Consider the following 56669-nt stretch of genomic DNA (forward strand, 5'->3'; position numbering starts at 1 on the left):
GTAGGGACACGGCATCATAGATATCTCGGACAAACAGATAACGTTAATCATGCCGTGTCCCAGCTTCTGATTATGGGTAATCGACCGGAAATGATATGATAGGCGTTTTGCAGCACAAAAGAGCGACCTTGTTTGAGCAAATTATGTCATTGCTAACCAAATCGAGAGAGGTGGATTTTACCTGGAGAATGATATCATGTCCGTTGAATTGCCCATAATAAAAAAACCTCACCCCTAGGTTGCGTAGGGACACGGCATCATAGATATCTCGGACAAACAGATAACGTTAATCATGCCGTGTCCCAGCTTCTGATTATGGGTAATCGACCGGAAATGATATGATAGGCGTTTTGCAGCACAAAAGAGCGACTTTGTTTGAGCAAATCGCCTTGACAGATAATAGGAATTCGCTGCATTAAGGTTTTGGTAATTGGTAATTGGTAATTGACAGTTTACTCGTGACAATTACCCATTACCAGAATCCACTCCATCTAAAATCTAAAATCTAAACTCAATAAAGTTTGGTAACGTAACGCCACGGGGATCTTGACAGTTGTCCCCAATCGGGCTATTGTCTCTGTTTAAGGTTGCTCCAGTTCAACGACAGCAACCCTTGTCCACCCAAAATCTAGTATCGCTGCCCAATGCCGTAGCAAGCGGCAAAGGACAGCTTGACCCCCAAACTGTGACGAGCAGTGTGGAGGCTAATGGAGAATTTTAACATTTCTCTGTAGCCACCCTGCTTTGCGCTGCCTGCGGGGTGGCTAGATTTTTTGGTTTCCAATCCAAAAAATAGGAGAAAATATCATGGCAGAAGAGTTTTTGTCAGACTCTACCGGATCTGTGCGTCCAAATTCTGACGCCGGTGAACCCCAACGAGAACGCATCGAGTTTTTGATCGTTGGTACTCGCGAAGGCGTGATGGCAGAAATCCGCAAGTTTTACACAATGGGATTTGCAGAAGTCGATGAATGGAGTCCGGTGACGCCAGTACCCAATTCGGATCAGGTGATGACTATCCTAGTTCGCTACCGGAAACCAGGAACTACCGATTCATCGACTCGGAGTTCGGGACGATAAGATCGGGACTGGCGTAAAGAAACGGGCGATCGCATCCTATCCTATTACCCTCAAACTCCACTTCGCCAAAGCCAAAGTAGTAGGATTTGCGATCGCTCCACAGCCTGGAAAACTCAGCGCGATCGCATTACCTCCAATATCCCGCCACCTGGAAAGGATGGCTCTATGATATCAACACAACCGACCTACCCTGACAAAGTTTATTTTTTGAGTAAAACAACAATGTTGTTGCTTTAAGCTGGAAATTTCGTGCATTAAACAACAATGTTGTTGCTTTAAGCTCGGAAGTTCGTGAGTCAAGCAACAATGTTGTTGCTTTAAGCTCGAAACTTCGTGAGTCAAGCAATAACGTTGTTGCTTTAAGCTCGAAACTTCGTGAGTAAAACAACAACGTTGTTGCTTTAAGCTCGGAAGTTTCAGTTTCCGATGAGAACGTTTTGGTTTAAAACGAGAATTTCTGAGTCTGGGGTAACGACTGACTTGATGTTGAGAGCGAACGCAATTGGTTTAGTTACGCTAGTCTATAGTGCAATTTCTTCATCCACAAAACGATCTTCATGACCGCAGTACTAAGCAATCCCTATCTAGAAGGCAACTTTGCCCCCGTACAATCGGAAATTACCGCAGATGACCTGCAAGTAATTGGCACACTACCCGCCGAACTCAACGGTACGTTCGTGCGTAATGGTCCTAATCCCCAGTTTCCCCCCAAAGGTAGGTATCACTGGTTTGATGGAGATGGTATGTTGCACGGCGTTCAGATTGGTAACGGTAAAGCAACCTATCGCAACCGTTACATCCAAACGCCAGGATGGAAAATCGAACGCGATGCAGGTCATGCTATCTGGACGGGACTCCTAGAACCTGCACAGATGGATAATCCTTATGGTCCTTATAAAAATGTCGCCCATACAGCCTTAGTTTGGCACGATAATCGCTTGCTGGCACTTTGGGAAGGCGGCGAACCTCACAGCATCGAAGTACCCAGTTTAGAAACTGTCGGATCGTACACCTACGGAGGTAATTTAAAATCGCCCTTTACCGCCCATCCTAAAGTCGATCCAGTCACTGGGGAAATGATGTTTTTTGGCTACTCTTTACCACAGCCACCTTACCTGCAATATAGCGTTGTTTCCCCAGAAGGTAAGCTGTTGCAAACGGTGCCGATTGATTTACCAGTCGGGGTGATGATGCACGATTTTGCCATCACCGAAAACTACACGATTTTTATGGATTTACCCCTCACCTTCCGAAGGGAAAGGATGCAACGGGGCGAACCCGCTTTTATGTTTGAAAAAGATACTCCCAGTCGCTTTGGCATCCTGCCGCGTTTGGGAGATAACAGCAGCATCCGCTGGTTTGAAGCACCCGCCTGTTATGTTTTTCATACCTTAAATGCCTATGAAGATGGGGATGAAATTGTCCTGATCGCTTGTCGGATGCAAGGCACTTCCATACTAGGTGCTACCGCAGCAGTCGAAGACAGCACTAGCGATATTCCCTTATTGCATCGGTGGCGGTTCAATCTCAGAACGGGGGCAGTCGTGGAAGCATCTTTAGATGACATTCCTGGGGAATTTCCCCGCGTAAACGAGCAATATTTGGGTCGGACGACGCGATACGGCTATACAGGAAGGATGGCAAAAAGTTCGATGCCATTGTTTGATGGTTTAATTAAGTACGACTTTGTTAAAGGTAACTCCCAAACTCATGAATTTGGGCGGGGACGTTACGGGGGTGAAGCTGTATTTGCACCGCGAAAAGGAGCGACAGATGAAGATGATGGTTGGTTGATAACCTTTGTTTACGATGAGGAGAAAGAATCTTCCCAATTAGTAGTAGTTAGTGGCAAAGATATTGCTGCTGAACCCGTCGCCAGAATTAAGATGCCTCAACGAGTGCCTTACGGGTTCCACGGTACTTGGATTGATGGGGTATAGATGTAGATGTAGGGTGCGTTAGGCGCTAGCCGTAACGCACCTAGATCTAGTATCTAGGCGATCAAAGCTTTTTGCCTCAAAAATACTGATGCTAGCGATCGCACCTTCTCCTAGGGCGATCGCATGGTTCAACCCTACGTATATTCATTCAGTCTGCCAACAAATCTCAGTACATTTATGCAAATATTCCTCAAGCGATCGCAAATTTCACGCTTTAGCTGAGAGATCTCTGTTAAATTTATTCCTAATGCTAAGAAATGATCAAGTTTAAGTAAAATTTCTCATCAGATTTCAGCAATGCCTGTAGCAGCAACGTCTACACTACAGGCTATTTCTTGAGCAGTGCCACTTTCGGTAGTACGACCCTGACTGCTAGAGGCGATGACATCTTCGTCACCAAACTCAATAGCGATGGTAGCGTCGCCTGGGCGAAAAGTTGCGGCAGCAGTAATAACGACTACGGCTATAGCATCGCCACCAACAATAGCGGCAACGTCTACACTACAGGCTGTTTCAATGGCAGTGCCACTTTCGGTAGTACGACCCTGACTTCCCATGAAGGCAGCATCTTCGTCACCAAACAGGGAACGGCTACACTCCCCGTCATCATCACCCCAGGCACCAACCCCAACGAAAGTGGCCCCACCAACGGCAGCTTCACCATCAGCTTAAATAACGGAAGGGACTTGTTGTTTGGCGGGACGGACAACGATCTGCTTTTCGGCAATCAAGGTAACGATACTCTCGTCGGCGATGACGGTAAAGATACGCTACGCGGCGGTCAAAATGATGACATCGCGTTTGGGGATGCGGCGGATGATGTGCTGTATGGCGATCAGGGGAACGATAGTTTGTGCGGTGGCGATGGCAACGATACGATGTCCGGCGGTAACGGCAGCATCCCCATCGTCGATAATGGCGAACCAGATTGGCTGTGCGGCGGCAAAGCGCATGACTTGTTATTCGGCAACGAAGGGCGAGACAATCTCAACGGCGATGAAGGCGACGATACCCTATACGGCGGTAAAGATCATGACATCATTACCGGCGGTACTGGAAATGATTGGTTGTTCGGGGATCTCGGTCAAGATCAGTTGCGAGGCGGGGAAGGACGGGACTTCTTTGCTTTGGCAAGGGGTCAAGGTGCAGATGTAATTCTCGATTTTACCGATGGCAACGGTAGTGCTTTGATTGGGGTAAAAAATAGCAGCGAAATTCTGGCAGTTTTATCGGGAGTTCAGGTTAGTTTGCTGGGACAGCAGGATTTTGTTTGGTTTGTTTAAGATGGCGATCGCTGGGGTATCATATCGAATCCGGTTGTATCTGAATCATTCGTAGGGGCACGGCAACCGAAGAACTTTGCGCTGGCGACAAAGCTTACTGATGCCGTGCCCCTACGGTTTCGTTTCTCAACCTCACCTACAACTGTTATGCTAGCTGGGGGGCGATAGAAACGTAGCTGGTGTTGCATAGGGCAAGTGTAATGCGGCTGTATGTCCTAGTTTTTTATCCTCAGAAAAGTAAGGCTCCTGGATGGGTTTGCTAACGAAGTTGCGGACTTCCATGTTAAAAAAAGCGCCGTCGTGGAAAATTATATTAATGCTCTTAACTTTAACGTCGGTTCGGAGTCTTTGAATGTGAGCCGCAAATGAAGGCCATAAATCGGCGCAATCTTCAGGTAAAGGTGCGAGTCGAGAGTGAAGATTGCCACAGATGCAAACTACTTTATTATTTGGAAAAAGCTGATGCCATTGTGCGAGCAAGTTCTCAGCCATACCCAAATCGCGCTCGCTTCAATTCATCACCTCAGTCGAGCTAGATATATCAAAGCAAATTATCTGCCAGCCAGCCATAATTGCATTCTGGGCAAAGCTGAGAACTTGTTGATTGCCCCTACCATCTAAAGAGGGATGAGTAAAGAAGTCTGGGATATCGTTGGTTTCTCCAGTTGCCCAACGGTGCAGCATTTATTGTTGCGAAATGCTGATTTCAAGAACAATCGCGCGATAGTTCAACCGATAAAAATCATCCAGAAGTGATGCGATCGCCAGGGTAAATTCTTGGGTTCCATGTATGTCGCCGAAGCGCAAGATGTCGCTTTCTTCAGCTAGGGACAGGATGCTGTTGATTGTGTCTGAATTCATTTAGAAATGCTCGTGTTTATGCAGTTAAATTTAGGTGCGTTAGGTACTGGCATACAACCTCACAAGTTGGGTTTCGGACCAGGGGCCCAACCTAAAACTATAACGGCTGCGATCTACAACCTCCAAGTTATAACTTTTGCCAACAACCCCGACACAAAGGCAGATGCAGAATCCCTGGTACAAATAGGTACAATCGACATTGCAAGGAAAGATCCGCAGTGTGAAGGGAAACCGCGAGTATGGAATTTGTGTCCGATCCGCCAATCGATGTTAAAATCCGCAAAATGAAGGAGCGAGTGCGCTGGCAAGAACCGAGTTTGGTCAAACGGGGTATCGATCAAACCCGTATGGTAATACAAGATGGCGCGGCGGACGATCCAGAATTTTCCTTTTTAGTTATAGGCGATAGTGGGTCCGGCGCCCACGGGGGAGATAACCCCCAGCGACGAGTTGCCCAACTGATGTTGCAACACGGCGGGGGTTGCCGTTTTGTCCTCCACACGGGGGATGTGATTTATCTAGTGGGTTCTAGCGAGTATTACCTGCAAAATTTTATTCAGCCTTACCAGGAGTTTTTGGTCGGTGGGGAAGAACCGAAACTGATTGATAGCGATCGCATGATCTTCAAGTTACCCTTTCTCCCCGTCCCCGGCAATCACGATTATTACGATTTGCCCATCTTGTATGGTGTCCTAGCACAAGCAACTTGGCCTTTGCGCCGCCTGTTGCGCTCTACAATCGATTTGGATGTTGGTTGGCACGGTTCGTTTCAAGGCAGAGCCTATTCTAAGGCATTTCTTGATTACCTGCTGGCGTTCAATAATGAAGGGGAATTAAGCCGTCATTTAGATAGTCATTACACGGCTAGTACCGACACGGGACGCTGTCTAGTTTATCAACCCGGACGCTTTACTCGGCTACCTAACCGCTATTACACGTTTCGTTATGGCGGCATCGATTTTTTTGCCCTCGACTCGAATACGTTTAACGCACCCGCACCCCTACCCAATACTAAAGAAGGGGAACGCTACCGCCGCGAGTTAAACCAACTCAAAGATGACTTGGAACGGGAAAAATTGGAAATCCTCGAAGCATCTGCCCAGCTTAATCCCGACTCCCCCGAAGATGCCGAACAACTCGACGATTTGCGCGCGAAATTAGAGCAAATTGATGAAGTTACGATTGATATTGAGAAACAATTGGTAGCCGATGACCAAACTACCACGGATTTTGAACAATTGGAATGGTTGCGGCGAAGGCTAATCGAATCTTGGCATACAAAAGAAGTGCGCGGGCGCGTGGTTTATTTTCACCATCCCCCCTACGTAACTGAAGCAACAAAGTGGCATCAAGCACAAACCCTAGCGGTGCGTCATCGCATTCGTTGGGTGTTGGATGGAGTAGCGAAAGAGGTGGGAAATCTTGCCCAAGATCGTCCAATTGTAGATTTATTATTGAGCGGTCACGCCCACTGTTTGGAATATCTTCGCACCGGGAATACCGGATATGCCGATTCTCATTTAAACTGGATTGTTTGCGGGGGTAGCGGTCACAGTTTGCGCCGTCAGCGGACAGAAGGGCCTCAATTGATGGAAACTTTTAGAGAAGGGGAGGAACAGCGCAGTCTTAAAGTAGCGGATTCTTTACTTTTTGTCGGACGCAGCGGTCAAGGATTGCAAAAGCGACGCCCTTATTCTTGTTTGCGAATAGACATGTTTGACGGGTGTCCGCCTAAGTTTGTTGTCCGACCTTTGATTGCCGAATTATCTCAAAGAAAGTGGAGCGCTCGCCAACTCGATCCCTTTACTATTTTAAATACCTCCCCCAACCCCATCCGCTGATATCATGTCCGCTGGCGAAAGGTAGCGTTAGGTTTAGGGTGAGCAGGTGGGCAGGTGGGAGGGAAAAAAACAGCTTTTCGCACAATCGACTATATACAACCGATACCTAAGGACATGATATTATGGTGCGATTATGGTGCCGTACTCTGCGGGCTAACGCACCCTACACATACTTGCAATCTGCTCAGTAATTATTGACTGTTTCTTTTTTATTTAGCCATTAGCGATTAGCTATTAGCAGTTACACAACCGTTGCTATTGGACATGATATTATGGTGCCGTACTCTGCGCGAAGAGATCGCCCTACATATACAGGACTTAAGCACTAAGAGGCCAGAAACCGCGTGTAGGGGCAATTAGCAATTAGCAATTAGCAATTACCAATTACCAATTGACTCACTCATACGACTGCTTGAGTCGCTGCTTGAGTTAGCTCGAAGATAATGTCAAGGCGAAAGTTATCTACTAAATCGATTAAAGCTAGCTTTAAAGCTTCCTGGGATTTGGGGATTTGATCGATTAGTGCGAGAATCATTTCATCTTGACAGGTTTGGGCGGCTTCGTTGAGCTGAGCGAGCCATTCTTTTGGCATGACAGTTAAAGCTTCAGGGGTGAGTTGATCAATGCTTTCTCCCCCTGGGGAAGTTGGTTGCGCTTGCGCTTGATAAGTATATAACACCCCCAAATGAGCGGCAATTTTTTCAAACAATAGGTTTTCTTGGAACGGTTTACTAATAAAATCATCACAGCCTGCTTTTAGAATAGCTTCTCGCTGCGCCTCAAACACGCTGGCGGTTAAGGCAATAATCACAGTTTCCTTGCCGTTTGGTGCTTGCTTAATCAATTTTGTTGCCTCAAAACCATCCATCACCGGCATCCGGATATCCATCAAAATTAGATGGGGTTGCCAACTCTTCCATACGTCAACTGCTGCTTGACCGTTAACAGCTTCTGCTACTTGAAAGCCTACTGATGTCAATAATTTTATCAGCAAAAGCCGATTGGTTAAATTATCTTCTACGACCAGAATGCGATATTTTCTTTGGTTTGGTGCTAATTCAATTATCCGTCCGATTGGTTGTTCAATCTTAATGTCAGTCGATTCAGCCAGCTGCACCGGAATATCAAATTTAAAAGTAGAACCTTTACCCAGTTGACTGTCCACTGTGAGTCCTCCCCCCATCAGTTGGACGAATTTGCGACTGATGGGTAAACCTAAACCAGTGCCTTCGTTATATCTTCGATTGCTTGTGCTTTGGATAAAGGGGAGGAACAAAATTTCTATTTCTTCTGGGTGAATACCGGGGCCTGTGTCTGCTATTTCAAAGAATAATTGATAATCGGTTATGGGTAATTGTTTCTGTTGCACCAACTCGGCTTTGATTCGCAATGTCACTTTACCCGATTCGGTAAATTTAATGGCATTATCTAGCAAATTAATTAAAACTTGACGTAATTTTGCCTCGTCGGTTTGCACGTATTGAGGAAGTTCTTCGCAGCATTCAATTAGGAGTTGCAAGCCTTTGGATGAGGCGCGGATGCAGAACATTTCTTCCATACTCGCAAGCAGGCGATGCAGGTCGAAGCTGGTTTCGATGAATTTAATTTTGCCCGCTTCGATTTTGGACATATCTAAAATATCGTTGATTAATCCCAGCAAATGTTCGCCAGAATTCATAATAATATTGAGATATTCCCGGTCTTGGGTGGATAGGGAAGAATTGCGCTGCATCACTTGGGCAAAGCCTAAAATGGCATTGAGCGGCGTTCTCAATTCGTGGCTCATATTTGCCAGGAATTCGCTTTTGGCGTGATTGGCAACTTCGGCGGCTTCTTTGGCTAGTTGGAGTGCTTCTTCTACCTGTTTGCGATCGCTTATATCTATCGCCGTGCCAAATAACTTGACAACTTCTCCCTCTTCGTTTACAATACCTTCTCCCCTTGTTCCCAAGTAGCGGATTTCACCGGAGGGAAGAAAAAACCGAAAATCGATGTCGTAGGGAATGCCCGATGCGATCGCTCGTTGTACGTGCCATTCAAACATCTCTCGGTCATCGGGATAAATTTTTTCTAAAAGTTCGGCGTAAGTTGGCTCATATCCGCTGGGATCTAAACCAAAAATGCGGAAAAGTTCCTCCGACCAAGTAAACTTTTGGGTAACAAAGTTATATTCCCAATTACCCATATGGGCAATTCTTTGAGCAGCTGCCAAATTCGCTTCGGAAGTGCGGAGTTTTTCTTCGGCAATTTTGCGCTCGGTAATATCTTCAGAAATCCCCAACAAATACTGCGGTTTTCCAGTTGCGTCCCTGATTCCTATTTTTTTTGTATGCAGGATTCTGATCCCTTTATTTTTAGTTTGCAGCGGTTCTTCTGGAATATCTAAAACTTCTCCACTCGCCAACACTTCCCGGTCTTTAGCGACGAAAAAATCAGCTTCTTCGGGTGGGAAAAAATCATAATCATTTTTACCAATTAACTCTTCGCGAGAATAACCCAATAGCTCTTCACCAGCTTTGTTAAAGCTGACAAACCTCAAATGATCTGCATCTTTAACAAAAATCATGTTCGGGATATTTTCCACGATCGAGTCAACGAAAGCTCTCGCCGATTGCATCTCGGCATCAACTCGCTGGCGCTCTTCAATTTCAGCTTGCAGCCGGATATTTTGCTCGGCTAATTGTCTCGCCAAGCGACTAATTCGCAGTTGAGTTTCGACCCGCGCTATCACCTCATCAGCTTGAAACGGTTTAGTAATATAGTCTACGCCGCCAGTTGCAAAAGCTTTCACCTTATCAAAGACTTCGTGCAAAGCGCTGACAAAGATAACGGGGACATCTTTGGTTTTTGATGAAGCTTTTAGCTTGGCGCAAACTTCATAGCCATCCATTTCTGGCATCAAAATATCCAGCAAAATTAAGTCGGGTGGCGTTGATTGAGCCGACTGAATTGCTAGTTTGCCGCTGGGGGCTGGGCGCACTTTATAACCGGCAGAAGATAAAAGCTCGCTCAATAGATTCAAATTGGCGGTGACATCATCCACCACTAAAATATTGCCTTTAAATGAAGTGAGTTTATCCTGACTCATATTTGTTATGTTTCCGGGTTGATTAAAGCTAAGATCTGCTCAAACTCAAAGTTCTTAGCCAAAGCAGCTAAAGCATCGGCGAGGGATCGATCGTGCTTTTGGATGCGATCGATATAGGTCTGTATTATCTCCACATCTAGATCGATTATGGCTTGGCGAAAGTCAGCAATCAAATCGGCAGGCAACGCAGCGATCGCAGATCTACTCAAGATATCTGATGAGGTTGCAGTTGAGCCAATTGGGGCAGCAGGTTGATCGTAAAGGTATTGCACCCCGATATGTTTGTGTAGGGCATCCAAAATCTCTGTCGTTAGGAACGGTTTGCGGATAAAATCATCGCAACCCGCAGCCAGGATCGCGGCTCGCTCTTCTTCTAAGCTACTAGCAGTCAAGGCAACGATCGCCGTCTCCTGACCTTTGGCGGTGGCTTTAATTCGTTTAGTCGCCTCCATACCATCCATAATCGGCATCCGCATATCCATAAAGATTAACTGCGGCTCAAAAGCTTGCCAAATTTCCATCGCCTCAACGCCGTTGCTAGCTTGTTGCAGTTCAAAACCAAAGCGGGAAAGCATCAATAACAGCAGTTGGCGGTTATCCCGGTTATCATCCACGATCAGGATGCGATATTCTCCTTGGTTGGGTGCTAATCCGATCGCGCGGCGGATGGATGGCAAGCTTTCCATCGAGGCGGGAGCAATGGCTATTGCCTCAATCTCGAACTTAAAAATACTCCCCTTCCCCACTTGCGAGCTAACCGTCATTTCACCCCCCATCATCTCTACAAATTTGCGGCTAATTGTCAACCCCAAACCCGTCCCTTCCTGAGATTCTTTGCCTGCTTTCGTTTGTACAAACGCTTCAAATAATGTTTCTAATTCCTCTGGCGCAATCCCGCAACCAGTATCTTCAACTTCAAAGCGCAATCGGTAATTGGTAATGGGTAATTGGTAATTGGTACTGTTTTCCTTGTCTTCCCCCCTGGTAGGGGGGATTAAGGGGGATGACTCATTCGGTATTACCAACCCTACCCGCACCGATACACCGCCTGATGAGGTAAACTTAATCGCGTTAGAAAGCAGGTTAATCAAGACTTGGCGCAACTTTACCTCATCGGTGCGGATGTGTTGGGGAACGTCTAGAGTTTTATTAAACACCAACTGCAATTCTTTTTCCTGAGCCTTGAGCTGGAACATATTTTCCAAGTCTAATAACAGGCGGTGCAAGTCGAAGTTCACTTCGTTAAGCGTTGTACGTCCGGCTTCAATTTTGGCTAAATCTAACACTTGATTGATCAGAGCGAGCAAGTGTTCCCCACTGCGAGTAATGATGCCGAGGTTATCTTGGTGTTCTGGGGTGATGTTGCCATCGCAACTGATCAACTGGGCAAAACCGAGAATGGCGTTGAGCGGACTACGCAATTCGTGGCTCATATTCGCCAAAAAAGTACTTTTAGCTTCGCTTGCTGCCAAAGCCGCTTTCTCCGCTCGTTTTCGCTCCTCAATTTCCCGCTGTAATTCCAAAGTCCGCTCTTGCACCTGCTGCTGTAAAATTCGATTGTAATCTGCTAATAGTTTCTCTGCCTGTTTGCGTTCGGTGATGTCAGCAAAGGCATTGATCGAATATATAATATTTCCTTTTTCATCGAAAACTGGTGTAGATATCACCTCCAAGGGTATAATCTTTCCATCGCCATGAAACTCCATATTATCAATCCTTACAGTTTCACCCTTGAGAGCCAGCATTGCTGGCATTTGTTCGGTGGGGTATATTTGATCGGTTCCGGCAATATAGAGTTGATAAGTTAACCCTAATTCTTCCGGTGCAGCTTCAGGTCTAGCACCTTGACCGAGTATCTGCTGTCCCGTCTGATTCATGTAAGAGATTTGACCATTGGGAGAAAATACAGCTATCCCAACGGGTACAGCTTCTAAAAATTGCATCAACTTGCTCTCGCTTTGGCGCAACTGGGCATAAAGTTTAGCATTTTGAATTGAAATAGCCGCTTGGGAAGATAGCAGATTCAACACTTCTAGTCGCTGGGGCGTAAATGCCCCAGTCGTCAGATTGTTTTCTAAATAAAGAATACCCACCAACTGGCCTTGATTTAACAGCGGCGTACATAAAATAGATTTAGGTTGCTGTTTGACTATGTAGGGGTCTTCCGCAAAATCATCTATCTTCGCCGCATCATCTAAAACCAGGCTCTTTTGGGTGCGGATTACATAGTTAACTATTGCAGTAGAAAGTATCGCGTCCCCCATCGGGATCGATTGTAAAACCTGGAATTGCTCGGATTCAATCGTTCCCGATGCCTCAATCGTCCATTGTGGGTTCTCGTTCCCAGATTCTCCCCGCTGTTGCAGAATCAAATAACCTGTTTGCGCTCCCGCATTTTCCATCGCAATTTTCATCATCTTGCCTAACAAGTTCCCCAGGACAATTTCACCCGAAAGCGCTTGGGAAGCTTTGAGGACGCTGTTCAAATCTAAAGCACTCGATGCAGTCGTGCTACTGTTTGAAGTCGTTGTAGCAATCTGGGTACTGCTTAGCGACTTTTGAGCCAAAAACTGTGGATAGCGTTCCTCTAAATCTTTTACCTTACTCGTTGCTTGCCAGCGAACGTATCCATAGCGAGCTTCAGTCATATAAGTTTGGGCAATCTTCTCCATTCCCCGCGCCAAATAAAATTCTGCCGCTAACTCATAAGCTAATGCCTCTTCGTGAAGATATCCGTTTTCTTTAGCGCCTTGAATCGCGCGTTCGTAAAGTGACGCTGCTGACCAATTTTCCCCTAAAACTCTGGCCTTTTCTGCTGCTACTAAATCATATTTATGCTGAAAATTCATCGGGGCATGTTCCGCCCATTTTTTCAGTTTTTCCTGGTTAGCATCTACTTTTTGGAGCTCTTCTATTTTCTCGTTGCTTGAGGCATTGGGATAATGGGAAAGGAGAGCCAGAGAAGAGTAGAAAGGCATTTGGGTAATCGGCAACAACCCGGACAAACCAGCTTGGTATTTTTCGGCTTCAGATGCGAGCGCCACAGCTTGAGCAGCATCTTTAAAAAAATAACTGAGGATAGTTTTTAACAGATAAAAAGTATAGATCAAACTAATTGTATTATTCTCTACCATCCTGGTCAGTTTTTTTTCAGTTACACCCAGGTTGTTATCTGGTTTTTTCTTGATAAAATCACCAACAAATTCATTCCATAGCTGGTTGACATGCAGAGGCAAATCCTGTTTGAGATTTTGCATAAAGCTACAAGATTGCCTGTTTTGATTATCAACATATTCCAAAGGTTCTCCTACCAATGAAAGGTTGATGCAATAGTTAAGTGAAGCATAACAAGCAAATTCTATGTCTCCAGTTTCTAAACAGATTTGAACGGTTTCGCGCAAAGGTTCTAATGATTTTCTGGCAGCCTCTTTCCAGTGGATAATGAAAGAGTTAAATTTGTTATAAACGCGACATTTTATTTCTTTGGCATCAAATTTATCTAATATCCTTAAAGAAAGTTTGCCAAATTGATAACCCAACTCGATATCTTCGAGTACCCCACATAAAAGTAAGCCATACAAAGCATAAGCGTAAGCAGCCAGGGGCGAATTGCCATATTTGATACATAGATCGACCATTGTGAATGAAATTTGTAGCAACAGTGCTGGATTGGTAGAATAAGCAGGAGCGAATAGCATCATTAAGATCCGCATAGCTTCCTGCTTATAGGGATCGGTCATCTCTGGCAGGTTGTAGAGTTCCTCCACCGACAGGGTTTGAGGTTGCGACAAGCACAGGGACACTCCTAGAATTTCTAGCACTTCTAACCCTGTTTCTATAGCAGTTTGCAATTGGTTTTGAGCGCTATAAAACAGGATTCGCGTTCCATAAACTTTGACTTTGTCTAGTACCGTTTTTGCTTGCTTCAGCACAACATTGGATAGAGTTTCGGCTTGGTTGTAATTGGTATTTAAGTACTCGGCTTCAACGGCTTCAACATAGAGATTTAGCGTCAATTCATACTCGGTTTCCCAGCTATTTTCTGCCATTTCCCGCCCCAAATTCAAATACCTGACGGCTGAATCATAAGCGGTTGCTGCTTTGGCTTTTTTCCCCGCTATCAAGTTCAATCTGGCTATTTCATTTCGTTCCGATCGATTGGTTACAAGTTCAATGCCAAGATTGAGATGATCGACAATATTAAATATCTCTTCTGATAGCCGTTCGGTTGAGCTATTCTGCCATAGCAATCGACCGATTTGTAATTGCATTGCTTTTTTATCCGCTTCGGCAATTAAAGCATAAGCAGCTTGTTGGATTCGGTCATGCCCAAATTTGTAGCTTTGAATTAAAAGTTGATCGTCCAGTTCTGACGTCGGCAATATTACCCCTAATTGAACGGCATATAGAATAATTTTATCGATGGAGTTTAAAGATTTTTTACTAATTATTGACAGGGTATTTAAGTCAAATGTTTCTCCTATACAAGCGGCAATACGTAACAATTTTTGAGTAGAAACAGGCAGTTTTTTCAATTTGCTTATCATCAATTCCACTACATTATCCGTGAACCCCATCGCCTCAATCCGCTCTAAATCCCACTTCCATCTTTCCTGAGAAACATTTGGGTTAAAGGCCATCAGGTTTTCGGCATAAATAGCTTTTAAAAATTCATTAATAAAAAAAGGATTGCCCCCCGTTTTTCGCCAAACTAATTTGGCCAAAGGTTTAACATTTTTAACGGAACTATGCAGCGTCTCGGCAATTAGCTGGCTGACGCAATCGAGTGGTAAAGAAGCTAAGGTAATTTGATTGATAATTGCGCCTCTTTTGCGTAAATCATCAAGCGTTATCATCAAGGGATGGGTGGAGTTAACTTCGTTATCCCGATATGCCCCAATCGTAAACAAATATGGGGTCTTTGCCTCGGTCATTATTAGTTGAATTAATTTAAGCGTGGCGAGGTCTGCCCACTGTAAATCATCGAGAAAGATAACTAATGGATGTTCGGGAGCGCAAAATACCCCAATAAATTTTTGCCACACCAAATTAAAGCGATTTTGCGCTTCTGTTGGCCCCAATTCGGGTAAGGTGGGTTGTTTTCCCACAATCAATTCTACTTCGGGAATCACATCAATAATTATCTGACCATTAGCACCTAAAGCCGATAATATTTTGCCTCGCCATTGGTTTAACTGCTCTTGACTTTCGGTTAACAGTTGCCGCACCAATCCAGCAAAGGCATTAACAACAGCAGAATAGGGTATATTCCGCTTAAATTGGTCGAACTTTCCGGAAATGAAATAGCCTTTTTGTTTAGTTATAGGTTTATAAAGTTCGGCGACAAGTGCTGATTTTCCAATCCCAGAATAACCCGCTACTAGCATCATTTCGTTTCGCAAATAGGGAGGAGACGAAGTTTTTTCGACCGATTCTCCTGCGACTCTTTCAAAGGCAGCTAGTAAAGTTGCAACTTCTTTCTCCCTCCCATAAAGTTTTTGGGTAATTTGAAATTTATCTGAAATATCTTGAGAACCTATCGGGAATTCTTCAATAATACCCGTGGTTTCTAACTGTCTGAGACATTCTGCTAAATCGGCGCGGATTCCCCAAGCAGTTTGATATCGTTCCTCAGCAGTTTTCGCCATCAGTTTCATGACAATATCTGAAACTGGTTTAGGCACATCCTGCTCTTTTAAAATATGGGGAGGAACTGGCTGTTTGGCGATGTGACAATGCACCAATTCCAGCACATCTGTGGTAGTAAAAGGTAGTTTTCCTGCGAGCAGTTCGTAGAAGGTAACCCCAAGGGAGTAAAAGTCGGTGCGGTAATCTAGAAAACGGTTCATCCTTCCCGTTTGTTCCGGGGACATATAGGCTAAAGTGCCTTCTAAAACATTAGGATGAGACAAGCTGGGATTAGTGCGGGTTAATCGAGTGGCAATGCCAAAGTCGATAATTTTAACTTCCCCAGTTTTTGGGTTTAAAACTATATTACCTGGGTTAATATCTTTGTGAATAATATTAGCCGCGTGAATCAGACCCAAAATGTCGGTAATTTTGATGGCGAGCCGCAAGAATTCGGCTAAGCGCGATCCTGCCAACCCCCCTTGTTCTCCTGCCAGAAAACAAAATTCCAGCCGCTTTTCCCCCGACTCGTAGTCGGGACTAGGGGGGGGTGGTAAGGGGGGAGAGGCGATCAATTTCTGTAAAGATTCTCCGCCAAAATCTTCCAGGATAATGACTAGAGTTCTTTGGTACTCTTGTAAGTCGTAAGCCTTGATAACTCCTGGTATATTGAAGGAGCGAGTGATTTCATATTCCTGCTTGTAGCGCACCAGTTCGGCTGGGGTGGGATAGTCTTGTTTGAGAACCTTCAGAATTACAGCGGTGTTATCGGGTTTTTTTATAGCTCGATAGACATAGGAATTAGCGCTTTCGTAAATTTTGTCTCGCATGACAACGTTTGCTAAAGAAATCATAAATTTAGTTTTCGGAAGTGATTTTTAAAAAAAAGGCAGAATCGATTGGGGTTAGGCGTATTATTTATATGTAACACTTTTAGTGGAAGGCAGGTTAGCACAAGACTTACCAGGAGCGCGCCAGGAAAGAAAACCTGGAGAAGAACCCGCGAATTGAACCTATTTGAGTCAAACCTAAAATTGGCCGCAAATTTACCGTTTCGCCTGCTGCATATTTTTGGCTCTGGGAAATCGGGGCATAGGTTACTGTAAAGCCAGATTTGCCGGGTGAAGCGAGTTGTTTGGCTGAAGCATTATATTTTTCAAGTTGATTGAATGCGATCGCCCATCCGGATCCCCAGGAAATCGCAATTAAACCAACAGCCCAGCTAGGGGGCATAGGATAGCTTTCCCAGGACTGACGCGCCACGATCCTAGAAACCGGGTTTGTTGGCGTAAGTCCTGTTTCCCTTGTCTCCTCTGCCCACCTGGTCCCCTGCTTTGGCGTCGCTACGAGCTTACTTCCCGGCACTCACCTGGGCGAGTAAAGCCATCACCGCACTGCGACTGAGTTTCTCTTCACCGTGTGCCAGGGCGTCGAGGGTAGCGTAAGCCAAAGTCAGGGGAATTTTGCAAAAATCTAAAGCCGGACCGAGGGGCAAAGCTTGGGTGTAGGCGTCGGCAAGAAAGAGGTTGCGGCGGGCGTAGGCGTACATCTGGTCTTTATTCCAGCCATCGGGAAAGAAGTCTACACCCCTGGATCGATCTTCCATGTGGTTGCGTAGAATGTTAACCGCTTGCAAGCCTCTACCAAAGCCGATGGCGTGGGTGCGGTTGGTTTGCGTTCCATCGTACCAAGCCCACAAGTCAGACAATAACAATCCCACCGCACCCGCTACCCCAAACGTGTAACGATCTAGATCGGCTTCGGTGTGAATTTTCCAGTTGGTTTCAGACCAATAAGCCATCCGATCTGCCATTGCAGCGGTGGCATCCCAAATCCGAGGAGCAATGGTTGCGGGGGCAAGGACTGCCCATTCTCCTATCCTCCAAGTGACTTCCGGTAGCGGACTTGGGTGGTTCTTCAAAGCAGGGGATAAGTCTTCCAGACTGCTGCGATCGACGGCTGCTTGCAATTTCAGACTAATTGTTCGCAACAGCTTTGCTTTGACGGAGTTATCTAGCAGTGGATGATCCTCAATTTCATCAATCGCACGCATACACAGGTAAGCCGATGCTACGGCTTCTTGCAGTCCCTGGGGCAAACCACTGATGGGGATGTAAAAAGTTCGACTGGTTTGTTTGAGAATCTCCAAGGCATCTTGACGCAATTCCATTTGCTCGCTCCTCACATTCTTTATGGAGTTTAGACTAAGGCTTGTGCCACAGGCACTGCTGTTGTGCCACCTCATGATAGCGATCGCAACCATTAGACACCCCCGCTTGCGGGTGAAACCACAGGGCGACCCTGCCAAATTTTGGCTGTTGTACGCACCACCCTATCTAACCATGTCGTGTTCTTTACCATGAGTGAAACTTATCAGATTTAGAGTTGGGTGAAGTAAGATACAATACGCCACTACGTAAATTCCGCAAGGCGGTTCGCTTAAGCATCTGCTGGCACGTGACTCTTCCCTTAATACAGAGGATTGCAGCCATAAAAGGTACGGTATACCGTTCGTTTGTATAGCGGCTGCCATTTTTGCTGCGCGCTTGACAAACAAAGCGATTTCGCTTTCCCTCACTCGCTGGCAATCTGCTGTAAACCGACCTTTATAGTTGATTTGATCGGATAATAGGGGCAACGCTGACGCCCCAAAAGTCCCGGAAATTCATGGGTAGGCTGGGAAGCTTAGTGGGAATACTGAAAATATTAGATACCGCGATAGGTTACCGATGAGTACATCCTTAATCCCTGTTATCCTTGCTGGTGGTAAAGGCGAACGCTTCTGGCCTCTCAGCCGCAAGCACCGACCCAAACAGTTTTTAAGTTTAGACGGCAGTGGCAACAGTCTCTTGCAATCAACCGCCCAAAGGTTGCTAGAACTCGCTCTTGGTTGGGAAAAACTGTGGGTGGTGACGAGTGGTCAGTTAGCCGATGGCGTCGCTTCCCAACTGCCCCACCTGCCACCGGAAAACTTGTTGGTAGAACCTGAAGGGCGCGACACCGCCCCCGCAGTTGCTTGGGCGGCTTTGGAAACGCAGAAACGCTATGGAGAAGACGCCGTAGTCGGTTTTTTCCCCGCGGATCACTGGATCGCAGACCAAGAAACCTATCAAAACACCCTATTAGCCGCCGCAACACTTGCAGTTAAAGAAGATGCAATTGTTACCTTGGGAATTAAGCCGGACTACCCATCAACGGGTTATGGCTATATCGAACAAGGCGAACAAATTGGCACGTTTGGGGATTTTCCTGCTTACCGCGTCAACCGCTTTACCGAAAAGCCCGATCGTCAAACCGCAGAAGGGTTTCTGGCGACGAATCGCTTCTCCTGGAATAGCGGTATGTTTATTTTTCGCACTGGGGTAGTTTTAAAAGAACTATACGCCCACGCAGCAGAAATCATCGCTCCTTTGGCAGAATCTGGCGTCGATGCGTATCCAAAGTTACCCAAGAAAAGTATCGATTATGCCTTGATGGAAAAAACCCAACTGGCACACGTCATCCCCGCGTCGTTTGGCTGGGACGATTTAGGAGATTGGAACGCGATCGAACGCCTGCTGAAAGGGGATAAGCCAAATGTAGAATTAGCCAATCATGTAGGATTGGATACATCAGGGGCAATTCTCTACTCCAGCGATGACACTGAAGTCATCGTGACGATTGGATTGGAAGATATCGTGATTGTGCGCGATCGCAACGCCACCCTCATCGTCAAAAAAGACCGCACCCAAGAAATTAAACAGGTACTCAAACTCCTGCAAGACAATCCAAAATTCTCAGATTTGTTATGAGGTAATGGGGAATGGGTAATAGCCCATTCCCCGAGCAACACGGTAGGGAACAGCAGAAAAACTTTGATTTTGCGACAAAACTTACCTTAGCCGTGCCCCTACTCAATCTGAAATTTGCCATCTGCAATCTAAAAGAAACCGGGTTTCTCTGAAAAATCGTGGATGGGGAAATGAGAGAGCGACAAAGAAACCGGGTTTCTCTGAAAAATCGTGGAAAAGGAAATGAGAGAGCGACAAAGAAACTTTGGTGATGGCCTCGGGTGATGGCAAGGTCGTGTTTCCTCAATCTGCAATCGGCAATCTAAAATCTAAAATAGTATTAAACTCTAGGTAGATGCACTGAAACTGCTTGAGCCGCTAAAACTTAAAGGTCGCTTGTCGAGTCAGTGGATTCCCATGCAAACAAGCACCTTTGATACACAAGCCAGAACAGTGGCACTAAACGCAATTAGTGCCTATCAGCAGCACATCTCGCCCATCAAGGGCTTTTGTTGCCCCCATAGACTGTTACACGGTGACGAATCTTGCTCGGAATATGTCAAGCGCATGTTCGCAGAGCAAAATTTGTTATCGGCGGTGCAATCCTCGGTTCAACGTTTCAGAGATTGCACCGCCGCCAGCCTTACCCTAAAAGCCGCACAAACAACCGCCGGTTTCAGATGCATTATAATTCCTTGTTGTTTACCTATTTAGCTAATCGCGAATGGCTAATTGCTAATGGTCAATAATGCCCACCAATTAGCCATTAGCCATTAGCAATTAGCCATTAGCCATTAGCAATTAGCCATTAGCCATTAGCCATTAGCCATTAGCCATTAGCAATTAGCCATTAGCCATTAGCAATTAGCCATTAGCCATTAGCCATTATGTTTTTAACCCAAAGCGTTTCGCGCCAAAAAGATATTATCGAAGTTGTCTTACGCAACGGCTGGGACTACATGCGACGGCTGCTGACAGGCGCAAAAGCCGATGAACCCCAATTACCCCCGCCTGCGGTTCTACGCAAAATCTTGATCGAATTAGGCCCCGTTTATGTCAAATTGGGGCAGTTGTTGAGTACTCGCCCCGACCTTTTGCCAGGGGAATATATTGAAGAATTATCCACGCTTCAAGATGATGTGCCGCCGGTTCCCTGGTCAGAAATTGACGTAGTGATTCGGCAGCAACTCAAACAACCTTTGGAAGAAACTTTTGCCACTATTAATTTACAACCCGTTGCGGCGGGGTCGATTGCCCAAACTCATCGCGCTACATTAGCTGATGGTCGAGAAGTCGCGCTTAAAGTGCAGCGTCCAGGAATTGATGCGATTGTTGCCCGCGATATTTCTCTGATTAAAGGGGTAGCAGATTTAGTCGCGCTAACTGAGTTTGGGCAAGACTACGATATTAGGTCTTTAGCAGAAGAATTCAGCAACGCTCTAGAGGCAGAATTAGACTTTAGCAGAGAAGCTGGTTTTACTGACCAATTGCGGCGCAATTTATCCTCTAGTCGCTGGTTCGATACCTCTCAAATCGTCGTGCCAGAAATTTTTTGGGATTTGACAACGGAAAAATTACTCGTAATGGAATGGATGGATGGAGTACCGTTGTTATCAGCCCCTGTTATATACGAGGAAAATAACGGCAATGGTAAGGGTGTAATCTTAACGCCCGAAAGGCGACAGGAAATTACAACCCTATTATTCCGCGCCTTTTTTCAACAGTTATATATTGATGGTTTCTTTCACGCCGACCCCCATCCGGGCAATTTATTTTATCTCAAAGATGGTCGCGTAGCGCTGCTAGATTGCGGCATGGTCGGTCGCCTCGACCCGCGCACCCAGCGTATTTTGACCGAGATGATATTAGCAATTGTGGATTTAGATGCTCAGCGGTGCGCTCAGTTAACGTTGCAACTCGCCGAATTTACTAAGTCTACCAGCGTGTCTCAGTTAGAGAATGACTACGATCGCATGTTGAGGAAGTACTACAATATCAATCTGGCTCAATTTAATTTCAGTCAGGCATTTTACGAGGTGCTGCAAGTCGCCCGCAATAATAAAATTCGCTTACCTGGAAATTTGGGATTGTATGCCAAAACTCTGGCGAATTTAGAGGGAGTGGCGCGCTCGTTTTACCCGGAAATCAACCTTTTGGATGAAGTTAAACCGTTGATTACAGATTTGTTTCGACGGCAATTAATTGGCAACGACCCGGTGCAAGCGCTGTTGAGAACGGCGCTTGATATTAAAAGTCTTTCCTTACAATCTCCCCGCCAGATTGAATTGCTTTTAGACCGGGTTACGTCGGAAACTTTAAAGTGGAATTTAACCCTAAAAGACCTGGATCTTGTACGCCGCACCGTCGATGTTGCGGCGAATCGACTTTCTTTTAGTATCGTGGTGGGTTCGCTGATTATTGGGGCAGCAATTATCTCGACACAAACCAGTCAGCTATCTATTTTAAGCAATGCTTTATTTGGGGTCGCGAGTTTTTTAGGGTTGTGGTTAATTATTAGTATTCTGCGTTCTGGGCGTCTCAGGTCTTAACCTCAGAACCCCGGTTTTTTCAAAAAACCGGGGTTCTTACCCATTGTAAGAATAAAGCTTTTATGGTATGTTTAGCCGATTCGCTGGATAAGATTTATTAATTTTTATTAAAGAGTTTATTTCTGCACAAGAAATGCACATTTAGGATCTACCTTTAAAGATTAACCCATCTCCCGACTGAAGTTGGAGGGATGCAAGGGGGCTGTTGGCATATTAAAGTGAAAATAAATGTTTTATGTCAAAAAATAACTATTATGCTTTTCCAAGTCTCAGTTTAGCTTCTATAGAGAAAGATATATTGCCATCGCCCAATCCACCCATGCCCCCAAATGAAGTATAAGATGAAACCTTTCCACCCTGAAGACTGCTTAATTTTAATCGTTGACGATGTGAGTCAAAATCTGCAAGTGATGGGCAAGATGCTTACGCAGGCAGGGTACGAAACTACCTTTGCCACTAGCGGAGAGCAAGCTTTAGAGCGGGTTAAGACTGCCCACCCCGACCTGATTTTACTCGACTTGATGATGCCAGGGATGAACGGGCTAGCAGTTTGCAAAAAGTTAAAAACCGACCCAGATTTTTACCAGATTCCGATTATTTTTCTGACGGCAAGCAACGAAATAGACAATTTGCTGGAAGCTTTTAAAACAGGCGCGGCAGACTACATCACTAAACCGTTTCGTCCGGAAGAAGTTCTGATCAGAATTGAAACTCAACTGACTAACCAAAGGTTGAAAAAACAAATAGAAGAGCAAAATCAACAACTCCAAGCAGAAATTAAGGCGCACCGCCGCACGGAAGAAAAATTGCAAGAGGCAAAAGAAGCAGCGGAAGCAGCTAACCGCTTTAAAAGTGCATTTTTGGCTAATATGAGTCACGAATTGCGGACTCCCCTTAACGCGATTTTTGGCTTTACCCAACTGATGCAGAACGGTTCTAACCTGACATCGGAACAACAAAAAAATTTGAATATTATCCGTAGGAGTGGAGAACACTTACTCAATTTAATCAACGACATTTTAAATTTATCCAAAATTGAAGCGGGACGGATAACGGTTAACAATACTGACTTCAATTTGTCAAATATGCTGTGGGAAATAGAAGAGATGTTCCGACTCAGAGCTATTGAAAAAGGGTTGGATTTAGATTTTGTGATGTCTCCCAATCTTCCCCAGTTGATTGTGAGCGATCGCTTAAAACTCCGTCAAGTCTTAATTAACTTAATCGGCAATGCAATTAAGTTTACTAAATCGGGAAGTGTCATCCTACGAGCATCAGTAGTCAGTAGCAAAGAATCATTGACAATTGACCAAGAAGACACGGGGACGTGGAGACAAGGAGACGCGGAGAGTCTTCAAATTCAAACATCACCGCTCTCCCTTGTCACCGCGTCACCCCCTCCTCTTCAAAGCAGACAACTGACGCTTCAATTTGAAGTTTCCGATACAGGCGTGGGAATTTATCCGGAAGAAATCAATAAAATTTTCCAACCATTTGTGCAAAGCAAAGCGGGGATTGACGCTGCGGAAGGAACGGGTTTAGGATTAACAATTAGCCAGAGATACATCGAACTTTTAGGCGGCAATCTGACTGTAAATTCTCAAGTAAATGTGGGAACAACTTTTAAATTCCAAATCCCCGTCACCCCAATTGAAACCGTAAACAATGAATGTAAATTGCCGCTTAATCGCGTTATTGCCCTCGCACCCAACCAACGCCGTTACCGAATTTTAGTCGTAGACGATAAATTGAGTAACCGCGAACTATTGCTCCAAATGCTTTCCCAAGTGGGGTTTGAGGTTCGAGTCGCAGAAAATGGTCGAGAAGCGATTGAAATTTGGGAAAAATTTGAGCCGCATTTGATTTTTATGGATATGCTGATGCCGGTGATGAATGGCTACGAAACCACCAAAGAAATTAAAGCAACTTTAAAAGGTCAAGCCACAGTTATTATCGCCATAACTGCTAGTGTATTTGAGGAACAAAAACCAGATATATTGTCGGCTGGTTGCGATGATATCATCCACAAACCTTTTGTAGATTGGGTAATATTTGACAAAATAATACAATATTTAGGGGTGCGTTTTCTTTACGAACAAAGCGGAACGGATAAATCCACCGGGGGTGACTCCACTCTAAATTTATCGGCTATGCAAAACCTACCAGACTCATGGCTGACCGAGTTAGAAACATCGGCTTTAGCTTTGGACGATCAAAGGATCTATCGGGTGATTGCCCAAATTGAGAACCAAGAAACCGAGTTAGCAAAGGTGCTGATAAGTTATACAGAAAACTTTCAATATGACAAAATATTGGAAGCGATCGCTAAAATTAAACCCGTCCAAACTCAAGAATAAAAGTCATTATAGCATTTTTATTTTATAGGTGAATAAAGCTTTTAATAAACTGCCACTGCGAACCGTCTTCATTGTCCCCTTTGTGGTGCAACTAATTGGCACCGTGGGGTTGGTGGGGTATCTCGCGTTTAAAAATGGGCAACAAGACGTCAACGAACTGGCTTTAAAATTACGGCAGGAAATAAGCGATCGCATCGCTCACCAACTCGACGATTTTCTATCCATCCCTCATCAAATTAATCAAATTAATTCGAGTGCGATCGAGTTAGGACTGTTGAACACCTCTGACTTTGAAAGCACGGGGCGCTACTTTTGGAAACAAATGCAAGTGTTTGATGTCGGCTATATTTCCTTTGGCAATACGCAAGGCGAATTTATCGGAGTTGAACGCCTAGAAAATGGTAGCTTGTTAATCAATCAAGTTTCTCGATCTAAACCTGGTAAACTTTACATTTACGCCACAGATAACCAGGGAAATCGCACTAAAATTCTAGGAGTTAAAGACTGGGAACCGCGCAAAGAAGCTTGGTATACCGATGCGGTAAAGGCGGGTAAACCTATCTGGAGTCAAATTTATCAATGGCAAGATCAGCCGGATGTAATCTCTATTTCTGCTAGCTATCCCATCTATAACAAAACGAAAAAAATTAGCGGCGTTCTTAGCATTGACCATCTTCTTTCTCAGATGAGTAATTTTATTGCTCGTATAAAAGTGAGTCGATCGGGAAAGACTTTTATCTTAGAACGTAACGGCTTTCTGGTAGCCAATTCCACAGGGGAACGACCGTTTAGAGTAGTTAACGGCAAAGCAAAGAGAATCAAGGCAATCGATAGTAAAGATGCTTTAATTCGATTGACGACTCAGTATTTAACAGACCATTTTGGTAACCTGAGTAAAATTGATAGAAACCAAAAGCTGGATTTTAAAATTGATTCTGAGCGCCAATTTATCCATGTCACGCCTTGGCGAGATCGGTTAGGTTTGGATTGGCTAATTGTGGTGGTTGTTCCCGAATCAGACTTTATGGAGAAAATTAATGCTAATAATCACACCACGATTGTGCTGTGTATTGCGGCTACATTAGGGTCAATTATTATTGGCATTATTACCGCTAATTGGGTGACAAAACCGATTATACGCCTCAACAATGCAGCGAAAGAAATTGCAATCGGTCAGTGGGATAACCACGTACATATCAACCGGGCAGATGAATTAGGCGAGTTAGCCACATCCTTTAATCAGATGGCAGATCAAATCAAAGCCATATTTCAATCACTCAGGAAAAGCGAAGCAAGATTAGCCAAATTTTTCGAGAGCATTCCCGTAGGAATATCAATTCATAATGACAGCGGTCGCATCGAGGGGATAAATCGAGCCGGAATTGAAATTATTGGTCGAGACATCACTGAGATATTTGCCGAAGATATATCTTCAAACTACCAAGTTTACATTGCTGGCAACGACCAACTTTATCCCATCGAACAATTGCCAAACTTACGCGCTTTAAAAGGAGAAACTGTCTTTACAGAAGATATCGAAATTCATCGAACCGATGGCAAGATTATTCCTTTAGAAGTGCGTAGCATTCCCGTATTCGATGAATCGGGTAATGTTATTTACGCGATTACTACATTTTCTGATATCAGCGATCGCCAGCAAATCGAACAGTTACGGAAAAACTACGAACGCGAGTTAGAACGTGAGGTGAGCGAGCGCACCAAAGCACTACAAAAGAGCGAAGATAGATTTCGACGTTCCTTTGAGGATGCAGCAATTGGAGTTGCATTAGTCGCCCTCGATGGACACTGGCAAAAGGTCAATCCCTCGTTTTGCCAAATGTTGGGCTACAGCGAAGCAGAATTACTTTCTTTAAAGTTCCAGGATATCACCTATCCCGATGATTTAGAGACAGACTTGGAACACTTGCGGCAAATGCTGGCGGGGGAAATTCGCACCTACCAAAGGGAAAAGCGATATTTCCACAAACAAGGTCATGTTGTCTGGGTTTCTTTATCTGTATCCTTGGTGCGGGATGAGGAAGAAGAACCCCTATATTTTATTGCCCAAATTCAAGATATTAGCTCGCGCAAAGTTTTAGAACGAGAAATCGCGCTGAGAGAAGCGCAACTCAATGCTTTCTTTGCCGCTGCTCCTATCGGAATGCTGATCCGAGATCGGCAATTGCGGTGCGTTCAAATTAATCAAGTGATGGCAGATATTAACGGACTACCCGTCGCCGCGCATATTGGTAAAACAATGGGCGAGATTCTGCCGGATTTGGCTGCTGTAGTAGAACCAATACATCAACAGGTACTCGATACAGGCGTTGCGATTATCAACCAAGAAATGAGCGGTGAAATTCCCAGTCAACCGGGTATTTTGCGTCACTGGTTAGTGTCTTCTTTCCCGATTTTCGACCCAGACGGAAAGGCGTCTTATCTGGGAGTTGTTGTGGTGGAAATAAGCGATCGCAAGCAAATCGAAGCCAAACTGCAACAAGCCCAAAGGATTGCCCACATCGGCAGTTGGGAGTACGATGTCGCCACCGAAACAACGACTTGGAGTGAAGAACTTTATCGCATTCACGGGCTTGAACCAAGTAAAATTGCACCTCAAGCAGGTGAATTAATCAATTATATTCATCCTGAAGATCGGGAAACTTATCTCAAACTGATCGAGGAGAAAGTCATTGCCGGACAACCTTTTGAGGCAGATATACGCATTATCCGCCCAGATGGTTCAATCCGTTACGTCGAAACGAGAGGGGAACCTGTCTTCAATAACCAAGGGGAGATAGTTCGTCTGTTTGGTACTACCTTGGATATTAGCGAACGGCAAGCCGCGCTGCGCGAACGCAAACAAGCACAAATAACTCTGCAAAACCATTTAGCAGTGATCGAAGCCGCTACAGAAGGCATTGCTATTCTGAATCAAAATAGTGAATACACCTATCTCAATAAAGCCCATGCCACTATATTTGGCTACAGTGACGCTAGCGAACTAATTGGCAAAACTTGGACAGAACTCTACTATCCGGAAGAAATTAGTCGATTTGAGCGCGATGTTTTTCCCATCCTGTTGGAACAGAAGTGTTGGCAAGGAGAAGCCACTGCTAAAAAAAAGGATGGTACTACATTCGCCGAGGAAGTTTCTCTCACCTTGGTGGAAGGAGGGGGATTGATCTGTGTCTGTCGCGATATTAGCGACAAAAAACGCGCCGAAGCAGCCTTGCAACAACGTCAAAATCAACTGCAAAACCTGGCAGCAGCTACACCAGGATTGATGTTCTCGGCGGTAATGCATCCAGACAATTCTTTTGAATGTGAATATATCAATCGAGCGGTTGAGGAAATTCACGAGGTTACCGCCGAGCAAGTTCTTGAAGATGCAGCAATCCTCTTTGCTCAAATCCATCCAGACGATCGATCTGCTTATGATATTGCGCTCGCGCGCAATGTCAAGACTTTAGACAGGTTCCAGCATGAGTGGCGCATTATCACCCCCTCTGGAAAAATCAAGTGGTTGCAAGCAAACTCTCAACCCGAACGACGAGAAAACGGCGATATTTGTTGGCACGGGATTGTGATGGATATTAGCTCGCGCAAACTTGCAGAAGCCGAACTAGCTCAAGCCAAAGAAAAAGCCGAAGCCGCCAATCGTGCCAAAAGCGAATTCCTGGCAAACATGAGTCACGAAATTCGCACCCCGATGAATGCGATTCTCGGTTTTAGCCATTTGCTACAAGACTTAGTAACAGAGGCGCAGTCGCGTTTTTATTTAAATGCAATTTCTGCTAGCGGTAAAACTTTACTTGCCCTAATTAACGATATCCTCGACCTCTCCAAAATCGAATCAGGAAAACTGCAACTGCGCTACGAACCGCTTAATTTGCAAGTTTTAATTAACGAAATAGTGTATATTTTTTCCCAAAAAGCCGCCGAAAAAAATCTGGCTATCCTCACCGAGATCGCTCCGACTTTACCCCCCAGCATCATTTTCGATGAAGTTCGCCTGCGCCAAATCCTGTTTAACGTTGTTGGTAACGCCCTCAAATTCACCGAAACTGGCTATGTAAGCATTACCCTTAAAAGCCAAACAATCGAAAATCTGCATTCCCAGGCAGGAGCCTGGGAACGAGGCAATCTGCATTCCCAGGCAGGAGCCTGGGAACGAGGCAATCTGCATTCCCAGGCAGGAGTCTGGGAACGAGGCAATCTGCATTCCCAGGCAGGAGCCTGGGAACGAGGCAAAATCCAACTAGAACTCCTCATCGAAGATACGGGAATTGGCATTGCTCCCGAACAACAGGAACGGATTTTTGATGCCTTTATTCAAGCCGAAGGACAAAGCGATCGCAAATACGGCGGGACGGGATTAGGACTCGCCATCACCAAGCGCCTCACAGAAATGATGGGCGGAACCGTTCAATTACAAAGCGAATTAGGTAAAGGTAGCACCTTCCGCTTCATTTTCCCAGACATAAGTTGCGCTGCTTCACCTTGCAATCCATCCGCCCAACCCGAATTAGATTGCAACCTAAATCAATTTCCAACAATGACAATTTTAGTAGTAGATGATGTCCCATCCAACCGCGACTTAATCCAAGGCTATTTTGCCGGAACAAAACACGCACTCTTGATGGCAAAAGATGGAATAGAAGCGATTGAAATAGCGCAACATTACCATCCCGATTTGATTCTTCTAGACTTGCGAATGCCGAATTTAGATGGTTATCAAACCGCACTTTCTCTTAAAAACAATCCTCAAACCCAGTCAATTCCGATTATTATCGTTACCGCTGCCTTTGAACAAGAGCAACAGGTGAGTTCTTTATGCCAAGGATTCTTACGCAAACCCGTCACCCGCTATCAATTAGTTTCCCAGTTCAAAAACCTTTTCCCTCAAGAGTCAGCGCTATCAAACGATAAGATAACTGATGTCCCCTCAACCTCCCCATCCTCACATTCAGAAACAATAAAAAACCTACCAGAACTCCTAGAAAAACTCCGCCAAGAAGAAACACAATGGCAGTCGCTTCGCCAGTCCTTAATTACGCGAGATATTCGTAAATTTATCCAACGCTTGCACGAGTGGGGAACCGAACACCAATGTTCTTTATTACTCGAATATTCCCAAACCCTGCAAACAGCATTAGAAACTTTTGAAATCGAACGCCTCTACAAAGCAATAGATGAATTTCCCCAAATTAAACAAACATTGGAGCAATTTTAGATTTTAGATTTCAGATTTCAGAATGTAGGGTGCTCTCTTACGAGAGTACGGCACCATCAACACTACGAACGTATACAGCGGATTGCTTTCTTAGTGAGGTACAGCCCAAGGGCTTCGTTTGTCAAGCGCGCAGTATTAATGCTGCCCGCACACTGCTGTCAAAGGTGTACCTCATACGGGTGCAATCCGCTGTAAACCCCCCGTCTTTATCCAATATCAATGCCGCCGGACATTAGAGCGGATTTTCGATTGAATTAAATCTGCAATCTGAAATCTGCAATCTGAAATTCTTACTTGTGTCGAATATAGTCGTAAATCCCCACATATTGAAGCCCCGGATTGTTCCAAGAGTAGTCATACTCCATCCCCTGATCGATCAGTTGGCGGAAGTCTTTGGGATTGCGATACCACAAACTAATTGCCCGATCCATTGCCGATTCAATCGCCTGATTATCTGTCTGATAAAATACATAACCATTGCGTTCTTTAGGCTTCTTATCAGCGTCATAGTCCCGGTCGAAAACCGTATTCACAAGACCGCCAACTCCCCGCACAATTGGCACGGTTCCGTATTTCAAACCAATCATTTGCGTTAACCCGCAAGGTTCGTAATTGCTGGGGACGATAATCATATCGGCTCCGGCATAAATTAAGTGGGATAATTCTTCATTAAAGCCCAGCTCTATATGAACGTCCGGGTTATCGTTCAAGTGGTCTTTTTCATGGCGGTACCAAGAATTAATACCCGGTTCTGTAGCCGAGCCTAACAAAACAAACTGCGCTTTTTTACCAAGGGCGTAATAAATAGCGTGATGCACCAGATGCACGCCTTTTTGATCGTCCAAACGACCGATATAGCAAATAATTGGCTTATCGCTATTACCCAGCCAGAGACGCTCCCTTAAAGCTTTCTTGTTCAGCATTTTCCCCTTCAAATTATCCGCACCATAGGGATGGGGAATGTACGAGTCTACTTCCGGATTCCACACATTATAATCGATGCCGTTGAGAACGCCGCCAAACTTATTTTGGTGGATTTCCAAGGTTGGCTGCAACCCACAGCCAATTCCTGAAAAACGAGCTTCCCAGGCATGGTGGGGCGAAACCGTGTTGACAAAATTCGAGTAAACAATTCCGCCTTTCATAAAGTTAATCGCGGTTTTGTCATTGTTATCCAAAAGGCGGCTTTCGTCGTAGTAGTATGCCTCGTTATTCAACCCGGTTGCGTGGAGAACGTTTGCACCTGCAATTCCCTGGTGTTTAAAGTTGTGAATCGTGTAACATACCCGTTGATTCGCCATGCCGTGATATTGATAAATCTCGTAAAGCATGACTGGAACTAAACCAGTTTGCCAGTCGTGACAGTGAATCACATCGGGACGCTTGTTTGTTTTGAGCAGAAATTCCAAAGCCGCCTTGCTAAAAAAAGCAAAGCGCATGTGTTCGTCCAAGCAACCGTAATAACAACCCCGATTGAAGAAATTATCGCTAGAGCGGGGTTCGATAAAAAAGCATAACAGTCCGTGTACCCAGCCGCAATAGACATCGCAGCGAATCGCCCCGTTAAACCAAGGTACTTCTAAATCGCGATAGGCTTCGTGGAGTCCCCAAATATGGTCGTACCTCATGCAATCGTACTTTGGTAGAATAATCTCTACCCCATGTCCCCGAACCTGTAACTCCCGACTCAGTCCAAAAACAACATCGCCCAACCCTCCAGCTTTAATAACTGGAGCGCATTCAGACGCAATTTGTACGATGTACATTGTGACCCCTCACCGATTAGTATCCTCATCTTTAAAAAAGATTACAATTTTCTGGCAAAGATGAGAAACACCCCAGCGGCTTTATTTTGTTGTTGGGCTTTTAGGCAAATCCTGGAGCATTAGCCATTAGCCATTAGCCATTAGCATAAAAATTGCACATCTACCGCCCCATATTCCGCTTCATTTGGTCTAACTCTTCCTGCGCTTCCCAGCGTTTAAATTTGTCTTCCAAAGAGTCTGGCCCGGTGAAAGGTTTATAATTACCCTTGTTCCAACCTGCTGTTTCCCCGCTTTGCTCGGTTTTAGGGTTGGATCGCGCTGCGGCAACTTCAGCGGCTTTAGTGCGTACTTCCTGCCGCCTTTGCTGTATTTGATTTTGCAATTCTTTTGCTTTTTGGATTCGCGCTTTAATCCCTTGCATCTGTCCCCAAAGCTGGTTACCTTTCCGCAGTAAAGTTGCTTCGTACTCTTCGGCAGGTTTAACCAAATCCATTCTATTAGCTGCTTTGGCTTTCTCTATCCGGATATGCCAGCGCTGGATTTCTTGAGCGGTAGAGAGAATTTCATCTTGTAACTTTTTCTCTTGCAACTGTGAATCTGCAATCAGTCGCAGGGTGCCTTCTTCTTGTTCCCGCAGCTGTTCTTCTAGCGCTTGTAATTCTAGATGCGGGTTCTTCCGCATAAATTCTTCCAAGCGTGTCTCTAAAAATCGGCTGAAATCTTCAAATAAACCCACGGTTTTCAACTCCCCTGCTGGTCGTTAGCGTTCCCAACATGCTGGCTCACTTTCATCATAGGTCAAGCGATCGCGTCGTAGCCGGAATTTCCCTTCCACCGCGCGAACACTTGACTATTTCCCTCTTTTATGCTTCCCAGACTCGATTAGAACTCTTGTCCTGAGTAAATCGAGCGCACTTCGCCGTTGCGGCGGATAACTGCTTCCCCGTTGGTGATTTCCACCAAACTCCATCCGCTAGAGCTAATGCTTTCGCCCACACTCACCCGGCGCGTCACGCCGTTGACTTCAAACAGGGCGGCATCTTTAGAGCTATCCTCTGCTTTGAACACCCCCCTGAGAACGTGCCGAATAGCAGGTTGAGGCGCAGCTGCCTGGGTAGACTCGGCTCGCCTTGTTGGTTGTACTGCAGAAGGAGTTGCTGCACTGGTAGAAGCCGGTGCTGGCACGGCGGCTGGCGCTGCTACCGTCGCTCTCGGGGATGGGGATGGGGCGGGGGCGGCAGGCGCTGCTACCGTCGCTCTCGGGGATGGGGATGGGGCGGGGGCGGGACGCCACGCGGCTATCGAGGGTCTGGGGGATGGTGCGGGGGCGGGACGCGAGGCTACCGTTGACCGTGGGACGGGGTCTGGCATGGGGGAACGGGAGGTAACCATTTCCTGGGGCAATGGTGGCCCTAGTTTTACCCCAAGTGCCTTTGGTTGAGGGCCTTGGACTGGGATGGCGGGACGGGAGGTTTTGATCTCCGGTCGAGACATGGGGGATGGGGCGGCTGGGCGAGGCTTTGGTGCTGGGGTAGCTTGGGGAGATGGCGCTGGGGCAGCAACGGGAGTCCTTGGTGCCAGGTTCGCACCAGCGGCGGTCACTGGGGCAGCAACGCGAGTCCTTGGTGCCAGGTTCGCACCAGCGGCGGTCACTGGGGCAGCAACGCGCGCCCGCGCAGCGTTAGCACCAGAGGCAGCCCCTGGGGCAGCCGGACGATTCCTTGGTGCTGGACTAGGTTGGGGGGATGGCGCTGGCTGTACAACAGTAGGATCGATGTAGACAGTCTGGACTCGTGGCGCAGATGGGATGTAAAATCGCTGAACGCTTTGGGGGCGATCGGACAAGGCTGGCAGCGTTCCGGGAAAGGGAACCGGAATTTGAGCGTTAGCGACTTGCGGTGCGGCTTGGGGGGCGGCTTCTGGTTGAGGCGCTGCTGATTGTTGGTCGAACCTGTCGAGCGATCGCTGCATATAATCCATAAACTGGCTATCTGCGGGCGATACTGTTTTCTGCGCCACTGACTTTGACGGCGCGTCAGTCCCAAGCAACCCATTTAACCTACCAGAACTTGCCAGCCACAACAGCAAGGTAATTCCCAAGGAAGTACAAGCCGCAACCAATAGCAATTTTTCAAACGAATTACCCGATTTTTCCGGTTTTTCGGCTTTTTCAGGCGCGGGCGGTTCTGCTTCTAGTGGACGCGCCTGCATCGTCGGTGGCATGTTGATTCTAGGCACCGCAATCTGCTGCATCGTCACATATTCTGGTTCGGCGGGTTCGCTTCTGAGTTCGCCGCCACTTTTGAGCATCGTGTCAACTTCTGCAAATACATCATCCATTAAGCGGTCGGCGGCGGCGTCCATCGACCAAGGTTGGCTCTTCATATCTTCGCTCAACGGCTTGAGGGCAACTCGGCTATTCCTCACATCTAAAGACATATATTGCTCGCTTTTCAAAGTTGCTGCATCTAATTTAGGACTACTTTTGCGATTCTGAACCCGGTTGCAACTGGTGATACAAAACTTAAGCTAGAACCCAATTGCAACGATCAGGTTCTAGCTTATGATAATTCGCCCAGCTAAGGAAGCCAGCCAATTTAGACGAAGGCAGCGGATTCGTTGGCGCTAGGCTGACGGGAACGCATTTCCAAATACACTATCAATGCATTCACATCTGCCGGATTCACCCCTCCTATCCGCGCTGCTTGACCAATTGTCAGCGGTCTTACCTTGGCCAGTTTTTCGCGGGATTCCTTCGACAGGGTGGAAATTGACGCATAATCCAGGTCTGGCGACAGTTTGCGATGTTCCTGACGCGCAATTAAATCGATTTGCTGTTGCTGGCGATGGATATAGCCAGAATATTTAATATCGATTTCTGCGCCTTCTTTTTCTACCCGGTCGAGGTCGGGGTTGCCCAAACCGTATCGGTCTAAATCGATATAGTGGAAACCGGGACGGCGCAATAGTTCTGCCAGGGTAATCGAACCTTTGATTGCTTGCTGGGTGTTTTGCGCGATCGCCACTCCCACTTCATCATGTTCTTTCACCCGCATCTGTTGCAACCGCTGTTTCTCCGCTGCAATATTCGCCTGTTTCCGGCTATACATTTCCCACCGTCGGTCATCAATTAACCCAATTTCCCGCCCCAATGGCGTTAGCCTCTGGTCTGCATTATCCGACCGCAATAACAACCGATACTCCGACCTCGAAGTCAGCATCCGGTAAGGTTCGCGCAAATCTTTCGTACACAGGTCATCTACCAGCGTCCCGATGTAACTTTCTTCACGGGCAAAGATTACCATTTCCTGTCCGCGAACAAACCGCGCCGCATTAATTCCGGCTACGATTCCCTGTGCCGCAGCTTCTTCGTATCCAGTAGTACCGTTAATTTGCCCCCCACAGAACAACCCTTCAACTTTCTTAGTCATCATTGTGGGATAGCACTGAGTCGCGGGTAAATAATCATACTCAACCGCATAAGCCGGACGCAGCATGACGCAGTTTTCCATACCGGGAAGACTCCGCAGCAAAAGCAACTGCAAGTTTTCTGGCAATCCGGTAGAAAACCCTTGGATATACAATTCCGGAATATCCCGACCTTCTGGTTCGATAAAAATTTGGTGGCTTTCCTTATCGGTAAAGCGGACAATTTTATCTTCAATGCTGGGACAATAACGCGGACCTTTCGCATCCACCCAGCCGCCGTATACTGGCGACAAGTGCAAATTTTCCCGAATTAGGCGGTGAGTTTCTGCGGTAGTGCGGGTGAGATAGCAGCACATTTGTTCCCTTTCCACCCAAACTTCGGGGTCGAAACTGAACCAGCGCACCTCTGCATCCCCTGGTTGGGGTTCCATCTTACTGTAATCTACAGACCGCTTATCCACCCGCGCCGGAGTTCCCGTCTTCAAGCGTCCAGTTTCAAAACCCAGCCGATTTAAAGTATCCGTCAAACCAACAGCAGCGAATTCCCCCGCACGTCCAGCGGACATGGATTTATTCCCCACCCAAATACGACCGCCCAAAAACGTGCCAGTTGTCAGAATTACAGCCTTGCAGCCAAACGCCACACCAAAATAAGTTTCGACGCCGATAATCTCATCATTCGCACCCAGCACCAAATCGGTCACCATGCTTTCGCGGATGCTGAGATTTTCCTGATTTTCGACAATTCCCTTCATTACAGCGGCGTATTCGCGCTTATCCGTCTGCGCGCGCAACGCCCAAACCGCAGGCCCTCTGGAAGAGTTTAAAATCCGCTTTTGTAGATAGGTGCGGTCAGCCATTTTGCCGATTTCCCCACCCAGGGCATCGACCTCGTGGGTCAATTGCGACTTCGCTGGGCCACCCACCGCCGGGTTACAAGGTTGCCAAGCAATTTTATCCAGATTTAGTGTCAGCAGCAGGGTACGACAACCGAGTCGTGCAGTCGCGAGTGCGGCTTCGCAGCCAGAGTGACCTGCACCTACTACGATGACATCAAATTCGTCTTGGAATTCTACTGAAGTGTGCATGGTCGTGGGTTAGGGCAAGATGCAGCAAGGACTCTTGATAATTTTAGCGGTTAGGCTGCAATCAGCGGCTTTGCTTTCTCAGGGACGGATTGCCAAAAATCCAGGAAATTGCTATTACTCTCTTTAAATATGTTAGGTAAATTGTAATTTTTTCATTAAGATCTATAGATAGGGTAGCCATAATACTGGGAAACAGTATAACATATAATCAAATAGAGCTTAAGCTCTCTTTACAATTGATTGCAGTCTCTAATGAGTTGATTAGGGTTGATTTTAAAACTGCGATAAGCTAGTGTGCATCTACAATTGATAGTTGGGATACGCAACAGGTAACACAAAGGAATTTAGGATGATTTTCTCTTGTTTACCCAGATAAAATTTAAATGCGTAAAGCTTATTAACAGGATAGTTGGACAAATGATAAAAATACTAAAAGTGGGGGATATGTCATTCACTCCCTTCAGTAACAAAGAAGACATTAAATTTTTGAATGACAAAGGCATTAGCGTCATCGATAATCTAGATTGCGATCTGTTTGTTGCTTCTAAAAGTTATGCGCTAAGTCGGATTAGATACAGGTTTGGCTCCAAGAAAAAATACCTTGTGTGGACAAGCGAACCCAGGAAAGATCCCAACTTTAAAAATAAAATTGATGGATTCTTCTGGATTCCAGAAATCCATATCATGAACGCCTATACCGGAGACATATATTTAAATAATTATACCTTTCCATTTACAGACGACTTTTTCAAAAACTACTGGGAAATTGACGAGTTAGAGCTTTTAAATGAAGATAACTTTCCCAACTTCAAGCACAAAAAAGTAGCAGCGATGATGGTTTATAGAAACGCTCAAAAAAAATGGAGCTTTAAAAAAGAAGGTAGGGAACTCGATTTATGCTATTTGAGAACTCAAATAGCATTAGAAGGTTATAAACAAAATAAAGTAGATGTTTACGGTCAGGACTGGCCAAAAGGTATATCAATAGAAAACTCTAGGGGGGGAGATTGGCAACAAGCAAAAGCTAAAGTAATGCGAAATTATCATTTTAATCTGTGTTTTGAAAATACTAATTCAGACTATTATTGCAGTGAAAAAATATGGGATAGCATTCGATATGGATGCTTGCCGATATACTATGGTGAGGGAAATAAAATATACGAAGATTTCCCAAAAAATAGCTTTTTAGACTATTGCGATTTTAAGAGTCCCGAAAAGCTTTTTAAGTATATTGATGCAATGGATGTTAAGGAATTTCGGGAGCGGATGAATATTTGTATCAGCGTATTTAATCAAGTTAGAAAGAAAGTAAAACTTTCTAATCATTATAAAAATAGTAAAAAAAATTGAATATATCATGAAAAAAAAACACAATCAGGAGTTAAAAATGGCACAACAAATATCAAAAAATTTTTGTTTTGCAACATTAGCCGTGGGTCAAACATACCGAAATATAGCTTTGCTATTGGCGAAAGATATAGAAAAATATTCGCCCAAAACGCCTTTTTTAGTTTTAACAGACAATCCCAAAAGTTTTAGAGGTCAAACGAATGTTATTGCTGTTAAACATCGACAGTATTTTTATTGTGACAACGATAAAAAGTTTCTGATTGAAAAAGCATTATCTATGTTTGAATCTTGCATATGTATTGATGCAGATATGCGGATATTAGCGCCAATTCCGGAAGACTTAAAATGGTTACCAGGAATAACAGCCAGAAGTTGTGCCAGTCTGGTGAAACACAATCAAATAATGATTAACAAGGGTGAAATACCTAGACCAAGTAAGGTTAGAGACTTTGATTACATTAAAAAGATGGCGCAAAAACTGGATTTAAATATAGAAAATGAAGATATCACTTTTATCTATGAAAACTTGTTTGTAGTCACGAAAGATTCTGGGAAAGAAGTTGAGTTTCTCAAACTATGTGAAATGATTTCACGTTATTTTGATGTTCATGGAGTCTACATAGGGGTTGGCAGTGCAATGGGATTAGCCGCTGCTAAAGTAGGGCTACCAGTAAGACACGATGTTATGCCAGGGGTTTGTTATTTTGATGACAGAATAGAACAAGTAAAAATCTCCAAGGGTCAAGCAGATCCGCAGGAAACTTTAATCTACTTTAAACAGTTAAAAGCACTCAAAAATCCCAAACGCTCAGCTGTAGAAAAACTGGCAACTAAGCTGTTCAGTAAACTCGATCAATTCTATCGTGCAGGCAAGATCAAGATTGATACGTTGAAAAACGTACAATTTTATCAAGATTGAAAAAGTATGCAGCGGCGGAGCCAAAAAGCCTTTAAAAACAGCGATCGCATCCTCAATCAGCGGGAAATTCTCCAAATTGAGTATATTTAAGAATGAGCCATCATCGAAGCCTCTGTTTCCCGTCGATCGGAATCCTCTGCGGACTGTTCTAAATTTGTAGCAATCTCTATCGCAGTTTCTCGATCATCGGTTTTATCGCCATTATTTTGCAGATGATCTAACGTATCGACAAAATCTCTAATCCCCTGGAATTTACGATAAACAGAAGCGAAGCGCACGTAAGCCACTTCAGAAAGAGATTGCAGCTTCTCAAGTACAATTTCCCCAATTTCATTGCTGGTAACTTCGCGCAAAGCGCGTTGCTGGAGAAGTGATTCAACCTCATCTACAATCGCTGCGAGTCGCATTTGCCCAATTCCGGTTTTTTCACAAGCTCGCACAATACCGCGCAGCAATTTAGAGCGGTCAAAAGATTCTCGCCTCCCATCCCGCTTCACAACAGTTATGGACACAAATTCAATTCGCTCGTAAGTCGTAAAGCGATGCTTGCACTGTAAACATTCTCTTCGGCGGCGGATACTTTGTCCCGCTTCTGCGGAACGGGATTCGAGGACGCGATTTTCTGGATGCTGGCAGAAAGGACACTTCATGGTGTCAAAATCCTTGTGAGTCAGTATTCAGCCAAGTCTAGTCAATAGTCATTAGTTACCTATTGCCAATCAACAATTGACTCTCGACCCAAGACTAAGGACTATTGACTTTTTAGCTAAAAAAGCGAAAGCCAACTGTTACCTTTTTATCTGGTCAACCAGCGATTCTCCTTCGGGAGAGGCGCGATCTCGCCAAATAGGTTACAGCGGCTTTTGCTATTGAACGGTTGCACGCAGCAACAGAGAAGATCAAATAGGACTTACGCACCAAGATCTTAGAAACCGGGTTTGTTGCTGCGATCTCTGATTGCCAAACCGACGATTTTTCATAGAAACCCGGTTTCTTTGCCTACGCAGCAACAGAGAAGATCAAATTTGCTAGTTACTTCTCGATGCGAGGGGGTTCGCGGAAGGCAATAGCAAAGAAAAGAACACCCAGCGTTAACGCTAGGATCAAAATGTAAGCAAAGCTTTCCATATCAAAAATTCCTGACTATCCAGCCAACTATCAGTCTACCAAGGAGAAAGCAAGGTCTAACAAAATGACCGAGTAAATTTCTACCAAAGTCATCTTCAGACCTTGCTTTGCCAGATTACAACCTTTGGTTAAATAGGTTCCTTGCGGCGGGTGGTCTTGTCACCCAATTTCTGGAAGAAGCCCCATTCGACTTGTTCTTCCGACAGTTCTGGGTCGATACCGGCAAACACATCGCGGAACAGAGTCCGAGAACCGTGCCAAATATGACCGAAGAAGAACAACAAGGCGAAGCAAGCATGTCCGAAGGTGAACCAACCGCGAGTGCTGGTACGGAATACCCCGTCAGACCCTAAGGTTTCCCGGTCAAACTCAATGATTTCTCCCAATTGAGCTTTACGAGCATACTTCTTCACATCTGCCGGGTCGGTGAAGGTTTGACCGTCGAGAGAGCCACCGTAGAAGCTAACCTTGACGCCAGTTTGCTCGAAGCTGTACCTAGATTCTGCCCGACGGAAGGGAAGGTCAGCGCGAACAATTCCATCGCTATCGGTCAGGATAACCGGGAAGGTTTCAAAGAAGTTGGGCATCCGGCGCACGGTCAATTCCCGACCTTCGCCATCGGTGAACACCGCGTGACCCAGCCATCCTTGTGGAATGCCGTCCCCATTGTTCATCGGTCCGACGCGGAACAGACCGCCTTTAGCAGGGCTGTTGCCTACATAGTCATAGAATGCCAGTTTTTCTGGAATTGCCGACCAAGCTTCCGAAAGGCTGGCACCTTCATCCAGACTTGCTTGGACGCGGCGGTTAATTTCTTGTTTGAAATAACCTTGGTCCCATTGATAGCGGGTGGGGCCAAACAGTTCGATGGGGGTAGCAGCATTGCCGTACCACATCGTACCGGCAACTACGAAAGCGGCGAAAAATACCGCAGCGATACTGCTAGAAAGTACGGTTTCGATATTCCCCATCCGCAGCGCTTTGTAGAGGCGTTCCGGTGGGCGAACGGTCAAGTGGAATAAGCCAGCAATGATGCCAACGATACCCGCAGCAATGTGGTGAGCGACGATGCCACCGGGGTTGAAGGGGTTAAAGCCAGCAGGTCCCCATTCCGGTGCTACAGGTTGGACGTGACCCGTCAACCCATAGGGGTCGGAAATCCACATCCCAGGACCGAACAAGCCGGTTTGGTGGAATGCCCCGAAACCAAAGCAGAGAAGACCAGATAAGAACAAGTGAATGCCAAACATCTTTGGCAAGTCCAGCGCCGGTTCGCCGGTGCGGGGGTCTCTGAAGAGTTCCAGATCCCAGTAAACCCAGTGCCATACGGCTGCTAGGAACAGCAAACCGGAAAGGGCGATGTGAGCGGCGGCAACGCCTTCAAACGACCAGTACCCCGGATCGATCGTTGTTTTACCGGGGACGACGCTCCAACCAGCCCAAGAATCTGTTACGCCCAAGCGAGCCATGAAGGGCATGACGAACATGCCTTGACGCCACATCGGGTTCAATACTGGATCGCTGGGGTCATAAATAGCCAGTTCGTACAGTGCCATCGAACCGGCCCATCCTGCCACGAGGGCAGTATGCATTAGGTGTACAGATATCAATCGGCCTGGGTCATTCAGGACGACTGTATGTACTCGGTACCAAGGTAGTCCCATTGACTACGCTCCTCCTCGATTGGTGGTGTTAGTTCGACGAACTTTTGTGCTGTTTGTTAAAGTTTTAGATCTTGTATCTGTCCACTGAATGTCCTTACCGGGCTTGGCTTGGAACGCTGTGGGCAGTTTAACAGTGCCTTTAACAAAATTAGAGTGTTTAAAGAAGTGTAACTATTGATAGAACCTAATGCAAGCAGTTTGAGCAGATGGAGCATTGGGAATTGCGGCTTGGGCAGCAAGCAACCGATGGGAAACACAAAGGTTTTCGGCTTCAGTATGAAATTTCCTGGTTCCTGCCTGATTCTTTATATTTCTTTACCCGCCCTGGGCGCCCGCTTGCCCGCTGGTTTGTAGTGGCGCAAGGACGCCCCAAAACCCCGATATCGGCTTCTCAGTCAGGACTTACGCAAAGAAACCCGGTTTCTACGCAAAATCATTGGGAAAGGAAACTCGAGATCGACGAAGAAACCGGGTTTCTGGCCTCGTCGCTGATACTTAACCGGGTAAGGTTGCTCGATAACCAGGAATTCTCATCAGTAATGATGGGAATCCCCACCCTCGCGCCAGCTTCTGCGGGGAGGATGTCACAAAACTACAGATTGTATGTTCACCAACTGGCAGGTAGCTTCTGCTGCCCCTAGTCGATCAAGTACCTGGTCACCCGTAATCAGCCGTTTCAGTATCACATGACTGATACTTTGAGCAGCTTGACTCACTTGGTTGGGGTCGATGGGCTTGACTTCCACGGTTAAAATAGCGTCTTCTACGCGATAAAGCCATAAAATCTCGTTTTTTTCTACCAGACAAAGGTTCAAGCGCCGAATATTGGGTTGGCGTCGCCAAGCGATTTCGTTCCACAGGCCATCGGATGACCAGACTCTGCTGACAGCCCATCCCTCAGAAAGAAAAAAATATTTCACAGATTTGTTTTTGCAACTGTGCCTTTCAGCAATTATTACATCCGCGATCGCACCCCAACTCGACCGCTTCCGCTTTTATATCACGTTCAGCCTGTTTTGCGCGATCGCTTCTCCATCCTCCTGAGATACCTTAAGTCTTTTTTTATACCCTCAACCTCTTTTATATGCCTTTTTTACGGCAAAAATCTGGTATTTTTACTGTTTCTGGCAGTTTATTCTTTAATATACGGTAGAAAGGTTTATTCCTAACCAGCCACGCTGGCATAGGGTCATATTCAATACCACCAGGGTGCAAACCGCGTTTCACAGATCATGCAAAACTTTAAAACCGATTCCGCAATTACTTGGCATAATCTCCTGGAGGAGAAGATCGGCTCGTCTGAAGCGAAGATGCGTGCAGTGCTTGAGGCGATGACCGATCTCGTGCTGATCGTAAATACGACTAGCAGCGAACTCGAAAGTTTAGAAATTATCCCAACTAATTTAATTGTTTTAAATCAACACCGCGCGGATTTAATCAGCCAAATAGTAGAACAATTTTTTCAGGATCGGACGGCTAATACCTGGTTGGATAAAGTGAGGCAGGCAATAGAAAAACAGCAAATACTCCAATTTGACTACAGTTTAAGTCAGCGTGAAGAAATTTGGTTTACCGTTAGGATTACTCCAATTTCAGATAATTCAGCGCTTTGGGTGGCGCGGGATATCAGCGATCGCAAGCAAGCAGAAGCCGCTTTGCAACAAAGCGAACTGCAAGTTATAGAAAAGGCGCAACAGCTAGAACTAACTGTCGAGCAATTAAAACGTAGCCAATCTCAGTTAGTTCTGACTGAAAAAATGGCTAGTTTGGGTCAGGTAGTTGCGGGAATTGCCCACGAAATCAACAATCCTACCAGTTTGATCTACTGCAATATCGACCCAGCAACTAACTATGCTCAAGATTTACTCGGTTTGGTGGAATTATATCGCCGAAATTACCCTCAACACAAAAGTGCAGACTGGTAGGGTGGGTTATCAGTGGAGTACGGCACCGAAAGCTTGTGGAATGGTGCGTTACGTTTCACTAACGCACCTACAGCTACTCTCTATCCTCAAAAAGCTTGCAATTAGGATTTGGACAAATTAAAGTGGGTCAGTGTCATCAACACAAAAGCGTGTGAGGGGAACTTGGATGACTACTAAGCTGAAAGACTTTGAAAAGCCAGTCCCGGAGATGGTTGGGGAAAGAATTCGCTATATTCCCCAGAATCATCGCCGCATTCTCTGCGTTTTTCCCAAATACAGCCGTTCGTTTGGTACGCTGCACCACGCCTACCCGCTGACGGGGAAGGTAAAGGCGTTTATGCCACCCCAAGGTATATTAATCGTGGCTGCGTATTTGCCCCAAGAGTGGGAAGTGCGGTTTGTCGATGAAAATATTAAACCAGCGAAGAAGGCAGATTATAAATGGGCGGATGTGGTGATTGTCAGCGGGATGCACATCCAGCGCCCTCATATTAATCGGATTAACGAACTGGCGCACCAACAAGGCAAAATAACAATTGTGGGTGGCCCTTCGGTGTCGGGTTGCCCGGAATATTACCCGGATTTTGATATTTTACACATTGGCGAGTTGGGAGATGCGAGCGATCGCATGATCGAATACCTCGACTCACACAAGGAACGTCCTCCCCAACAAATTCGCTTTGAAACCAAGGAACGCTTACCTTTAAACCAGTTTCCCACTCCGGCGTATCACCTGGTCAACCTGAATCAGTATATGCTGGCGAATATTCAATTTTCCAGCGGCTGTCCTTATCGCTGCGAATTTTGCGATATTCCGGAACTTTACGGCAGAAATCCGCGCATCAAGACTCCAGAACAAATTATCGCCGAATTGGATCAGATGCTGGCCTGCGGGAATCCAGGGGCGGTGTATTTTGTGGATGATAATTTTGTAGGCGATCGCCGCGCCGTAATGGATTTACTGCCCCACCTGATAGACTGGCAAAAGCGCAATGGCTATCCCGTGCAATTCGCTTGCGAAGCGACGCTAAATCTAGCAATGAGTCCGAAATTGCTGGAAATGATGCGCGAAGCTTATTTTTGTACGGTTTTTTGCGGCATCGAAACCCCGGAAAAGGATGCACTCCAGTCGATTTCCAAAACCCACAACCTCAGTATGCCAATATTAGAGGCAATCAAAACTTTGAACAGCTATGGCATGGAGGTTGTATCGGGAATTATTATGGGATTGGATACGGATACCCCCGATACGGCAGACCGAATTTTAGAGTTTATTCGTCTCTCTAATATTCCCATGCTGACGATTAACTTGCTCCACGCTTTACCCAGAACTCCCCTGTGGCGCAGATTGGAACAAGAAGGGCGTTTGGTTGACGATGAAAGCCGCGAATCCAATGTAGAATTTTTACTCCCCTACGAACAGGTAGTAGAAATGTGGCGTCGCTGCATTACCACCGCCTACGAACCAGAATTTTTATATCAGCGGTACGCCTACAACGTGCAAAATACTTACCCGAACCGGATTAAGGTTCCTAATAGTCCGGATCGCACTTCTAAGGAGAAAATTCTCAAAGGTTTGACTATAATGGGCAATATTCTGCTGCGAGTCGGCTTATTTGGCAATTACCGCCAAACTTTCTGGAAATTTGCTAAACCTGCTTTTAGGGCCGGTAAAATTGAAAGTCTGATTCACGTTGGCATGGTCGGTCACCACCTAATTCAGTTTGCTAAGGAGTGCGCTAGCGGCAAAGAGTCCGCCTCTTTCTACTCGCAGAAATTGCGTCAGCAACCCCGTGAAATTACGTAAATTTACAAAAAGATAGACGAGCAAAAACCAATGGGAGGTGAAATTCGTAGAAAAATTTGTTAAACTTACCAGAGACCGCCAGGGAAATAATTATAAAGTCAGCGCCCAAATAAATTTATGCTGATAGCAAAAGCGAAATTTATTTCTGAGCTAGTTCTGGGTGCAAGTCTAACGCTCCTGAGCAATTGTCGAGAAAAACCAACCAACTGTATGAAACAAAAATTATCTCGCCTCAAGCCATTCCTGCACTGGGCAATTTTAGGAGGAATGCTGATATTTTTGGTGAAAGCATTCCAAAATCATTGGCAGGAAGTAGCGGCAATTAGAATTGAACCAGTAGGATGGTTTTATCTAGCAAGCGCCATAGTAGTAACCTTACTGGCGTTTAGTTGTGCGGGATGGGTGTGGAGTTTGACCCTGGGAGAATTTAACCAACCTTTGAACAGCACTTGGGTGATTAAAGTTTACTTGAAAACCCACATCGCTAAATATTTACCAGGACATCTTTGGCACTACTACGGCAGAATTTGGAACGCTAAAAATGCAGGGGTTTCGCCGGAAATTGCTACCTTAAGCGTGGTTATAGAACCATTTTTAATGATAGCAGCAGCGTTATTGACTACTTTAGTCAGCAGTCATTTATCTGGAAGTATATCGCCAACTGCTCAGAGTTGGACTTTGCAAGTACCCTGTTTAGTCGGAATTTTGACTATTGTCCATCCGCGGGTTTTGAATCCCTTGCTCGGATTTACTGGAAAGTTCAAGAAAAACCCTAGCTGTCCTAATATTAATGCGGCGGCATGTATCGAACGCTATCCGTTAAAATTATTATTAGGGGCATTGTGCTTTATCAGTCTGCGATGCGGGGGTTTTTTGCTAACATTTATCGCAATAAATCCGGTAAGTTTAAATCAACTGCCGATGCTGGTTAGTAGTTTTAGTTTAGCTTGGCTGTTGTCGGTGGTAGTTCCGGGGGCGCCGGGAGGGGTGGGGGTGTTGGAGGGGACAGCGGTCGCACTCCTAAATCAATCGTTCCCAACGGGTGTATTATTGAGTATCGTCGCCCTATTCCGATTCATTTCCATTTTGGCAGAAGTAACGGGTGCAGGGTTAGCTTGGCTAGACGAACGTTACCGCAAATCGGAAGATAAAATAGAAACCACTCAACCAGCAGCAGAATACGTTCCCATCGAATAAATGACAAACCCAGCGCTGACAGTCAGCATATTACAAAAACAGCCCGAACCTAAAATATTTTCAGCAGGTCAAACTATCTTTAAAGAAGGCGATCCGGCTGATTTAATGTACGGTATCCTGTCTGGAGAAGTCGATTTATTGGTCAACGGCAAGATTGTAGAGACAATAGAGACAGGTGCAGTTTTTGGCACCGGGGCGCTAGTTGAGGTAAAAGATAGAACTTATAGCGCGATCGCAAAAACTGACTGTGAACTAGCTTATCTCAATCGGCAGCGTTTTCTTTTCGCCGTACAAGAAATGCCCATGTTTGCGCTTGAGGTAATGAAAAGCTATTCTGAGCGAATTAGTCGATTAGCGCAGATGGTTTAATTCACAGAAACCCGGTTTGTTAAATTCAGATATTGCATCACCCCGTTAACCCGCCAGGGAATTAATTCCCTGGCTAATAGCAAAAGTCCTCTGAAGAGGACTAGGTATTCCAGTCGATTAAAATGGACTTAGGTTATATCGTTTCCTTAGGCATCGGAATTACTACCTGTAGGGGCAATTAGCAATTAGCAATTAGCAATTAGCAATTACCAAAAAAGGCCGATCATTCCGATGCCACCGGATTTGATATTACTCGCTGTGGAAATTTATTTCCGGGCGGGTGGGTCAAAAGGTGCAAGATCTCGGTTAAAGAAACCCGATTTGCGATCTAACATCCAGCAGCTGCTTTAATAGGCTCAAGCAAGTTTAAAGGCAAGTGCATCATATTTAATTTAGTCTGTTCCCATCCTTTAACATCAGGGCCATGATAATCGCTGCCGCCAGTCATTAACAAGTCGTATTCTTGACACAACTTTTCTAAATTGCGGACTTCCGAAGCACTGTGGGTGGGATGGTAAACTTCTACTCCCATTAAACCCGCATCTACCATTTCTTTTAGCACTTCCTCGACTTTACCGCCGCGAAATAGATAGGGATGCGCCCATACTGGAACTGCACCGCTATTGCGTAATAATTCTATACCTTCAACAATAGAAAATTTCTCGTAATGCACGTAAGCTGGTTTATCATCTCCCAACCAGCGATCAAATGCTTCTTGAGATGATTGGACGTATCCCGCTTTGACTAAAGCAGCGGCAATATGGGGGCGTCCCGGTGCCATTCCTTCGCCTAAAGTGGGCATTTCGATTGGGTATCCCAACTTGGCTAGGTTTTCTACCATTTGTCTGGCGCGACGGAAACGTCCTTCTAAGCGCAAATGCAATCCTTGATTCAATTTATCTCGTTTTGGGTAAAAACCTAGAATGTGCAGAGAACGGTCATTGTGAACCGTACTTAATTCCAGTCCCGGCACAATTTCTATTTGGTGTTCGAGGGCGGCGCAAAACGCTTCGTCCCACCCAGAAAGCGTATCGTGGTCGGTAATAGCAAGCGCGCGTACTCCTGCGTTAGCAGCAGCAGCAACGAGTTGTGTGGGCGTTAAAGAGCCGTCAGAATAGGTTGTGTGACAGTGAAGTTCTAGCATCGGGGATAGCGCAATAAGGCATGGGTTAATAGAGTTCTTGCAAAAGTCCGCCACTTTGCCAGGGAATTTATTCCCTGGCTAATAGCTCAAGTCGGTTAAAACTGACTATTTTATTTTATTTTTGCTTTTTAGTCCATTTTAATGGACTTGAGCTATTAGCCCGGAAATTTATTTCCGGGTGGTTGGGGATTGACCAGGCTATTCGGTTTTAACCGACTATTTTATTTTTGCTTTTTAGTCCATTTTAATGGACTTGAGCTATTAGCCCGGAAATTTATTTCCGGGTGGTTGGGGATTGACCAGGCTATTCGGTTTTAACCGACTATTTTATTTGTGGTTTTTAGTCCATTTTAATGGACTTGAGCTATTAGCCCGGAAATTTATTTCCGGGTGGTTGGGGATTGACCACGCTATTCGGTTTTAACCGACTATTTTATTTGTGGTTTTTAGTCCATTTTAATGGACTTGAGCTATTAGCCCGGAAATTTATTTCCGGGCGGTTGGGGATTAACCACGCTAGTCGGTTAAAACCAACTATTTTATACGTGCTTTTTTAGTTTATTTTAATGGACTTGAGCTATTAGCCCGGAAATTTATTTCCGGGCGGTTGGGGATTTGGCGCTTTAACCCAAATGCGTAGATACCGTACTATTTAGCCATGCCAAACACACTGCTAGCAGCACGCATCATATTTTTCGGTTCTAATGCATCGATTGCTGCGGTTGGCTCGAAGCCGCAATGCATCATACAATCAGCACATTTGGGATTACCGCTCTTGCGACCGTATTTGCTCCAATCGGTATTATCCAGCAGTTCTTGAAATGTGGAATAATGACCTTCGTTTAGTAGGTAGCAAGGCTTTTGCCATCCCAAAACGCTGTAACTCGGACTTCCCCAAGGCGTGCATTCGTATTCTTTCTCGCCTGTGAGAAAATCGAGAAATAGCGGGTTGTGGTTAAAGCTCCAGTTATTCTTACCTGCCTTGTAGGGAGCTAAGATTTCTCTGAATATAGCTTTGGTTTGTTCCCGCTTGAGGAAATGCTCTTGATCTGGCGCCCATTCGTAACTATAGCCTGGGGAAACCATCATGCCATCGACTCCCAAGGTGCTTACGAAGTCAAAGAATTCCTGCATTTCCTTGGGATCGCTGTTTTCAAACACGGTAGTATTAGTGGTAACGCGAAATCCTTTCGCTTTAGCGACGCGAATCGCTTTTACAGCAATATCGAAAATGCCTTCACGATCTACGCATTTGTCGTGATGTTCCCGCAAACCGTCTAAATGGACGCTGAAACTAAAGTAAGGGGAAGGCTCAAATTTATCTAAGCTTTTTTCCAACAAAATGCCGTTGGTGCAGAGGTAAACAAACTTCCGGCGCTCGACCAATCCCTTGACAATTTCACCAATTTGTGGGTGGAGCAGCGGTTCGCCGCCGGGAATGGCGACAACGGGTGCGCCGCATTCTTCTGCGGCGGTAAAGCACTCTTCGGGGGTGAGATTGCGTTTGAGGATTTCGTTGGGATGTTGAATTTTACCGCAACCGGGACAAGCGAGGTTACAGCGGAATAAAGGTTCCAACATCAAGACGAGGGGGAATTTTTTCCGTCCCTTCAAACGTTGGGTGACTAGATACTTACCGACTTCGAGGGCTTGTTGTAAGTGTATTGCCATAGTACTCCTCTCACCTTGTTTGCGTGCATCAGCAGCGTTCGCTTCTAATCAGAGTCGCTGTTTTAGCTACAGTCTCTCCGTTTAGTGTTCCTCAAAACTCCAAAAAGCTGATGACGCCATGTGCAACTTTTTTAATTGGGGGATGGGTGGCGATCGCCTAAATCTCTGGTAAAGTTACCGCATCATTACCTTTTTTGCTTTGTACCAAGATAGTTTTACTGCCCTACCCCTACCCCCATCGCCAGACGCACCTCGTGCATCAGTCGGGTAATGGTAGCGATCGCTACGATAGGTCTAACAAACCCGGTAACAGATGGCGATATGTCGCAGATTAAGATAGAAAAACTGACGCAAAAGCAAGAAGCTTTAATTCCGGTATATCCAGAGAAGTGGCGCAGGATAGCACTTTCTACTGAAGCGATCGATCCTCAAAAATCATCTAATGCTATAAAAGCAGCTTACGAACTGATTGGTTATCAAGAGCCTGAGATTATTATTTGCGATAGTCCTTATGCTGCTAGCTACGCTACTGTGAATCAAAATGGTAGAGAACTGGGGAGCGAACTGGGCAGTCTACTGGTGAACCAACTGTACAGCCAAGTGGTGAACCAACTGGAAAACCAACTGTGGAGCCAACTGTGGAACCAACTGTGGAACCAACTGCACAGCCAACTCGACAGCCAACTGGAGAGCCAACTGTACAGTCAACTCGACTGCCAACAGGTGAGCATATTGTATTGTTGCATTTCCCCTGAATATTTGGCTTGTTATAGCAGTCTTTTTGATTTTTGTATTTCTGTCTTAAATTGCACTTGCGAGCCAAAAATATGGCAAATCTTTCAGTCGCTAGCGTTTGATTGCGGCTGGATTTTTACCTTGGAAAAAACTTGCTATGTATGCGATCGCCCGCGCATCCTCTCTTTTGATAATCAACAACGCCTGCACGCAGAAGGACAACCCGCGATTCAGTATGCCGACGGCTTCAGCGTTTACGCCTATCACGGCGTAACATTGCCTGAAAAATACGGGCAACTGCACCCGAACCAGTGGCAAGTACAATGGATTTTAGAAGAAAAAAACGCAGAATTGCGGCGAGTGCTAATTCAGGGAATTGGTTACGCCCGCATCTGTCAAGAATTGCCAGCAACCTAGTTAGATACCTGGCGAGAATACACTTTGTTGAAAATTGATCGCCAAGTTGATGTGGAGCCAATTTATTTATTAAAAATGACCTGCCCCAGCACAGGATTTATTCATGCTTTGCGCGTACCCCCCTCGATGAAATCCGCAAGAGAGGCGATTCGCTGGGTGAATTGGGGCATCGATCCAGAAGAATTTGCGGTGGAAACTTGAAACCTAGAAACCCGGTTTCTCTAATAATACCTGCGCCAATTTTCTGAAACGCCCCACGCTGAAGCATGGGGCTACACAAACAAAGCCCACCTACGTGGGCTAAAATCATTGCTTGCAGGCTGCTCTGGCAGCCAAAGTTTGTCACGCCCCACACAAACTTTGGCTGCCTACGTGGGCTAAAATCATTGCTTGCAGGCTGCTCTGGCAGCCAAAGTTTGTCACGCCCCACACAAACAAAGCCCACCTACGTGGGCTAAAATCATTACTTGCAGGCTGCTCTGGCAGCCAAAGTTTGTCACGCCCCACACAAACTTTGGCTGCCTACGTGGGCTAAAATCATTGCTTGCAGGCTGCTCTGGCAGCCAAAGTTTGTCACGCCCCACCCTTCAGGGTGAGGGTATTTTGGTGAAGGTATTGTCTAAGAAACCGGGTTTCTGAATTAGGAAGCTAAATTCACAGATACTTTTGGAGGTACGCCGAGTCTGATATCAACGACAATCCCTTTTAAATTGGTTATATTTAGTCGTTTTTGCATGTCTTTTGTCATTAGTAAAGCCTTGAATATCAGCACCAATAACTTATTGTTTTGATGCTGATCTATCAGTGCTTGAACTGCCTCGTTGTTAATTCCTTCTACGGAACCTACTAGCGATGTTTTAATTTGGGGCAATATTCCCATTTCTACCTCAAAACTTCCTACCTTGAGGCCGAGACTTTCGGCAATTGGTAGAACCTTTTGGTATTCGTCTAAAACCGCCTCAAATTGTTCTTGGGCGGCTGCAGAAAGTTCTGTAGCCTCTTCCTTTAATTGACCTGCAACTTCCTCTGCTTTATCTTTGACACTTTGTAGCGGGTTGATTCCTTTTTTCAGGTTCATAATTGACTTTTAATTCACTGCTGAAATCAATATATCATATATTTTGTGACTCTAGTATATAAACTTGGTAGGAAAAGTAGGTAGTTATTTTTGTTTGGGTTGAGATGTTGTGCTGCAAATAGTAGGAAAGGTAGTTTTGTATCCCGCATTCGCCCGCAGGCTAAAGCCTGGGGCTATACAAACAAAGCAAGGCGTAGCAGGCTAATTTTAACCGACATCTTGAGTCCGCGCAGGCGGACTTTGTTTTTGTAGCCGCGACTTTAGTCGTTAGGCGTTTTCAATTCAAAATACTTCCTAAACCAGTCTACAGCATCTTTCAAACCTATCTCGATTGGTGTCTGAGGTAAACCCAATTCTCTCACAGCTTTTGCGGCATCGTAATACATAGTTTGCGTCGCCATGCGGACGCCATCTAAAGGTATCGAAGGCTGTTTTCCCAAAGGTGCGAGAATTCGTTCGTCCACCCAGGCGACCCCCAGGGGCAACCAAGCGGGGACGCTGCTTTGCGGTGCTTTTAAACCTGTAATTTGGGAAAGTAGATCGAGGAGGGTTTTGAGGGTGAGGTTTTGGTTACCGAGGATGTAGCGATCGCCCGCCTTACCCCTTTCCAAAGCTAACAAATGTCCCCGCGCCACATCCCGCACATCAATAAAATTTAACCCCGTATCCAGATAAAACGGCATTTGTCGCCGCAAAAACCTTAAAATAATATCTCCTGTAGGAGTAGGCTTGATATCCATTGGCCCAATCGGACTGCTGGGGTTGACAATAACCACATCTTGTATTTTTCCAGCTTGAATCGCTTCCTGTTCCGCCCAATATTTAGATTTTTTGTAATCCCCAATCAATGCATCCGGCGGACTTTGATAAGTTTCATCGGCAATTCCTCCCCGTTTAACCCCAATTGCTGCTACTGAACTGGTATAAACCGTTCGCTCAATTCCCGCTTTTTGAGCTGCGGCTAAAATATTTCGAGTTCCTAGCACATTATGGCGATAAAGTAAATCTTTATCAGCTTGCCAAAGCGAATAATGCGCCGCAACGTGAAACAGTACTTGACAACCTTTCATTTGCTGCCACAATTGAGGGTCGTTAAGGTCGCCTTTGACAATTTCAATATCGAGATGCCGCAGGTTATCCAAACGACTGCTAGGACGCGCCAGCGCCCGTACAGTATATCCTTCCTGCACGAGCAATTGGATTAAGTTAGCGCCGATAAAACCCGTACCGCCTGTAACAAAAACTGTTTTAGTCATTTGATCTGAAATCTTAAATCTGAAATAGCTCTACTTGCAAACACCCGATTTATATTGCCAAAATACTAACCAGATAATTATTCCTAGATAAGTTTAGTTAAACATGGCGTCCCAACAACTCGCTCAAACCGTCTCGATGTCGCAAGCGATCGCGCCCCAGGCATTTGATTACGACTTAGCCATTGTCGGCGGCGGCATTATCGGATTAACCCTCGCTTGTGCCTTAAAGGATTCTGGCCTCAGTATACTGCTGATCGAGGCGCAAGCCGAGTCGGTTGCTGTAGCAAAAGGTCGCGCTTACGTAATTTCCCTACTTTCTGGGCGCATTTTTGCGGGCATTGGTGTTTGGGACGAGATTTTGCCCCAAATCTCCACATTCGGTCAAATCAGCTTATCTGACGCCGATTATGACAAAGTAGTGTATTTTGAACCCCAGGAACTAGGCACGAATGGTCTGGGTTATGCGGCGGAACACCGAGTACTGTTGAGTGCGTTGCAAAATCAATTAAAAAATAGCAAGAATGTCTCTTTCCTCTGTCCCGCAGAAGTAATACGTGCCGAATATCAAGCGGATGGGGTGGAAATCGAATTGCAGGTGAGCAGGGGGGCAGGTGAGCTCTGGAGCTCTGGAGCTCCAGATCCGGGGGGAAATTTGGATTGTGACCCTCGTTCCCAGACTCTGCCTGGGAACGCAATTACCCATTGCCGCATTCGGACTCGCTTGCTGGTGGGGGCGGATGGGGCGCGCTCGCGCATTCGTCAAGGGGCAGGTATCCAGACAAAAGGTTGGCATTACTGGCAATCTTGCGTGGTAGCAACGATTAAACCAGAAAAATCCCACAATAATGTCGCCTACGAGCGTTTTTGGCCTTCTGGTCCAATGGGAGTTTTACCTTTACCCGGAAATCGCTGTCAAGTTGTTTGGACTGCACCCCACGGGGAAGCAAAAGCTTTACTGGAACTCGACGAAAATCAATTTCTGCAAAAATTGGCATACCATACGGGGGGACTGCTGGGGAAATTGGAATTGATCGGCTCGCGATATTTATTCCCGGTACAGTTGATGCAGAGCGTACGCTACGCCCAACACCGCCTCGCACTCATCGGCGATGCCGCGCACTGTTGCCATCCCGTCGCCGGACAAGGGATGAACTTGGGTATCCGCGACGCCGCAGCATTAGCTCAAATTTTGACCGCAGCGCACCAGCAAGGTGAAGATATTGGCGATATCCAGGTACTCTTGCGCTACGAACGCTGGCGCCAACCCGAAAATCTCACCATTTTAGGGATGACGGATTTCCTCGATCGGATGTTTTCCAATAATTGGTTACCAATGGTAGTCATTCGCCGATTCGGTTTGTGGATACTGCGCCACATTGCTCCTGTTAAAATTTATGTATTGCAACTGATGACGGGTTTGAGGGGTCGTCCTCCCAAATTAGCTTCCGACTAACTTCATCATTGCTAATTATTTTCTGTCATCGATTTACGTGAAATTACTCAGGGGGTAGTAGGTAGTACGCGAATAATTCCCACTACCTGCTACCCGATTACACATTTTTTATTCTAAAAAACAGTTTATCCATTAAGAACCCCACTGCCCAAAACCCTTGCAAGATGAAGGGGCGATGATTTTTAAGCCAGCAGCAATTTTCACTTTGTTGACGCTTTTTTTCCTCTCCTTATCGCTCTATTTTCAGTAATTTTACGCATGAAGCCGCTATAAGTATAGATTAACATAGAAATTATACCGAGGCGAAATCTCGGACTACGTAGGTAAGTTTGGTCATTTAAATTCATCAAAGTTTTACAGGTTTTTCCCTAGATCTCCATAATTTCTGCACATTTTCGTTTTAATCTTAGAAGTATCGAGCGAGAGGATAGTATTATGTCCGACAGAAACTATACTGAGTCATTGGAATTGGATCTGGGGTTAATTATCCGCGCTTTACAATGTAAAAGTAAATCCCTGATTGAGTTTTGTCAAAATACGCTAAACTGTATCAAAGGTGGTGAGTATGCAAAAACAATTTTTTCCGCAGCACTGCTGGAAGTCTATGAAACCGAACCGGATACTTTCGACTGGGTTGTAGAAAATTTGTACGATCTAGATACTTACACTGAATGGCTAGATGAATTTGTTTTCTCTATTGTGCAAAAACTGATTCAAAAGAAATTTGTTCTAGGTGAAGATTTCAGCTTGACTTGTACGAGAAAAATAATCGTCAGCAAGAAGCTGAAAACTTCGTTAGCAAGAAATTCTTCAAAACTCGATAGGTTTTTGCTGAAAAAAATCTTGATAGTCGTTGACTAATCTCCGATTTTGTGTATGTCAATCCGCGAAGCTGTCCAACAAGCCTTGACCAAAGGTTATTTAACCAAAGAAACAGAAAAGCGGTTGCATCTACTTCTACAAACCAACGACGAAATGGAAGATTTTAATGCCTTTATCAAATTGCAGCTGGCGCTGGTTACGGGTCACGTGAGGCCAGTGTCTGGCGGAAAATTCTGAAGCTCAACCCAAATAATTTTGCATTTTGCCATCATCTTCTGGCAAAATTTTTCATCTTGGTTGAGCGGTAAGCAAAGGAGATTGGCGACTGCTTGATAAAGCATCAGCGCCATCAACTCCCACTTTGCCAAATCTAAACTAGGATTCCGTCGCAGGAATAAGGCTGCTAATTTCCGAACAATTTCAGGGTCATCTACCAAGTTTCTATCAACTGCATATACAACGCGCGATAGAAAAACTGGTTAAAGGCATCAATTACCCGGTCAAGGTCACATTAATTTTGATTTGTCAGGTTATTTATATCAACCGTTAGATATTAACTCAAGTTGCTAGTTATCTCATAAATAGAAGCTAATGGCTAATGGCTAATGGCGAGATTGGTAAAAATCCTATATTAGCAATTAGCAATTAGCAATTAGCAACGCCAAAGTTTATAACTAGCAACTTGCGTTATTAAGTTTTCTAGGGTGCGTTCGCGTTCAGCGTGTACGTAGCACGTATCGCTGCCGCAGAAACCCAGCAGGTTTTACGTAAGGATAAATGGTGCGATCGCATCGACAAACTCGGTTGTTGCTTCATAAGGCAGAACATTTCGACCCGGAATTTTCACTCCGCGACCGTTTGGTAAGTGCTTGACGTATTCCAGCAAACGGTCGTCCGGGGTTTCTTGCTTGCCTTCTTTACTGATACTAGAAGATTTCGTTCCCAAAACGACTAAAGTGGGTTGGGTAAGGTTGGCGATCGCATCCCCATAATCCTGCTGCCAAAATCTAGCTAGAAACGAAAACACCGCATACCGACTCGCCAGATTTTTTGCCCCTTCTTGTAACATTTCCAACCATTCGGTATCGACTTTCTCACCCGTCTCAAACAATTGTTTTGTAGAGAAAGATCGTAAAAATTCCTCCCGTCGCGCATAGCGATAAAACGCACTACCTATGGGAGAATCTAATAAATTCCAAGCAAATCTTTGCTGCCAATTCGCTGCTTTTTTTGCGATTAACTTCCAAGCTGGAGGTCCCGCTAATATTAATCCCCGAATTAAATTCGCTTCGCGTTGCAATTTGACCAATTCCAGTCCCACAGGTAACAGCGCACCTTGGACGATTAAAATCACAGGTTTTTGCACCACGGTCTGCAAAAAATGATGCAATTGTTCTGCCCAATCCGCAGGCGTACAAGCTACGTGGGGCATATCGCTTTCACCGCAACCCAGTAAATCTGGATTATAAATCGGATTTCCATGTCCCGTCTCATACCAAACGCGACAAAACCGTTGCCAGAAATGCCGAGACAACCCTACACCAATGGGATGAATTAATAACAGAGGTACACCCTCATCCCCCGTTGAATTGGTTGGGTGATGAACTGAGTAGGCACAGCGATAGTTTTTCCAAGTGTAAAACAACGATTCCATATTGATTGATGTCGGGGCGATGGGTACAGGTAATGTAGTAGCACGGCAATACAGATAGATCGGTTTAAGATTTAAGATTGAGCGTGCTGTGCTACTACCTCGTATTGATTGATTCCAGATTCATTGATGTCGGGGCACGGCAATACATATACCTCGGTTTAAAGTTG

Annotated in this window: 40 protein-coding genes and 1 pseudogene; 20 read left to right on the forward strand and 21 right to left on the reverse strand. The window is 45.4% G+C overall.

The window, feature by feature from the left end; all coding sequences use genetic code 11:
• Window positions 1–290: 290 nt before the first annotated feature.
• Window positions 291–416 carry a hypothetical protein gene (locus MiSe_RS51015; protein WP_264196549.1) on the reverse strand — a complete coding sequence of 42 codons (126 nt, stop codon included), beginning with the start codon at window positions 414–416 and terminating at the stop codon, window positions 291–293.
• Window positions 417–807: 391 nt separating this feature from the next.
• On the opposite strand from MiSe_RS51015, the gene MiSe_RS17440 reads away from it, so the two are divergent.
• The 3 genes from MiSe_RS17440 to MiSe_RS17450 all read left to right on the forward strand — a co-directional run bounded on the left by MiSe_RS17440 (window position 808) and on the right by MiSe_RS17450 (window position 4303).
• Complete coding sequence (locus MiSe_RS17440) at window positions 808–1080, forward strand: hypothetical protein (RefSeq protein WP_226582618.1); 273 nt, start codon at window positions 808–810, stop codon at window positions 1078–1080.
• A 557-nt stretch (window positions 1081–1637) separates the two neighbouring features.
• Window positions 1638–3020 (forward strand): carotenoid oxygenase family protein, encoded by a 1383-nt coding sequence (locus tag MiSe_RS17445; RefSeq protein WP_226582621.1) that lies wholly within the window; start codon window positions 1638–1640, stop codon window positions 3018–3020.
• 335 nt (window positions 3021–3355) lie between these two features.
• Entirely contained in the window at window positions 3356–4303 is a 948-nt protein-coding gene (locus MiSe_RS17450; RefSeq protein WP_226582623.1) for a calcium-binding protein, read from the forward strand.
• Window positions 4304–4453: 150 nt separating this feature from the next.
• On the opposite strand, the gene MiSe_RS17455 is transcribed toward MiSe_RS17450, so the two are convergent.
• The 3 genes from MiSe_RS17455 to MiSe_RS17465 are packed head-to-tail and all read right to left on the reverse strand — an operon-like array spanning window position 4454 to window position 5164.
• Window positions 4454–4795: a hypothetical protein gene (locus tag MiSe_RS17455; protein WP_226582626.1), complete on the reverse strand. Its 342-nt coding sequence runs from the start codon at window positions 4793–4795 to the stop codon at window positions 4454–4456.
• Window positions 4796–4813: 18 nt separating this feature from the next.
• Window positions 4814–4987, reverse strand: a complete 174-nt coding sequence (locus tag MiSe_RS17460) for a hypothetical protein (protein ID WP_226582629.1) — start codon at window positions 4985–4987, stop codon at window positions 4814–4816.
• On the reverse strand, window positions 4988–5164 hold the full coding sequence (locus MiSe_RS17465) for a hypothetical protein (RefSeq protein WP_226582632.1): 177 nt from the start codon (window positions 5162–5164) through the stop codon (window positions 4988–4990). It abuts the gene before it with no gap.
• Window positions 5165–5403: 239 nt separating this feature from the next.
• On the opposite strand from MiSe_RS17465, the gene MiSe_RS17470 reads away from it, so the two are divergent.
• Complete coding sequence (locus tag MiSe_RS17470) at window positions 5404–7005, forward strand: metallophosphoesterase family protein (RefSeq protein ID WP_226582635.1); 1602 nt, start codon at window positions 5404–5406, stop codon at window positions 7003–7005.
• A 400-nt stretch (window positions 7006–7405) separates the two neighbouring features.
• Here the strand turns inward: MiSe_RS17470 and MiSe_RS17475 are convergent, their stop codons facing one another.
• The 4 genes from MiSe_RS17475 to MiSe_RS17490 all read right to left on the reverse strand — a co-directional run bounded on the left by MiSe_RS17475 (window position 7406) and on the right by MiSe_RS17490 (window position 17891).
• Complete coding sequence (locus MiSe_RS17475; RefSeq protein ID WP_226582638.1) at window positions 7406–10093, reverse strand: response regulator; 2688 nt, start codon at window positions 10091–10093, stop codon at window positions 7406–7408.
• A gap of 5 nt (window positions 10094–10098) precedes the next feature.
• Complete coding sequence (locus MiSe_RS17480; RefSeq protein ID WP_226582641.1) at window positions 10099–16551, reverse strand: AAA family ATPase; 6453 nt, start codon at window positions 16549–16551, stop codon at window positions 10099–10101.
• A 130-nt stretch (window positions 16552–16681) separates the two neighbouring features.
• Window positions 16682–16954 carry a hypothetical protein gene (locus MiSe_RS17485; protein WP_226582644.1) on the reverse strand — a complete coding sequence of 91 codons (273 nt, stop codon included), beginning with the start codon at window positions 16952–16954 and terminating at the stop codon, window positions 16682–16684.
• A gap of 118 nt (window positions 16955–17072) precedes the next feature.
• Complete coding sequence (locus MiSe_RS17490) at window positions 17073–17891, reverse strand: squalene/phytoene synthase family protein (protein WP_226582647.1); 819 nt, start codon at window positions 17889–17891, stop codon at window positions 17073–17075.
• Window positions 17892–18450: 559 nt separating this feature from the next.
• On the opposite strand from MiSe_RS17490, the gene MiSe_RS17495 reads away from it, so the two are divergent.
• The 6 genes from MiSe_RS17495 to MiSe_RS17520 all read left to right on the forward strand — a co-directional run bounded on the left by MiSe_RS17495 (window position 18451) and on the right by MiSe_RS17520 (window position 29630).
• Window positions 18451–19512: a mannose-1-phosphate guanylyltransferase gene (locus MiSe_RS17495; protein ID WP_226582649.1), complete on the forward strand. Its 1062-nt coding sequence runs from the start codon at window positions 18451–18453 to the stop codon at window positions 19510–19512.
• A gap of 11 nt (window positions 19513–19523) precedes the next feature.
• Complete coding sequence (locus MiSe_RS17500) at window positions 19524–19664, forward strand: hypothetical protein (protein ID WP_226582652.1); 141 nt, start codon at window positions 19524–19526, stop codon at window positions 19662–19664.
• Between the two features lie 244 nt (window positions 19665–19908).
• Window positions 19909–20205, forward strand: coding sequence for a membrane protein insertion efficiency factor YidD (gene yidD / locus MiSe_RS17505; protein WP_226582655.1), 297 nt, complete (start codon window positions 19909–19911; stop codon window positions 20203–20205).
• 173 nt (window positions 20206–20378) lie between these two features.
• Entirely contained in the window at window positions 20379–22040 is a 1662-nt protein-coding gene (locus MiSe_RS17510; RefSeq protein ID WP_226582659.1) for an ABC1 kinase family protein, read from the forward strand.
• 341 nt (window positions 22041–22381) lie between these two features.
• Window positions 22382–24397 carry a response regulator gene (locus MiSe_RS17515; RefSeq protein WP_226582662.1) on the forward strand — a complete coding sequence of 672 codons (2016 nt, stop codon included), beginning with the start codon at window positions 22382–22384 and terminating at the stop codon, window positions 24395–24397.
• Window positions 24398–24425: 28 nt separating this feature from the next.
• Window positions 24426–29630 carry a PAS domain S-box protein gene (locus MiSe_RS17520; protein ID WP_226582664.1) on the forward strand — a complete coding sequence of 1735 codons (5205 nt, stop codon included), beginning with the start codon at window positions 24426–24428 and terminating at the stop codon, window positions 29628–29630.
• Window positions 29631–29920: 290 nt separating this feature from the next.
• Here MiSe_RS17520 and glgA read toward each other — a convergent pair whose 3' ends face one another.
• From glgA to mnmG, 4 genes are all read right to left on the reverse strand, one after another.
• Window positions 29921–31396, reverse strand: coding sequence for a glycogen synthase GlgA (gene glgA, locus MiSe_RS17525; protein WP_226582667.1), 1476 nt, complete (start codon window positions 31394–31396; stop codon window positions 29921–29923).
• Between the two features lie 160 nt (window positions 31397–31556).
• The gene (locus MiSe_RS17530; RefSeq protein ID WP_226582670.1) at window positions 31557–32132 is read right to left on the reverse strand and encodes a TIGR04376 family protein; all 576 of its coding nucleotides are present in this window, start codon (window positions 32130–32132) and stop codon (window positions 31557–31559) included.
• Window positions 32133–32278: 146 nt separating this feature from the next.
• A complete protein-coding gene (locus MiSe_RS17535; protein ID WP_226582673.1) occupies window positions 32279–33853 on the reverse strand; it encodes a type II secretion system protein N in 1575 nt (524 codons plus the stop codon).
• A 140-nt stretch (window positions 33854–33993) separates the two neighbouring features.
• Window positions 33994–35913: a tRNA uridine-5-carboxymethylaminomethyl(34) synthesis enzyme MnmG gene (gene mnmG / locus MiSe_RS17540; protein ID WP_226582676.1), complete on the reverse strand. Its 1920-nt coding sequence runs from the start codon at window positions 35911–35913 to the stop codon at window positions 33994–33996.
• A 417-nt stretch (window positions 35914–36330) separates the two neighbouring features.
• Here mnmG and MiSe_RS17545 point away from each other — a divergent pair, with 417 nt between their 5' ends.
• Window positions 36331–37263 (forward strand): glycosyltransferase family 10 domain-containing protein, encoded by a 933-nt coding sequence (locus MiSe_RS17545; RefSeq protein WP_226582678.1) that lies wholly within the window; start codon window positions 36331–36333, stop codon window positions 37261–37263.
• A 7-nt stretch (window positions 37264–37270) separates the two neighbouring features.
• Window positions 37271–38182 carry a hypothetical protein gene (locus MiSe_RS17550; RefSeq protein WP_226582680.1) on the forward strand — a complete coding sequence of 304 codons (912 nt, stop codon included), beginning with the start codon at window positions 37271–37273 and terminating at the stop codon, window positions 38180–38182.
• 86 nt (window positions 38183–38268) lie between these two features.
• Here the strand turns inward: MiSe_RS17550 and nrdR are convergent, their stop codons facing one another.
• The 4 genes from nrdR to MiSe_RS17570 all read right to left on the reverse strand — a co-directional run bounded on the left by nrdR (window position 38269) and on the right by MiSe_RS17570 (window position 41894).
• Entirely contained in the window at window positions 38269–38832 is a 564-nt protein-coding gene (gene nrdR, locus MiSe_RS17555) for a transcriptional regulator NrdR (protein WP_226582682.1), read from the reverse strand.
• 382 nt (window positions 38833–39214) lie between these two features.
• The gene (locus MiSe_RS17560) at window positions 39215–39310 is read right to left on the reverse strand and encodes a photosystem II reaction center protein T (RefSeq protein WP_226582684.1); all 96 of its coding nucleotides are present in this window, start codon (window positions 39308–39310) and stop codon (window positions 39215–39217) included.
• Between the two features lie 128 nt (window positions 39311–39438).
• Window positions 39439–40974 (reverse strand): photosystem II chlorophyll-binding protein CP47, encoded by a 1536-nt coding sequence (gene psbB, locus MiSe_RS17565; RefSeq protein ID WP_226582686.1) that lies wholly within the window; start codon window positions 40972–40974, stop codon window positions 39439–39441.
• A gap of 584 nt (window positions 40975–41558) precedes the next feature.
• The gene (locus MiSe_RS17570) at window positions 41559–41894 is read right to left on the reverse strand and encodes a hypothetical protein (protein WP_226582689.1); all 336 of its coding nucleotides are present in this window, start codon (window positions 41892–41894) and stop codon (window positions 41559–41561) included.
• A 312-nt stretch (window positions 41895–42206) separates the two neighbouring features.
• Between MiSe_RS17570 and MiSe_RS17575 the strand changes: the two genes are divergently transcribed.
• The 4 genes from MiSe_RS17575 (at window position 42207) to MiSe_RS17590 (ending at window position 46272) form a co-directional block, all read left to right on the forward strand.
• On the forward strand, window positions 42207–42899 hold the full coding sequence (locus tag MiSe_RS17575) for a sensor histidine kinase (protein WP_226582692.1): 693 nt from the start codon (window positions 42207–42209) through the stop codon (window positions 42897–42899).
• Between the two features lie 166 nt (window positions 42900–43065).
• Window positions 43066–44706, forward strand: coding sequence for a B12-binding domain-containing radical SAM protein (locus MiSe_RS17580; protein WP_226582694.1), 1641 nt, complete (start codon window positions 43066–43068; stop codon window positions 44704–44706).
• Window positions 44707–44916: 210 nt separating this feature from the next.
• The gene (locus MiSe_RS17585) at window positions 44917–45903 is read left to right on the forward strand and encodes a lysylphosphatidylglycerol synthase transmembrane domain-containing protein (RefSeq protein ID WP_226582697.1); all 987 of its coding nucleotides are present in this window, start codon (window positions 44917–44919) and stop codon (window positions 45901–45903) included.
• The gene (locus MiSe_RS17590; RefSeq protein ID WP_226582700.1) at window positions 45904–46272 is read left to right on the forward strand and encodes a cyclic nucleotide-binding domain-containing protein; all 369 of its coding nucleotides are present in this window, start codon (window positions 45904–45906) and stop codon (window positions 46270–46272) included.
• A 328-nt stretch (window positions 46273–46600) separates the two neighbouring features.
• Here MiSe_RS17590 and MiSe_RS17595 read toward each other — a convergent pair whose 3' ends face one another.
• Window positions 46601–47416, reverse strand: a complete 816-nt coding sequence (locus MiSe_RS17595; RefSeq protein WP_226582702.1) for a PHP domain-containing protein — start codon at window positions 47414–47416, stop codon at window positions 46601–46603.
• A 648-nt stretch (window positions 47417–48064) separates the two neighbouring features.
• Entirely contained in the window at window positions 48065–49087 is a 1023-nt protein-coding gene (gene hpnH / locus MiSe_RS17600; protein WP_226582705.1) for an adenosyl-hopene transferase HpnH, read from the reverse strand.
• A 321-nt stretch (window positions 49088–49408) separates the two neighbouring features.
• On the opposite strand from hpnH, the pseudogene MiSe_RS53845 reads away from it, so the two are divergent.
• Window positions 49409–50440, forward strand: a pseudogene (locus MiSe_RS53845) (DUF6745 domain-containing protein).
• A gap of 439 nt (window positions 50441–50879) precedes the next feature.
• Here the strand turns inward: MiSe_RS53845 and MiSe_RS17620 are convergent.
• A complete protein-coding gene (locus MiSe_RS17620; protein WP_226582717.1) occupies window positions 50880–51317 on the reverse strand; it encodes a hypothetical protein in 438 nt (145 codons plus the stop codon).
• Window positions 51318–51577: 260 nt separating this feature from the next.
• Window positions 51578–52573, reverse strand: a complete 996-nt coding sequence (hpnA, locus tag MiSe_RS17625) for a hopanoid-associated sugar epimerase (RefSeq protein WP_226582720.1) — start codon at window positions 52571–52573, stop codon at window positions 51578–51580.
• A 103-nt stretch (window positions 52574–52676) separates the two neighbouring features.
• Between hpnA and MiSe_RS17630 the strand changes: the two genes are divergently transcribed.
• The 3 genes from MiSe_RS17630 (at window position 52677) to MiSe_RS17640 (ending at window position 55085) form a co-directional block, all read left to right on the forward strand.
• The gene (locus tag MiSe_RS17630) at window positions 52677–54026 is read left to right on the forward strand and encodes an FAD-dependent hydroxylase (RefSeq protein WP_226582723.1); all 1350 of its coding nucleotides are present in this window, start codon (window positions 52677–52679) and stop codon (window positions 54024–54026) included.
• Between the two features lie 435 nt (window positions 54027–54461).
• Window positions 54462–54887 carry a hypothetical protein gene (locus MiSe_RS17635; RefSeq protein WP_226582726.1) on the forward strand — a complete coding sequence of 142 codons (426 nt, stop codon included), beginning with the start codon at window positions 54462–54464 and terminating at the stop codon, window positions 54885–54887.
• A gap of 15 nt (window positions 54888–54902) precedes the next feature.
• A complete protein-coding gene (locus MiSe_RS17640) occupies window positions 54903–55085 on the forward strand; it encodes a hypothetical protein (protein WP_226582729.1) in 183 nt (60 codons plus the stop codon).
• Window positions 55086–55611: 526 nt separating this feature from the next.
• Here MiSe_RS17640 and MiSe_RS17645 read toward each other — a convergent pair.
• Window positions 55612–56502: an alpha/beta fold hydrolase gene (locus MiSe_RS17645; RefSeq protein ID WP_226582732.1), complete on the reverse strand. Its 891-nt coding sequence runs from the start codon at window positions 56500–56502 to the stop codon at window positions 55612–55614.
• Window positions 56503–56669: the final 167 nt, after the last annotated feature.

Source organism: Microseira wollei NIES-4236, assembly GCF_020521235.1.
Lineage (GTDB): Bacteria > Cyanobacteriota > Cyanobacteriia > Cyanobacteriales > Aerosakkonemataceae > Microseira > Microseira wollei.

Coding starts and splice junctions, on each gene's coding strand:
- MiSe_RS17550 (WP_226582680.1), top strand. CDS start 37,271: ATGAAAAAAAAACACAATCAGGAGTTAAAAATGGCACAACAAATATCA.
- MiSe_RS17460 (WP_226582629.1), bottom strand. CDS start 4,987: ATGCTGCACCGTTGGGCAACTGGAGAAACCAACGATATCCCAGACTTC.
- MiSe_RS17585 (WP_226582697.1), top strand. CDS start 44,917: ATGAAACAAAAATTATCTCGCCTCAAGCCATTCCTGCACTGGGCAATT.
- MiSe_RS17645 (WP_226582732.1), bottom strand. CDS start 56,502: ATGGAATCGTTGTTTTACACTTGGAAAAACTATCGCTGTGCCTACTCA.
- MiSe_RS17620 (WP_226582717.1), bottom strand. CDS start 51,317: ATGAACCTGAAAAAAGGAATCAACCCGCTACAAAGTGTCAAAGATAAA.
- MiSe_RS17575 (WP_226582692.1), top strand. CDS start 42,207: ATGCAAAACTTTAAAACCGATTCCGCAATTACTTGGCATAATCTCCTG.
- nrdR (WP_226582682.1), bottom strand. CDS start 38,832: ATGAAGTGTCCTTTCTGCCAGCATCCAGAAAATCGCGTCCTCGAATCC.
- MiSe_RS17455 (WP_226582626.1), bottom strand. CDS start 4,795: ATGGCTGAGAACTTGCTCGCACAATGGCATCAGCTTTTTCCAAATAAT.
- psbB (WP_226582686.1), bottom strand. CDS start 40,974: ATGGGACTACCTTGGTACCGAGTACATACAGTCGTCCTGAATGACCCA.
- mnmG (WP_226582676.1), bottom strand. CDS start 35,913: ATGCACACTTCAGTAGAATTCCAAGACGAATTTGATGTCATCGTAGTA.
- hpnA (WP_226582720.1), bottom strand. CDS start 52,573: ATGACTAAAACAGTTTTTGTTACAGGCGGTACGGGTTTTATCGGCGCT.
- MiSe_RS17445 (WP_226582621.1), top strand. CDS start 1,638: ATGACCGCAGTACTAAGCAATCCCTATCTAGAAGGCAACTTTGCCCCC.
- MiSe_RS17510 (WP_226582659.1), top strand. CDS start 20,379: ATGTTTTTAACCCAAAGCGTTTCGCGCCAAAAAGATATTATCGAAGTT.
- MiSe_RS17560 (WP_226582684.1), bottom strand. CDS start 39,310: ATGGAAAGCTTTGCTTACATTTTGATCCTAGCGTTAACGCTGGGTGTT.
- hpnH (WP_226582705.1), bottom strand. CDS start 49,087: ATGGCAATACACTTACAACAAGCCCTCGAAGTCGGTAAGTATCTAGTC.
- MiSe_RS17495 (WP_226582649.1), top strand. CDS start 18,451: ATGAGTACATCCTTAATCCCTGTTATCCTTGCTGGTGGTAAAGGCGAA.
- MiSe_RS17640 (WP_226582729.1), top strand. CDS start 54,903: ATGTCAATCCGCGAAGCTGTCCAACAAGCCTTGACCAAAGGTTATTTA.
- MiSe_RS17545 (WP_226582678.1), top strand. CDS start 36,331: ATGATAAAAATACTAAAAGTGGGGGATATGTCATTCACTCCCTTCAGT.
- MiSe_RS17595 (WP_226582702.1), bottom strand. CDS start 47,416: ATGCTAGAACTTCACTGTCACACAACCTATTCTGACGGCTCTTTAACG.
- yidD (WP_226582655.1), top strand. CDS start 19,909: ATGCAAACAAGCACCTTTGATACACAAGCCAGAACAGTGGCACTAAAC.
- MiSe_RS17590 (WP_226582700.1), top strand. CDS start 45,904: ATGACAAACCCAGCGCTGACAGTCAGCATATTACAAAAACAGCCCGAA.
- MiSe_RS17475 (WP_226582638.1), bottom strand. CDS start 10,093: ATGAGTCAGGATAAACTCACTTCATTTAAAGGCAATATTTTAGTGGTG.
- MiSe_RS17635 (WP_226582726.1), top strand. CDS start 54,462: ATGTCCGACAGAAACTATACTGAGTCATTGGAATTGGATCTGGGGTTA.
- MiSe_RS17440 (WP_226582618.1), top strand. CDS start 808: ATGGCAGAAGAGTTTTTGTCAGACTCTACCGGATCTGTGCGTCCAAAT.
- MiSe_RS51015 (WP_264196549.1), bottom strand. CDS start 416: ATGCAGCGAATTCCTATTATCTGTCAAGGCGATTTGCTCAAACAAAGT.
- glgA (WP_226582667.1), bottom strand. CDS start 31,396: ATGTACATCGTACAAATTGCGTCTGAATGCGCTCCAGTTATTAAAGCT.
- MiSe_RS17630 (WP_226582723.1), top strand. CDS start 52,677: ATGGCGTCCCAACAACTCGCTCAAACCGTCTCGATGTCGCAAGCGATC.
- MiSe_RS17470 (WP_226582635.1), top strand. CDS start 5,404: ATGGAATTTGTGTCCGATCCGCCAATCGATGTTAAAATCCGCAAAATG.
- MiSe_RS17480 (WP_226582641.1), bottom strand. CDS start 16,551: ATGCGAGACAAAATTTACGAAAGCGCTAATTCCTATGTCTATCGAGCT.
- MiSe_RS17515 (WP_226582662.1), top strand. CDS start 22,382: ATGAAACCTTTCCACCCTGAAGACTGCTTAATTTTAATCGTTGACGAT.
- MiSe_RS17485 (WP_226582644.1), bottom strand. CDS start 16,954: ATGCCCCCTAGCTGGGCTGTTGGTTTAATTGCGATTTCCTGGGGATCC.
- MiSe_RS17580 (WP_226582694.1), top strand. CDS start 43,066: ATGACTACTAAGCTGAAAGACTTTGAAAAGCCAGTCCCGGAGATGGTT.
- MiSe_RS17490 (WP_226582647.1), bottom strand. CDS start 17,891: ATGGAATTGCGTCAAGATGCCTTGGAGATTCTCAAACAAACCAGTCGA.
- MiSe_RS17500 (WP_226582652.1), top strand. CDS start 19,524: ATGGGTAATAGCCCATTCCCCGAGCAACACGGTAGGGAACAGCAGAAA.
- MiSe_RS17465 (WP_226582632.1), bottom strand. CDS start 5,164: ATGAATTCAGACACAATCAACAGCATCCTGTCCCTAGCTGAAGAAAGC.